This is a genomic window from Blautia wexlerae DSM 19850 (assembly GCF_025148125.1).
Taxonomy (GTDB): Bacteria; Bacillota; Clostridia; order Lachnospirales; family Lachnospiraceae; genus Blautia_A; species Blautia_A wexlerae.
Genome location: NZ_CP102267.1, coordinates 4,308,903 through 4,365,781, shown reverse-complemented (window position 1 = coordinate 4,365,781; position 56,879 = coordinate 4,308,903). Strand labels below are relative to the sequence as shown.

Sequence of the window (56,879 nt, the reverse complement as noted above, 5' to 3'; positions counted from 1 at the left end):
AGCTGCTCCACCGAGGAAAATATTTGGAAGATGCCTCCCTCATAATTCTGCGGTAAATGACAGGAGTAGTCCCCATTGATGTAATGCATCAATACTTTGTCCGCCTGCTGGTACAATCGCTTCCGTTTCCAGAAAAAAATGAATACGCCTATGGCAAGCACAAGGAGTAAAAATGCCGCCGCACATAGCATGGAGCAAAAAGTAGAGAGTTGAAATTGATTGAGAAAAGGCCGCATACCGATTTCTGTCTGTTTTCCCAAACCCGCAGCCGCTAATAATGACCTACCATCTTCACTGATGTCTGTGTTCGTAAAGGCAACTGCAATCACTTCTTTCGGAACACCCTGTTTCAAAAGTGAGGATGAAACTGCTTCATCGTGTTTGAGCCACAGGACTTCCGCATCGTTCACCTGATAAATAGTCAAAACGGTTGCTGTACCTACAAACAGCAGAGCAAACAAAGTCAAAAACAGCAGGAACCCTTTAATCTGTCTATCTTGGTACAAGCTCATATAGACACCTCTTTCCATTGGTAGCCAAACCCCCGGATGGTTATAAGGTGTTCTGGATGGGACGGATCGGTTTCCACTTTTTCACGAAGCCGCCGTACATAGACAGACAGGGTGTTATCATCAACAAAATTTCCTGTATCATCCCACAGCTCATTTAGAATGATGTCCCTTGTCACAACACGATTTGCGTTTCTTACCAGCAGACAAAGCAAACGATATTCGGCGCTTGTCAAATCCAATGCTTTTCCCTTTAAGGTTGCACGACTACCCAACAGATCAATGGTAATGTCGCCACATTCCATAGAAGTGTTTTTTTCACTTTTGGAAACTCCGGCCCGACGCAGCAGCGCCCGGATACGGGAACACAATTCCCCCAGCTTGAAAGGCTTGGTGATATAATCGTCCCCACCGCTATCTAATCCACGAATTATGCTGACTTCTTCATCCGATGCAGTCAGAAATATTATCGGTATCTGCTGATTTTCTTTTCTTACTCTTTCGCATACGTCAAATCCTGTTCCATCTGGCAGAGTAACATCCAAAATCAATAAATCGTATCGGTCGAGTTCGGATAAGTATTGTTTTGCTTCACATACTGTACGGGCAACTTCAACATCAAATTCATTCTTTTTCAAAGAGTAGACTAAACCATCTACCAGACTTACATCATCCTCTAATAGCAATATTCTATTCATGTTTTAATTCCTTTCCTTGCTTTGTTCTCATATCCATAGGCTTTTTTGCGTCTTTCGGGATCAGCCAGATTGTAGCCATCTTCACAGCGCCGGGAATACGGCCACCGGCGCAATAATAGTTTATCTGTCGAATTGAAACTCCCCATTTTTCACTTGCTTCTTTTAGGGTCATATAGTCCATCTCCGCACCTCCTGCAATCTATTCTATTATATTTCCATTGCTCGAAGAATACAAGCCTGTAACTATGTTGTTAAAAAGAAAATCAGTATAATACTACCTATTTACCAGCAATATAAGGTTATTCCTTTAATGAAGCCAGAACGATACAATATTATTGAGGTGAACGATAATGCCGATTGATGATTTAACCATATTGGGGAATGTGCTTCGAGCTGCACGAAAAGAAAAAAATTTCACGCAGCAGCAACTGGCAGATGAATCGCATATTTCCATCAAAGAGATTGCCGATATTGAGAAAGGCAGAAGAAATCCCTCCTACCTGATTATGAAAACATTAGCGAAGGTTTTGCACTTTTCTCTCGACTCGCTTATCAGGCCGGAGCTGACACCAGATGAAGCTGGGCAAAATGAGATGAAGCTACTATATCTAAACTGTCCGCCAGAGATGCGGGAAACCTTATTGAGCCATACTCGTGGATTTGCGGAGGAACTAAAGGAAATTTCCAAGAAACTTGAAAAAGAATAGGCCAGCGAGTGAAATTCGTAGTTTCCTCGCTGGCTGTTTTTGTATCAGCAAGAAAGTAGCAAGCAATGCCGGTGTTAATACACTCGGCCCGCAGAGGGAAAAATCCTGCCGTGATTTTCCCCTCCGCTTTGCTTGTTGAGGGCAGCGCCCCCAAACCCCTTTGAACGCAGAATTTCATTCTGCGGCTGCGCGTTCTGCGAACGCTTTGGACCATGACCGGCTCACCGCTGGCCGTGGTCTTTTTCCTGTTCTTTTTTCTGTTCCTCGTCCATTTTCAGCAGCCGGTCCACATTGGCCTTGGCGGTCAGAAGTTCCCGCATTTCCTCACGGGAACGTCGGTACTCGGCATAGGTTTTCTTCTTTTCTTCCAGCAGCTTGGCATACTCGGCTTGCAGGTCTTTGACCTTGGGCAGCTTCTTCACGCCCATCTCGTCAAAGGCATTTTTTGCCGCCTGATGGAGCAGGATTTCCTGCTCATGTCCCTCGCGGAATTTTCTGGAGTAACCGGCCTTCCGGTAGACCACATAGGTCTCGCGGGTCTTGGCATAGTTGATGATATGGGTACGCAGTACGGCAATCTCCGCCATGCGCTTCTCCGCCGCCTTGATCTGCGCCGACAGTTCGTTGTGGTGGGCGGTGGCTGCCGCCGCTTTTTCTGCCAGCTCCGCATAGTCCAGCAGCTGATGTTCGGTGAGAAAATTTACAGTCTGTGCCATCTGTTTCAGGTTAAAAACCTTGGCCCAGCGCGCATACCCAGCACCTTTCCCAGCCTGTAATTTTGCCTGAATGTCCACCAGCAGATTGACCTTGGGCGGCTCCGGCTGCACGACGGATTTTTTACGGGGCGTGTGCTGTTTTTCTCCGGCCAGCACCGCACGGATTTCCGCTTCACTGTACCCGGTCCCCAGCTTGTCATCCATGCGGGCTACATTCTTCCAGCCGGGTGCTTTGAGCCGGATCGCTTTCCCGCGCCGGGAGACTTCACAGCCCATTTCCGAAAGCAGCTTCAGCAGCGCATCAAAGTCTGCCGGTTTCTGCTCCAGCGCCCGGTCAATCATCACACGCAGCTGTTCCCGATGGGAGGGCTTGGCCTGATCGCCCAGCCATTTGTTGTAGCTTTTTCCGTGGGGCTTGGGATTCTCCACAATGGACAATCCGTTCTCGATACAAATAGTGTCACTTAAACGTCGAACAGCTCTGGTGCTGCCCCAAAAGTTACGGAACTTCCGGTCACAATCCGCATTGACCGCCGACCAGATGATGTGATTATGAATGTGCGATTTGTCTATGTGAGTACAGACCACAAAGGCGTGATTGCCCTTGGTAAACCGCTTGGCAAACTCCACGCCCAGGCGGTTGGCTTCCTCTGGTGTAATCTCACCGGGTTTGAACGATTGGCGCACATGGTAAGCGATCACATCGTCCGCCCCGCGCACCCGCCCGGTGGCGGCGATGTACTGCCGCTTCGCCAACAGAAACTCTGCATCAGCAGTCCGGCTGTCACAGCCATAGCCGGTAATTAGTTTTCCGTTGTCAGTCTTTTGCGGATTTGCCACATAATCAATAATGTCGCTGATTGCTCGGCTCTCCGTGCGCCCCTTGCCGATATGCAGAGGCATGATGCGTGTGGTTGCCATAGGGGAAGCCTCCTTTCCAAAAGAAAAGGACAGCTGTGTGAGCTGTCCTTTGGTTAATCTAAATTTTCAACAGGCTGCTGTGCTTTTAAGAGTGCAATCCGTTTGGTATCCACAAAATGAGTTGCATACCATTTCTCAATTTCCAGATTTCCGCTTTTGCTGAACCGTAGCGGAATCACCGGCTTGTGTCCCTGCCCATTTTTCTTTTTTACACCCCACTGCTTGTAGTAACAGAAGGAGGGTTTTAAGCCAGTTTTCTGTGCGTACACCCGCATCTGGTGCATGATGAATGAGAGTTTGCGCAGATTGACAGTACATACCCGTTCCAGATAATCAATCCGCCCAAACCGCCAGTCCTCATATTTCTGTTTTGGCAGGACACCGACCTCCATCAGTACATCTACCGGAGTCGCATAACCACGGCGCTGGCATTGATGATAGACCGCTGAATGTACTTTTCCAATCAGTTCTTTTTCAGTCATGGCAGTTATCTTTCTTTTCGTGCCAGTTTTTCAAGACAGCCTCTACCTGAGCAATCAGCTGTTCTTTGTCCGGCATATAGAGAACATACCGGGATGCGAAGATATTGTTGGACAGACCGCCCAAGGCATATTCCGCCGCGATGCTGTCTTTTTCCGTACAGAGGATAATACCGATAGGCGGGTTATCGTCAGGGTCGTTGACTTCTGCCGCATAGTAGTTTAAGTACATATTGAGCTGACCGGCAGCCTCTGGTGTCAGTTTTTTCGTTTTCAGTTCAATCAGTACATAAGCACGGAGAATTTTGTTGTAAAATACCATGTCCACATAGTAGTGGGTATTGTTCAGGGTCACGCGCTGCTGGGTTCCAACAAACATGAAGCCTCGCCCAAGTTCCAAAAGAAACTTTTCAATCTGTACGACAAGAGCTTTTTCCAAATCGCTTTCCAATATGGGTTTGTTCTCCGGCACACCCAAAAACTCGAACACATAGGGATCACGGATGATGTCAGCTGGCTGATTGATTTCAATTCCTTTCTGCGCCAGAGAGAGGACCTTTTCTTTATTCACATCTCCGCTGGAAAGTAGCAGCCGTTCATACAGCGAGCTGTCAATCTGCCGTTTCAGCTCCCGAACTGACCAGCCCGAATTGATAGATTCTTTCTCGTAAAAGCTGCGTTTGTTCTCATCCGTAATACTCAAAAGTTCACAGTAATGAGACCAGGACAATTTGCCAGACACTGTCTGGCATTTTTCATAAGCAAGATAAAATGCCCGCATATTTTGCAAATTAGAACGAGAAAAACCTTTTCCAAATTCCCGTGTCAGCTCTTTGGAAAGTTCCCTTAAGGTTTGTTTTCCATAATCTGCGCGAATCTGATTTTGCTGTTCATACTCCACGATAATCCGGCCAATGTTCCAGTAGGTTGTCAAAAGCTGCGTATTAACCTGTTGTGCAACATTTTTTCTGGCATTCTCCAGCAGCTCTCGGATTTCCAAAATCATGGAGTTGTTTGGCGTTAATTGATTTTCCATACACGCCCTCCTTTATCTAAAACTATCTGCACTCGGCGGCAGAATATATTCCTATATAGTATATCCTATTTTTTAGGGAAAGTAAAATAACATCAGTGGCATATTTTATCCATAAACCAAATCCTGAATGAGAAATTTCAAGTCCTGCACCTTGCCCAGCAGCCAGATAGCTGCCAGCGGCAGACCAAACGGACTAATAAGAAATGCCATCACCAGCAGGATGATGCCGTTTTGCAGGGAACAGGTCAGCAGAACCGCCACGCCCAGCAGGGCGATCACCATGCTGATAAGCCCCAGCACCAGACCGGAGATATAGACGATCCCCACACAAATCCATACAAACAGGGTCAGCACCAGAATTACCGGAGCTACCACGATCTTCAACAGCAGTTTCAGAATAAAACCGATTGCCCTCATGTTTCTTCCTCCTCCCATTGTTTCCGAAAGCTCTGGCAGAGAATTTCCGCCTGTCTTTCATCTTCTTCCGTTGCTTCCCGGCGGCCTTTGGTCCGCTTCATCACCTCGTAGCTGCTGTAATCGGAAAGCAGCACTTCAAACAGCTCATCCGGTGTCCGGCTGAGAAGTCCGTCCACACAATAGCGGGAATCCCCATTCCACGTTACGCGGAGATACCCATTCCTGCAAGGAAGAACTTCTTCCTCCAGATCACAGGACAGATAATCTTGAAATATCTCCAGCACTTTTTCAAAGGTTTTCATCTATCTTCAACTCCTTTGCAGCAATCTGTTTTCTACTCATATTATCCTGCCGGTACAGCCAAAAGGCAAGGATACGGGCAAAAAGAAAAAGCGGAGGAAGGCGCGGCGAAAAGAACGCCGTTCCTCCCTCCGCAGATGGGGTAACTGTTCCTGTTACGAAAGTTTGGAGAGCCGGGTCAGTATCTCCTTAACGCCGTCCCATAACTGTTCTTGCCGCTGGGATATATCCTCCAGATCGGCATCGTAGATACGCCCGGTCTCATGCACCTTGCGGGTCAGCTGGTTCAAGTTGTTGCTGCTCCGGCGCAGCAGGGATACCAGTTCCTTCAGTTCCGGCAAATCCAGCTGCACCACATAGCCGTCCACAGCCATTTTCCGCAGATAGGCGCTCAGGTTTTTTGTCCCAAACTGCGCCATTTTCTGTTGAATCAACTCCATTTCATCAGCGGATACCCAAAACAGAACCGGCACATCCCGCTTGCGCTTTTGGCTGCTCATCGCTCCGGCTCCCGTTTCTTCGGGGCGGCAGGCTTGCGGACAGGCGGTTCCTGTCTGAGTTTTTGCAGGACAGAGCTTTTCTGCTGTTCCTGCATAGTTTTTCTGGCCTGCCTGATAAACAGATCGGTCAGACCGGGATTGACCCCATCCACAACCAGATAGACACAGTGGCGGGAAGCGCCGCTGTCCTCCGGCATGGGAATGGTTTTTGCCCAGGCTTTATTGTCCTGAGAGATACGCCCGTCATGGTTCTTGTGCTGGATGGTGTTGGCAAGAATAAACTGTACCCGTTCCGTCCCGAACTTTTCCAGCACATCTTTGACCGCCGCCTCCGTATCCAGCCGGTTCTCTGCATAGTGAGCGCTGATGGCCTGTTCAATGGCTTCTTTGCAGGCGCTGTTTGCCTGATAAGAACGGTTATATTGTGCCATCTCTCCATGCTCGGACGCATAGGCGGCAGAATGGGGGTAGAGAGGGGCAGTCCGTAATTCTTCCTGCGCCCTGCACACATCATCCGCCCGGTTTTCAATGCTGTCCCGGATCACATCCATGTAGCCGGTCTCCAGCTTTTCAAAGTAACGGTACACATCCGCCAGCGGCGAGGGAGAATCCAAAAGCGCCTGGGCCTGTGCGTCGGTCAGCTCCAGCTGCTCCATCGCCATCACAATGTCCTCCCGGACCGTGTACTCATAGGTGTGGTGCAGGATTTCCTCCGGGGGCTGGCTTTTCAGCCAGTCCCGGTAGTTGTCCTGTTCAGCGGCCATCTTTTCATAGAGAGCCGTATTCAGATCGTTGGTATTCATGTTATCGTACCTCCTCGTGTTGTTTCGGTTTCTTTTCAGGGCTGCGGGGCGGCACCGGGCGCTTCAAGCTGTCCAGCACCGAAGGCCGCGTGCTTTTGGCAACTACGGTTTCCGGCGTAGATTGTCCTTTGCCGTCAATGTTCAGCAGCGTGTCCAGTTCCACCAGACGGGCGGACTTGACCCGCAGATTGTCCTCAAAGGGGAAAGGCTTTCCTACTTCCTCCTTGGCTGCGGCCTGCTGCTGGTAAAGGTTCTCCAGCTGGTTTTTGACCGCTTCCAGACGCTGGGGCATTTGCGCCAGTGCATTGTCGATACGGGTTAGGTTGCCGCGTGGGTCTGTACCCAGGGTTGCCCGATGGGTCATTTGCCCTTTCAGCAGGAGCGTATATTCCTGTTTCCACGCTTGAAATTCCACCGACATAGTGAATCCCCGGTAACTGCCGATCTGCACCGGATCGGAGGTTTTGACCTCCTTATAGGCATCCAGCAGGGCTGCACCGGCATTTTCTTTGTCGGTCAGCACATCGCCCCGGATTTCCATACCGGCAAAGCTGTCCTCTGGGTGTGGGTGGGCAGCCAGTGTTTCCAAATCGGCTTCAAAGCCCTGGATATACCCCTTGTTGGTTTCAATTTCCTGCGGGAAGTATTTGAGCAGCTGGTCCTCCAGACGGTACTGCTTGCTCTGGTGGTCGGCTTTCATCAGCTTCAGCTTGGCAACCTCCACATCCAAATCCATGCGCTCCTTGATACGGGGGTCTCCGGCACACAGGGCCTTAATCTCGGCAAAGGAAAGCGCCGTTTCGTCCACATCATCGCAGGAACGAACCGGGCTTTTGCTGGTCATAATCTGGCTGATGAATTTCTGTTTGTTCTCCACCGTCTGCCAGAGATAAGCGTCAAAAGTTCCCTCCGTGACATAGCGGTACACATGGACCAAGGGGTTTTTGTTGCCCTGTCGCTCAATGCGTCCTTTTCGCTGGGCAAGGTCTCCGGGCCGCCACGGGCAGTCCAAATCATGGAGCGCCACAAGGCGGTCCTGCACATTGGTTCCAGCGCCCATTTTGGCAGTGCTTCCTAATAGGACACGCACCTGCCCGGTGCGGACCTTGGAGAACAGTTCCTTTTTCCGTACCTCTGTATTGGCTTCGTGGATAAAGGCGATCTGCTCGGCAGGCATCCCCTGGGCGATGAGCTTCTGGCGGATGTCCTCATAGATGGTAAAAGCAGGCTCCGGCTCATCCAGTGGGATTGCTTCTTCCAACCCGTGAAGCAGCGGATTGTCCAGCTGTTTGGCTGCCTTTTTGGATGGGGCTGCCTGGGGCGTGGAAATGTCGCAGAACACCAGCTGGGTCAATTTATCCGCGTCCCCATCCTGCCAGATCTGCATGATGTTGTCCACGCACTGATTGACCTTGGTTCCCGGTTCATCGGGGAGCAGTTGGTTGATGATACGCTGGTCCAGTCCCAGCTTGCGACCATCCGAGGTGATTTTGAGCATATTATCTACCGACGGGTCCACACTGCCTCTGTGTACTTCGGAAGCGCGCTCGGAGAGTGCTTTCACCATCTCTTTCTGGTGTTCGGTAGGCTGGGCCACAATGTTGTGATATTCTACCTCCGGGGTGGGCAGGTTCAGCTGGTCGGCGGTTTTGATGTCCGCCACCTCTTTGAACAGGTTCATCAGCTCCGGCAGATTGAAAAACTTGGAGAATCGGGTGCGCGCCCGATAGCCGGTTCCCTCCGGAGCCAGTTCTAGCGCCGTGACGGTTTCTCCGAAACGGCTGGCCCAGCAATCGAAATGGGTCATGTTCAGTTCTTGCAGGCGGTCATACTGGAGATACCGCTGCATGGTGTAAAGCTCAGTCATGGAGTTGCTGACCGGAGTGCCGGTGGCAAAGATAACCCCTCGGTTGCCGGTGATCTCGTCCATATAGCGACACTTCGCAAACATATCGCTGGACTTTTGGGCATCGCTGGTGGAGAGACCTGCCACATTCCGCATTTTGGTGTATAAAAACAAGTTTTTGTAGTTGTGTGCCTCGTCCACGAACAGCCGATCCACGCCCAGCTGCTCGAATGTCACCACATCGTCCTTGCGGCTCTCGGCCTGCAATTTCTCCAGCCGGGCTTCCAGGGACTTCTTGGTGCGTTCCAACTGCTTGACCGTGAAACGCTCACCGCCGCTGTACTTCACCTCGGCAATGCCCTCGGTGATCTCGTCGATCTGCTCCTGAAGGAGCCGTTCCTGACGCTCTCGGCTGATGGGGATTTTCTCGAACTGGGAATGGCCCATGATGATAGCGTCATAGTCACCGGTGGCAATCCGGGCGCAGAACTTCTTGCGGTTGTGGGTCTCAAAGTCCTTTTTGGTCGTGACCAGGATTTTGGCGGAGGGATAGAGCCGCAGAAACTCCGACGCCCATTGTTCGGTCAGATGGTTCGGCACCACAAAGAGGGACTTCTGACACAAGCCCAGGCGCTTACTCTCCATGGCGGCAGCCACCATTTCAAAGGTTTTGCCAGCGCCTACCTCGTGCGCCAGCAGCGTATTGCCGCCGTACAGCACATGAGCGATAGCGTTTTTCTGGTGTTCCCGCAAGGTGATGGCCGGGTTCATGCCGCCGAAAGTAATGTGTCCGCCATCGTATTCACGGGGACGGGTGGAGTTCATTTCCTCGTTGTACTGGCGGACCAGAGCTTGGCGGCGGTACGGGTCTTTCCAAATCCAGTCTTTGAAAGCGTCCCGGATGGCCTGCTGCTTTTGTGCTGCCAGCGTGGTTTCTTTGGCGTTCAGCACCCGGCGCTCTTTGCCGTCTGCGTCCTCCACGGTGTCGTAGATACGAACATCCCGCAGGTTTAAGGAATCCTCCAAAATTTTGTAGGCATTGGCACGGCTGGTTCCGTAGGTAGTATAGGCTGCCACATTGTTCTGGCTTACAGAGCTTTTGCCGGTGATTTGCCACTCAGCGGTGAAAGAAGAATAGTTGACTTCGATATTGCGCTGGAGATAAAACGGCGTGTCGAAGGTCTCATACATAAACTGCTGGATGTACTCTTTGTCAATCCAGGTTGCGCCCAGACGCACCTCAATCTCCGACGCATCCAGATCTTTGGGCTGGGCAGCGGTAAGGGCCTCCACATTGACTGCAAAGGAAAGGTCCTGCTGTGCGGCCCGCTGTGCCTGACGTAGTTTGCGCCGCACATTGCCGGACAGGTATTCGTCGGCGGTCACATAATGGGGTGTGCCGTCTTTCTCCACCTGTCCCGGTACACGGAAGATCACGCCTTGCAGCTCGGCGGCCAGTTCGTCGCTGGCCTTGCCAGTCAGCTCCGACATATACGCCATATCCACACAGGCTCGCTCCGCGATGGAGACAGCAAGGGCTTCACTGGCGGTATCAACGGTTTCCACCGCCTTGTGGGGCTTGATGGTACGCTTGGTGAACATATCCGCCTTGCGCTCCAGCTTGCCGTCCTCGTCAATGACTTCCAGTGCGCAGAGCAGATAGTAGCTGGAATCATCAGCAAAGGCCAGCCGGTTCGCCCGGTCATTGATAAGACCGTATTTTGCGGAAAAGCTGTCATAGAGCCGGTTCAGTTCAGCCTGTTTGTCCCGGATGGCGCTGTCCGGTGTGGCAGCGTCCATTTGCAGGTCAATGAGCTGCTGGACACATTCCCGCAGGCCCACCAGCCCTTTCACACGGGTCTCGGCGGTGGCGTTCAGGTCTGGGCGTACCATGCGGCTATTTTCACGGAAATATACAGCGCCGTCCACGACGGTATAGGAGTAGTTTTTCACATTGGGATCGGCGGGGATGGAGGTGTCGATGGCTTCGCCCTCGCCCAGCTCCGGCAGATCGGCTTCCTGATAAGTGCCGCGAATATACTTCACCGCATCGTGCAGCTGGTCGGAAAGTTCCAGGCCCTCAATGGGGTTTACAGTGTAGTCCATGCCGTGAGCGGTGCTTTCCGGCTCCTGTCGGCCCAACACCATTTCCGGGTGGTCCAGGAAATAGCGGTTAATGGCAAATCCATCCTCAGTCTGTCCGGTCTGCGTCCATTCCGGTACGATGTCCAGTGGGCGGTCCCGCTTTTGCAGGAAAATGATGTCTGAAACCACCTCGGCACCAGCGTTTTTCTTGAAAGCGTCATTGGGCAGACGGATGGCTCCCAGCAGCTCGGCGCGCTGGGCAAGATACCGGCGCACGGTGGAATCCTTGGCATCCATCGTATAGCGGCTGGTGACAAAGGCCACCACGCCGCCGGGGCGCACCTGGTCGAGTGCTTTGGCAAAAAAGTAGTTGTGAATGCTGAAATTCAGCTTGTCATAGACTTTATCCCGAACCTGATACTGGCCGAAAGGCACATTACCAATGGCAAGGTCATAGAAATCCCGCCTGTCGGTGGTTTCAAACCCAGCCACGGTGATGTCGGCCTTGGGATAGAGCTGTTTTGCAATCCGTCCGCTGATGGAATCCAGCTCCACGCCATACAGACGGCTGTTTCGCATTTCCTCCGGCAGCATACCGAAGAAGTTGCCCACACCGCAGGACGGCTCCAGGACGTTGCCGGTCTCAAATCCCATGCGGCCCACAGCCTCGTAAATCGCCTTGATGACCGTAGGGCTGGTGTAGTGCGCGTTGAGGGTGGAACCTCTGGCGGCAGCGTATTCCTCCGGGGTCAGCAGCCCCTTCAGCTGAGCATATTCCACAGCCCATGCGGGTTTGTCGGGGTCAAAGGCATCGGCAAGACCGCCCCAGCCCACATACCGGGATAGGATTTCCTGCTGCTCCGGCGTTGCCTGCCCGGTGGTTTCTTCCAGATATTTCAGCAGCTTGATTGCTGCGATATTGGCCTGGAACTTGGCCTTGGGGCCGCCTTCGCCCAGGTGATCGTCGGTAATACGGAAATTCTCGGCGGTGCGGCGCAGATTGGCCTTGTATTCCTCATAAGAGGCTTCCTCGGCGGCTCTGGCATTGGGAAAAGTCTGCCACTCACCGTTGACTTGGATAGAAATGGGATGTTCGTCCAGCACTTCATCCAGAGTTTTTTCTGGCTCTGTGGCAGACGTGGGCGGCTCTGATTCCTGCTCCAAATGCTGACGGATCACTGAAATCGGCTCCACCCGGAAGATGGGGAATCCCACCGCATTGGCAAAGGTCACATCTTGAAGTTCCACCCGGCCAATATCCGGCTCCAGCTTGCTGACCCGGAAAGTGCGCCCATCCAATGCAAAGGTGGTCTCGCCGGGAATGAGGTTGCGACGGGCATATTCGGCATCAGAAAGTGACAACTCCGGCACAGTATGGGTAAAGCCATCCTGTTCCAGTGCATATAGGGTACGCAGTACGGCAGTGGCTTCTTCCCAGCTCATTCCCAAAGTTGTCTGGAACCTGTCATGGATATTGACTTCCAACCCACCGGTAGAACCGAAATAGTCCGCTGTTTCTCCGGTCTGAAGTTCCATACTTTCTGCTGTTCCGGTAAATGTCCCAGCCAGATAGCTGGCAATTTGGGCGTTGTCCTCACCGTCCCGGAAGCGTTGAGAGAGAGTTCCTTTTTCCTGATCGTCCAGCAGCCCGCCGTTTCCGGTCAACACCTCGCGCAAATCTGCATGAATATGTTTGTATGGAGTGGCTTCAAATTGTTTTGCTTCGGTTTCCGCAGCGGCAATCTGCTCCACATCCGCCATCACACGCTGGATGAACGGGTCATTGTCCAGCTTTTCTTCGTCCACCAGCTCGCCATTCACAATGCCGCGCTCGGCCAGCGCCTCCCGGATGGCGATGGGGTCGATGTTGTCAAAGCGGTCCTGTTCCGCTTCGGTGTAGAACCGACCCTCCTTGATGAGCTGGGCAATCCGGCGCTGTACCTTGGGCCAGGGCAGCTCAATTTCCTCTGGACTTCCGGCGCGGATCACAAACAGGCTCTTGCTGTCACTGCCGCTGTATTCCTGAGCCAGCCATGCGGCGGTATCTTTTTCCCGCCCATGCTGCTCCATGTAGCGGACAACAGCGTGTTTGCTCTGAATGTCACCGTTCCATGCACAGATGGCATCATCAATGTCATCCTGAGAGAGAGGACGCAGCAGCTCATGGAGCTTGGGATAGGTTTCGTCCGCCACTTCCCGGTGCAGCCGCTGGCGAAACTCCGGCACATCAGAAAACAGACGGATCAGCTCCATATCTTGGGAATCAAGAATAGCGCGGCGCACAGCAGCATTACACTCGATCATGGCGTTTTCATAATCACTATGACCGCAGGCGTTGCGGTATCTGGTATCCTGGGTAACAGCTTCCATCACGATGGGCTTGTATTTCTCATGCAGTTCCCGAATCGTAGGGGCTGCCTGTTCCGGCTCCGTATCCCGGAACACTCTGATTACATCTGCGCCAAACTCTGCTTCCTGAGCATTGATGTGCTGTTCCGCCTCATGGTCGATGGAGGGCATAGAATATTCCTGGCGCTCCTTGCCGCCCTCCGGGACAGCGGAAATGGTCACATCATGCTGATCCCGCAGCTGTTCCACAACCTGTTCCAGCCGGTTTGCCGGAAAGCCGCACATTTCCACACGGCCACCGCCGGGAATAGTGCGGGTTGTGAGATGGAAGTTCAGCTCCGCAGCGGCGGTTTTGGCATCCTCGCCGTACAGCTCAAAGAAATCGCCCATCTGATACAGGACCATATCATCCGGGTGACGCTCCTTGACCCCGTTGTATTCCCATATCTCCGGGGTCGGCTGCTGGGCTTGCAGGGCATCTTCCTCGGCCAGCGCTTTTTCTGCCTGGATTTTGTCATACTGTGCCTGTTCCTGTTCGGTGAGATAGCGACCCTTTTGAATCAGATCGGTAATCCGCTTGGCAGCTTTCTCCCATGTGAAATGCACATCCGGGCAGCCATCCTTTTTGTAGTGCAGACCTTTTCCATCGTGATCTTCCCAGCTGCCCCCAGCGCCGGACAGGGCGTGAGAGTGGCCGCCAGTGCCGTACTCATTTTTGAGAAAATCCACCTTTTCCTTATCCGTATGGGGATTTTGGAAAAAGGTAAAAATCCGTCCCTTGCCGCCCTCAAATCCGCTGCCTCTGGTCATGGCGGCGTCGATCTCATCCTCGGAGATAAACTGCTTTGCCGCAGGTACTTCCGTCAGCTGAGAGGTAAAGGTGGTGCGGGGCAGGGACAGGTCTTTCAGGTTTTCCCAAATCTCTCTCGGTTTGTGGTAGTGGAAGCGCAGCAACTCCCGATCCTGCTGGTATGCCGTCCAGAACGCGGCGTATTCTTCCGCAAGGGTCTGGCGGAACTCCGGGTGGTTCAGCTGCTCGGCAAGCCATGCGGTTTCTTCCGGGAACCCGGTCCTCTGAATACCGGACAGACAGGACAGATACCCGGCTTCTCTGGCTTTATCGCTGAAATCGTGGTACAGATGCCAAAGTTTTTCCGCAAGGAGGGAGCGTTCATAGCCTGCCGCCTCAGCCAGCTCCACATTGGTGGCAAAATCTCCGTCCTGCAAAAGCTGGCCGATACGCTCGGCGGCGCTATCCCAGGAAATGACCTGGGCGGACTTGTCGTAACGGGCTGTTTTGCCGTGGGAAAGATGGATGCCGTCCTCGGCATACCATGCGGTGACGCTGCCGATCCCGTTGCCGCCGTGATAGAGCGTTTTCAGTATCTCGGCAATTTCGGCGGTGGATTTCTGCTTCTCAAAGGCTGCAACCACACGCTCCCTTTGGCGGTCCGTGTTGCCGCCCAGCCGCAGCACATGGTCGATGTCAGCCTGTGCAAAAGAAAAAGCAGAGGATGTTTTCACATTCTCTGCTTCATCTATGATTCGGATTTGTTCGTTTTCGGAGAGGAAGAAACTCAGCTGTGAATAAGCTCCGCCATCAGAATCTCCTCGGCCTGGGCCTTGCAGGTGTTCATCAGGCCCACCCAGCGCATCGGGTCGCTGGCTTTCAGCTGCTCCGTCACGCCCGCCGCTGCCGTCAGCTGGGGCATCAGCTGTTCCAGACGGCTGTTCGCCGTTTCGTCGATTTCCAGCAGGTGCGGATACAGCTTCTCGCTCATCAGCAGCTGGTTGTAGAGGATGGGACGGTGTTCCTTGAGGTATGCTTTCCGCATCCTGCCGTACTTGCCCAGGGGCTTCTCCGGCTGTTCGCTCAGCTTCAGGTCGGGAATCAGATAATCTCCGTTCTGGATGTAGTTCATGGGATTCTTCATGGTGATTGCTCCTTTCCGCGAGTTGTTCGCGCTCATAATTTCGGATGGTAACGCCAATCTGCCGCAGCACCTGTTGATTGATCTGGCTGACCGCCGTTCCCAGCGCACCGATGGTGGCCGGGGTGTTGAAGTCGAAAATCGCCATAAAGTCCTCATGGGTAAAATAGCGTTCCGGCTCCAATCCGCAGCGGGACATCAGGGCGTAGGAAATGCTGACGGTGGCGGCTGCCTTAAACTGTACTTCGATGTTAAATTCATCATATTCCTCTAAAAAGGAATCGTCAACGATATAGAGAAAGTCCTGACGATGCTCGTTCCAGTATTCGCCCGCCAGCTTTCCGGCCACCGCCTCCAGCTGCTGGGCAAGGTCATCGCCGCCAACCTCGTAAGTGCGCTCCAGCATGGCCGACACAGAATCTCTGTGCTGTTCCTCCAGCTTCCACAGCCAGGGAGTGCGGGAATGTTCGCGGGTCCCGGTGTCCGTGATGTCGAACACATAGCGCAAACGGGGTTTATCCCCGGAATCGTCCACCAGGGCGATACCCTTGGAGCCACGGCGCACATAGCGGCCCATTTTATCATTCCATAAATCATACTCCGCACAGGCGGTAGCGTCGGGGCGCTGGGCATAGATCAGCAGTTGCTCATGGAACGGATACTTGTAAAGACGGGCAGCGGAGGTTAGAAATCCCGCCCATTCCTGCCAGCTGCCGGTGAGCTGGGTCGCCACATGGTCGGCCATCTGACGGTAAAATTCTGTTTTGGATGGCATGGTTGTTGTCCTCCCTTCGTGTTAAATGGAAATGGGGCGGCATTTTGCGCCGCCCCGTTGGGTGTTTATGAAATGCTTATTCATCAAAATCCGGGTACAGTTCCAGCTGGGCAAACTCGGCATCGCTCATAGCCTGGAGCTTCATCAGGGCGCTGTCCGTCAATTCTCGCAGTTCCGTTTCCTCCGGCGAAAGTTCGCCGCGCATCTCGGTCAGAGCCTCCATCAGCCCGGTGCGGCTGCCGGTGTTGTAAATGCACATCAGGTTCATTTCTTCAAAAGTAAAGTTTCCCATATCAAAGCTCCCTTTCCGCGCTCTTTTTAGGCGCTGTCTTTTTGTGTTCCGTCCGGGGCTGGCTTTTCAGCTGCTCCATGACGGACTTTTTCTTGTCCCGTTCCTCTCGATGGGCGGCAGCCAAATCCATAAGAGAAATAGGCTGACCGCTGCGGGCCTGCTGTTCCAGCTGCGCCACGGTCGGCTCTTTTGGGCCGTTGTTGATGATGCCGTCGATCATACCGTAGTCATCCTCCAGCATCATTTCCGCATTTTTCAGCGGATTGTCCGGCAGAAATCCGGGAATCTCGGTGAAACCAACGCTGTCGCAGTAATGACAGGATACCTTACCGTCCTGCTTGATGGCAACGATGTCGCTGACGCTCAGGGAAGGGCTGTGAAAATCTACCGGCTTTTGCAGGTTGAACTGTTTATACAGCGTTTCCAGCTGCTCCATAGTGCTGCCGGAACCGTTCAGCGGGGCGGTGTAGATTAAGTCATAATTGTTTCGATCCACGGCCAGATTGTGCGATTGCAGCCAGTCCAGATTCATAAACCGCACATTCTGCGGATCGTCCCGGTTCACCTGATAAATGGCAAAGCAGCTGCCCTCATGGGAGAAAAACGCCTGCTCCCGTTCCAGCTGCCGGTCCTGCCGTTCCAGCACCTTTTCATGGAATTGTGGACTTTGCTCCCATTCCTCGTGTTCCACGCCGAAAAGCCCGCCATGCTCCATGATTTCCTCGGTGTCAAACACCATGCTTTCCGTGTTATCTTCATGGAGAACATAGACGGTCAGACCGGCAGCGTCCAGTTCCAGCGCCCGTTCTCTGGTGACGGGCAGCATCCCATCAGAAAGATAGCCGTATTCCTGCATATCCGAAACAGATACCTCGCTGTCGGGCATGGGGTACTCGTCCAATGCCTGCTCCTGAGCATCCGGCAGCTGGGTGGCGGTTGCTTCTGCGGTCTGCTGGCTGACCTGTTCCTGCATCTGCTGACAGGCTGCATCCTGCAAGGTCGCAATCATAGACAGCGGGGCATCCTGAATCGACGGATTTTCCAGTTCCAGCCCCTCGCAAATCTGCCGGACAGCGGCGGAACGGGACAGTTCCGGGGCATCCAGCTGGCCGCCGTCCAGTTCTTTCATGGTTTCCTTGTCATAGAGGGTATAGTCCCAGCCGGTATCGCACGGCTGAATGTGCAGATAGGTGGCATCGTTCAGAAGAAACAGGGCTTCCTGCGGTATATCCGCCTGTTCCGGCTCCTGTTTGGCGGTCAGGTCAATGCCGCGATCCTTACAGATTTCCTTATAGTGGCGCTCAATGTCGTTAATCAGCTCACAGGAAGTCTTGTTGATGGTCTCCAGACTGGCCCGTAATTCTTTCAGCTCCTTGCCCTTGGACCAGGAAGCGATGTAACCGAAGCTGTTTTCCCCGGTCTGGATGCCAAAATACTGGCAGACCGCATAGGAAATGCTTTCCGCTTCCACTTCCTCTGTGCGGCGGTCTTTTTTCTGCTCCTGCAAAAATTGGGCAAGGGTAGAAAAGCCGCCGTTAAAATTCAAGCCGTTTTCTTCTGTCAGCGGCAGGTATCCGCTTTCGGGCAGCTCCAATGGGGTGACTAAAATGACAGAACCTACATGGTTTACAACAACTCGATTCTCCACGGAAACCGGATCTCCGGGGTCTTCATCCGAACCGCGCAGGTCATAGCAATAAACGCCTTCGGGCAGATCATCACGGGAAATACGCCCGTTGGAAAACAGGGCGGGCTTCTCAAATAACTCAACTTCCTGATATTCCTCATCATAGGGAAGCTGTACCTCTTTTTGATTATGGAGCTTGCTGTGTGCAATTTCATGGACAGTGGCGGAAACGGTCTGCACCTCGCTCATGCCTTCCCGGATGGCGATGCGCTGCTGGTCGGGGGAAAAATAGCCGTCCATGTTGGCGGCCATCGCCTCAAACTCGATGGGGACCGGAGCAGAGCGCCGCAGGGCTTCCAGAAACGCTTCATAGTGCGGTACAGTCCCCGAAAGGCTGGAGGCCAGCTCCGGCAGGGGCTTGCCATCGGTCTGGCTTACATCAAACACCTTGACCGGGCGAAACATGGGAATCTCGATTTCCTTTTCCTCCATGACCGCCTTGCCGTCTGCATCCAGAATGGGGGCATGGGTGTCCGGGTCCCGCTTCATTTCCTCGATTTTCTTTTTGTAGGGCGTGGGGGCGATGATGGTGATGCCATGCTCACCCTTTTTCACATGGCGTGCAAACTGGTTTTTCCACTTGTTGAACCCGGCCACCAGGGTAGCTTCTGGCTTCTGCATATAGATGAGCATGGTGTTGTTGACCGAATAACGGTGGAACTTGGACATGACGGACAGGTAGCGCATATACTTTTCGCTCTCAAACAGTTCCTTGATACCCTGTTCAATGCCCGCCGTGATCTCCTGCAACCGTTCCCGGTTGGTGGGCTTATCAGCCATGATGTTCACTCTCCTTTCCAAATTGGCGATTGTTGATTGATGTTCAGCGATCCACAGCTTTTGTTCCTCCGGGCTGTCCTCCAGAAAAGAATCCAGCAGATAGCCGATATAATCCTTTTGCTGCACCGCCTCCAAAAAACGGGGGTGCATGGGTTCCTCCGGTGTTTTGGGTGTGTAGCCCATTTCCCACTTGCGGAGAAGATGGAAGTAGTCCGCCAAAACCCGAAAGGCATGGTCCCGGCTCTCCTGAAACTTCTGCGCCTCGGTTTTCTGCCGGACATAGTTCCTCCGGGGAGGGGCCTGACTGTCATAAATAAGGCCAAAATCCTGCGCCAGCTTCTCGGCGGCTTCCTTTGGGGACAGGTTGTAGAGCCGGGCGGTCAGGTCGATCACATCGCCAGTTGCCCCGCAGCCGAAGCAGTAGAAATATTCCTCATTCAGCTTCATGCTGGGATTTTTGTCATCGTGAAAGGGGCAGCAGGCCATGCTGTTCCGTCCGACCTCAATCCCATATCGTTCTGCGGCTTCTTTGACCGGAACGGACTGCTTGACCGTCTCAAATACATTTGCGCCCATCGTCAATCAGATTTCGATTTAGGGATGGGCGGCCTGTACCCGGCAGCCTTGGCCCGTTCACTGGCAGCCTTGCGGCGCTGGTTGCTGTATGGCTCCCGGACGGACACACAGCGTTTGGGAACCGTAAAATTGTGCTTATCTTTTTTACAAACCTGTTCCGGGTGCTTTTGGGAAAGGCGGGTCAGCTTCTCCATCAGTTTTCGGTCATGGGTATAAACTTCGGCGGTGTCCTCGGCCTGATTGTAGAGCAGAATGGTTTCCTGTTCGATTGGGGTCAGCTTCATTTGGCACCGCCTTTCTGCCGGTCAAACGCCAGCTTGAAGTTGGCGTACCGCCCATCGTCCTCCAGCACCACGGTGGCGTCGTAGGTCTTGCCTGTTTTCTCGGAGTACAGGCCGGTCACATGGGCGCGGCCATCTTTGAGCAGCGCCGTCACAATGGCCTTGGTGGGCTGTTTGCGCTTCAATTCCCACCACTTGTTGTTTTTCCAGATGGCAAATTTGCAGGATTCTGTCTGGCAGAAGAACCCTTTTTGCAGTTCCGCCACATCACCGCCGCAGCGGGGGCATTTGCCCACCACTTCGCGGGGCGGCGTGAACAGGTACTCAGTCCCCTTGATGACCTGATAGGTTCCCACCAGTTCTTTCAGCATGGCGGCGATCCCGCCCATGAAGTCCTCCGGGGCCAGTTCGCCGCGTTCGATCTCGCTTAAACGGTGTTCCCATTCAGTGGTCAGCAGGGGCGATTGCAGCTGTTCCGGCAGAACGGTAATCAGGGACACCGCATCATGGGAGGGCATGAGCTGCACGGTTTTCTTGCTCTTTTTGCGCTCCAAAAAGCCGGTGGACACCAGCTTTTCCAGAATCCCGGCGCGGGTGGCCGGGGTTCCTAAACCCTGACGCTCCGCATCTTCCGGCATATCGTCTTTCCCGGCGGTTTCCATCGCGGAAAGCAGCGTATCCTCGGTGAAGTGCTTGGGCGGGCTGGTTTTGCCCTCCTTGACGGTAGCGCCGGAAAGGGATAAGCTCTGCCCTTCGGTTAGTTCAGGCAGGGATTTGTCCTCGGTTTCTTTATCCGGTTCCGCATTTTTCAGCGCAGAATGGTAGGCCGCGTCCAGCGCCCGCCAGCCGAGGCGCTTCACCGTTTTGCCCTTGGCGGTAAACTCCGCACCGGCACACTCCACGGTAACAGCAGTTTCTGAGTAAGTATGCGGTTCCGCCACAGCGCACAGCAGGCGTTGTGACACCAGCTCCAGTACCGCCTTTTCGCCCACCGGCAGGCCGGACAGGTCTGCGCCCTGAAGGTTGCGGGTAGGAATCACCGCATGGTGATCGGTCACTTTCTTATCGTTGATGACCTGAGCCGCATCACAGGAAATGGCGATCCCTTTGCGAAATGGTATGGCGTTGGCAACCAGATTGACCAGCACCGGCAGTCCCTCCGCCATATCCGAAGTCAGATAGCGGCTGTCTGTTCTGGGATAGGTGCAGAGCTTCTTTTCATACAGATTTTGCAGATAATCAAGCGTTTGCTGGGCCGTATATCCCAACAATCGGTTAGCATCCCGTTGGAGGGTAGTCAGGTCATAGAGGACGGGCGGCTTCTCGGATTTGTCCCTGCGCTCCACTTTTTTCACTGTGGCAGCTGCACCCTGGCAGGCGGCTTTCTGCTGCTCGGCAGCATCCTTGTCCGCCATGCGCTCCCCGGAAACAGAGAAGTCGGTCAACTCCAGGACTACCGTGTAAAACGGAACCGGCTTGAAGGTGTCGATCTCGGCTTCCCGCTGGACGATGAGCGCCAGCGTTGGAGACATGACACGTCCAATATTCAAAGTACGGTGGTACAACACCGAAAACAGTCTTGTGGCGTTGATACCAACCAGCCAGTCCGCCTTGGCACGGCAGAGAGCAGCTTGGTGCAGACCGTCATACTCCGAGCCGGGACGCAGGTTTGCAAAGCCTTCCCGGATGGCGGAATCTTCCATCGAGGAGATCCACAGCCGTTTCATGGGTTTGCTGCATCCCGCCAGCTCATAGACACTGCGGAAAATAAGCTCGCCCTCGCGTCCGGCATCGCAGGCATTTACCACTTCGGTCACATCCGGAGCGTTCATCAGCTGTTTCAGCACAGCAAACTGTTTCTTTTTGTCTTTGCCCACCACCATCTGCCAGTGTTCCGGCAGGATGGGCAGATCGTCATAGCGCCATTTGGCATAGTCCGGGTTATATACATCGGCATCGGCCAGCCCAGCCAGATGGCCCACGCACCAGCTGACCCGCCAGCCGTTTCCCTCCAGATAGCCGTCCTTGCGGACGGTCGCGCCGATCACGGCGGCCAGACTTTGGGCAACGGACGGCTTTTCAGCGATTACCAGTTTATATCCCATCATCTTCATCCTCCCATTCTTCCCGCACAGGCGTGTGCAGTTTTTTCTCAATGCTGTTTTCCTCATCCAGCAGCAGGTCGTCATAGCCGAACCGGTAGTCATAGCGGTACAGTTTCCCCAGCAAATCGTTGATAAGGATACGGCAGGCCAGAATGACACGGGTTTTATCCACCTGCATCAGCCGGTAGCGTTGATAATTGCTGTAATAGTCCTCATGGCGGCGGGTACGGCGGACGGTTTCCTCAAACAAAATATCCACCGGGTCCTGACATCCATACTCTTTTTCACCCTCCATGCAGTTCAGAAGTTCCATCACCATAGGGAAGCTCCGTTCATCCATTGGGGCTTCTTCTGCCAGAAAGCCTACCAGTGCGGATAAGAGCAGGCGGGCGGCTGTCTGTTCCCGAACTGTCAAAACTGCCATTGTCTGCGCAGCATCCGGCAGGAGCCTTTCTTCCACAAAATCCGCCGCGTCTCCTGAATAAAGCTGACGGATGGAATCTATGGACAGGGGAACCGCTGCGGCATCCAGGGAGAAATCAAAAGGTTCCTCCCGTGTGGGCTTTTTCCGAAATTTGCTCCACACAGTTGAGAGAATGTCGCTGCCAAAATACACGGCGATCACCAGCAGGTCAAAAACCGCAAGCAGCTTGATAAATGTAATCAGAATACTCATTTTTTTCGTTTCCTTTCTTTGAGCCATCGTTCCATCTCACGGTGGCAGACTCCCACACAGGGCTGACCATAATTCCCGCAGCCATAGCAGGGGTGGCTTTTGGGTAAAGAGAGAGGACGGGAAGTGTCCTTCCCGCCCTCCGGCCTGCGTGTCATCATGCGTTCATAGGGGCTGTCGGTGAACCGGGTCATGGGGTGTCATCCTCACTTTCCTCACCGCCGCCCCTGTCAGCGTCCAGCTCGTCCGATTCCTCGTCCTCCAGTTCGATTTCTTCCTCGTCCGGCAGTTCCTCGCCGTCCTCATAGTCATAATCGTCTGGATTGCTGCTATTTTTGTGGTTGGCCTTACCCTTAATGAATTTGAAGTAGGCAAAGGCAGCGCTGCCCATCACAGCCAGCACCAGCAGCAGGACAGCCGGATTTAACCCTGCGGATTCTTTTTTCTCAGGCTCCGCAGGTTCCTCCGGTATTTCCGGCTCTGGTTCCTTGCCGGCACAGCCGGTCATATCCGTACTGCACACCTCGCATTTGGTGTTGACCGCACCGGCTTCGCATTTTTCCGTGCAGTTGCAGACAGCGGGCGGTTTCTCGGTGGATTGCCCATCCTCCATCAGCGCCATCAGGTCAGCTTCATCCACCTGATTTAAGAAATGGACGGCGGTTTTTTTGTCCTCGTTGGCTCGGTCAATGAGGATATAGAAATAGTTTCCGGCTTTGGTCGTAACTGTGATAAGCTGCTTGTTCCCTCCAAAGTCGTCCACAAGGGTTGCGTTCCCGTCCGGGGTAAGGGGCTTTGCTTCCTCGCTTTCCTCCACCACAACGCCGCTGTCGTCGGTCGCGTCCGGGGCGGGCTGCTCTGCGGCCGCGCCCTGTGCAAAGGCGGGAACAGAAAAGCCGCCCATGAGGATAAGGGCGGCGGCAAAAGCGGTCAGTGTTCTTGTGATTTTATTCTTCATGTTCTGTGTCCTCCTGTTCGTCACGGACAGCCATACCGGGGAGCGTGCCGCCGGACAGCATGGCGCTTAACTGCTCAGGGGTCATACGCAGGGCGCGCACCATCTGGACAATCTCCAGATTTTCCACTTCGGTTTTCTGCGCTTCCAGCGTTTTCAGCTTTTCCTGATACTCTGCGATTTTCTCACGGGTTTTCTGGATTTCCCGATCAATGCGTTCAATTTTCGTAGCCATAATCAATCACTCCTTATCAAAAGATTTGTCACCAGTTCATCAGGCCGTAGCCCTTGATGCACTCGTAGTTCACATCGTAACTTCTGATTTTGCAGGCATCGCCGCTGTTTCCCTCCACGGTATAAACGCGGCTGCCGTCTGTGCCGATGACGATGCCCACATGGTCGGCGCTGCCGTCCAGGTCCCAATCGAAAAAGATGGCGTCGCCGGGGGCCAGATTGTCATAGCCCCGCGCGCCCCATTGTCCATGGGATTGGAACCAGGGAACCCCTTGGGACTGGCAGCCTGCAAAGCGTGGTTCAGACAGCCCCATCTGCCCATAGCACCAGGACACAAAGCAGGCGCACCATTCCACGCGGGAATTGAAGCCGTACCAGCTCCAGTAGGGCTGCCCGCCCACATTGCCCACCTGCCGTTTGGCCAGTTCCACCAGTTCCGAGTTGCCGGGGCGTGTGCCGTTTATAAACTCCACACCCTCCAAACTCTCGGAATCGCTGGTGTTTGTGGAACCGCCGCCGAAAATCAGCGGCTTGTTGCCCAGCGTCTGCCGGTACACCTGATACATTTCCAGCTGATCCGGGGTCAAAAGCTCTGTGGCAACGGAGGAAATGGGTTTGCTTGTGAGCGTTACATTCAAAATGTAGTAGTTATAGGGAACCTCAACGGTATAGCTGTTGCCCTCGCTGTCCGTTCGGGTTTCCGTCCGGTAGCGCACCTCGACTTCCTCGGTGAGCGTCAGTTCATACTGTGCGTTGAACACACGCTCCAGCTCCGCCTGTACGCTCTGCCGGGTATAGCCCTGCAACACGGCAGACAGGTAGGCCGCAAGCTCATGGGGGTCATGTCCGATCATGTCCAGGTCATACCTGTACTCGTTATATCCCGGATGGCTGCTTTCGATGTTGTCGATCTCGGCTTGCAGCGCCGCTTCCCTGGCGGCGTAATCGGCCTCCACCGTTACAAGTTCCGGGTCATCTGACGGATAGGTAGAGCCGGAAATGGCAGAACCAATGCTCTGCGCCATCATGGAGCAGGAGGACATGGTGTTGAGCAGCAGGCAGATGAGCAGAAAAATCGTGCCCACAAGCAAGAAGCCTTTTTTATGGCGCATAATAAATGCTCCGGCCTGCTGTGCCTTTTCCTTAACGGTTTTTGCAGTTTTGACAGTTCCTCCGGCGGTCTGACCGGCGCGTTTGGCGGCGGCGTATTCCTTTTTAATGGCCTGTTTCTGCTGCCAGCGTGAAAACGGATTGCTGGAAAGCTGGGGATTTTCCCGCAAAGACTTCTGATACAGGGCGTTTACATTGGCCTTTTCCAGCTTTTGTTCCGCCTGTGCCGCCTTGCGGTATGGTTTCAGCTTGTGACTGCGGTAGCCTTCCCGGAACAGCCGCACACCGGTTTCAACAGCTTCCTCGGACTTGTGGGCGCTCTCCACGCCCACATTGTCCTGTTCCATTTCACGGATTTCCTTGTGGAGTTTCCCCAGCGCCGCGTCTCCCGGAGCATCCCGCACCGCATGGGACAGCTTGGAGGGCGGCTTTTTCTTGTCCTCCAGCACCAGTTTGGTGGTCACTTTGCCGGTCTTAGGGTCAACCGCTTTTTGCCGCACCTGCTTTTTGGGGATTTTCGCCTGCGCCTTGTCTGCTTTGGCGGCGGCCCGGTCGGCCTTGCGGATGGGCTTTTCCAGCGCCGGGTCAGCGCGTTCCTCGTCCGTAAAACGCAGGCGCGGTTCCTTACGCATACCAGCCACCCGCCATCAGGTCATCCAGCAGCACACAGGTTTCCGCATATACCGGAATCTGAATGGTTTCTGCCGGAAAGACCGTTGTGGACAGGAAAAGCGCCATCAGGGTTCCTCTTGCCATGTCCCGATCCTGAACCGAGCTGCCCATAAACAGCTTGGGAACATCCGGTATGCCCTCTGTCCAGATATGGTGAATCCGGGTAAATCCGGCATAGCCCTTGGGCGTGAGATTTTTTGCTGTCTTTTCCTGCTCATAGCAGTAATGGACGGCGGCCCGAAGCAGTTCTACCATCTGCTCACAGCCGCTGACAGCGGCCAGAAGCCGGCCTGCGCCTTTTTCAATTTCTTTCTTTGTCATGCTGCTCATCCTCCTTTTGCAAATCCAACGGTTTGGTGGTCATGATACGATACAGTTCCGTATTCTTGGGGAAGTGGTCCACAAACGGCAGGATAGTGGAACCGTAGAACAAAAGCCCTTCGCCCTCGCCGGAGTGGGTCACATAGGACAGCTGGTGCGGGGAAATACCCAGCTGCTTGGCAAGAATCTGCCGGTCTCCGCCCGCCTGGTTGAGCATATACACGAAGTCGGAGTTTTCAAAGATGTTCTCCACCTCGCGGCTGCTCAAAAGGTCTTTGACATTCTGCGTGATACCGGTCGGGATACCGCCCCATTTACGGAATCGCTTCCAGATTTCTACCGTATAAGCGGCGGTCTGTTCCTCTTTCAGCAGCAGGTGCATCTCGTCAATGTAGTAACGGGTGGACTTATGGGCGGCACGGTTGATGGTAACGCGGTTCCATACCTGATCCTGCACCACCAGCATCCCGATTTTCTTCAGCTGCTTGCCCAGCTCCTTGATGTCATAGCAGACGATACGATTGTTGATGTCCACATTGGTTCGGTGATTGAACACATTGAGGGAGCCGGTCACATAGATTTCCAGCGCCGTGGCGATGTACTGTGCCTCTTTTTCCTCCTGCGCTCGCAAGAGGTTATACAAATCCTCCAGAATGGGCATATTCTCCGGGCGCGGGTCGTTGAGATAGTCCTGATAGACCAGCCGCACACAACGGTCGATGATGGTTTTCTGCACCGGCTGCAATCCCTCCTTGCCGCCCACGATCAGCTCACACAGCGACAAGATAAAGTCCGATTTGAGGGACAGCGGGCTTTCATCATCCGAGTAGTCCAGGTTCAGGTCCATCGGATTGATATAGTTGGTGGAAGTGGGCGAAATCTTAATGACCTGCCCATGCAGACGCTCCACCAGCGGGGCATATTCCGCTTCCGGGTCCAGGATTTCCACCTCGTCGGAAGTCAGCAGGAAACAGTTGGCGATCTCGCGCTTGGCGCTGAAAGATTTACCGGAACCCGGCGTGCCGAGAATCAGGCCATTGGGGTTCTTCAGCAGCTTGCGGTCCACCATGATAAGGTTGTTGGACAGAGCGTTAATGCCGTAGTACAGAGCTTCTTTGCCGTTCTGGAATAATTCCTGTGTGGTGAACGGCACAAAGATCGCCGTGGAACTGGTGGTCAGTCCCCGCTGAATCTCAATCTGATTGAGACCCAAAGGCAGGCAGCTCATCAGCCCTTCTTCCTGCTGGAAGTCCAGCCGTGTCAGCTGGCAGTTGTACTTCTGTGCGATGGAGCTGGCCTGGAACACATTGTTGTCCAGCTGGCGGGGATTATCTGCGGTGTTCAGTACCAGGAAGGTCACAAGGAACATTCGCTCGTTGCGGCTCTGCAAATCCTGCAAGAGCTTTTTGGCCTCGACACCATAAGTGGCAAGGTCGGAAGGGATGATGTCCATGTCATATCCGGCACGGACAGCCTTTTTCTGTTCCTCGATTTTGCTGCGGTCCAAATCGGTGATTTTTCGCTTCACCGTCTTGATGGCCTTGATCTGATCCACCGACTGGATGTGCAGGCTGACAATCAGGTTGGATTCCATATCCAGAAAATCGGCCAGCATCCGGTCATTCAGCTCTGGAGCCAAAATTTGTACGAAGCTGACGGCTCCGTACTTCTTACCCATGCGGAACTGCTTGCCGGTGCGGAACTCAAAGGAGCTGGGGACGATAAAGTCCTTGGTGGACAGGCCGCTGGTGGGGAGCCAGTCCCACTCAAACCGGAACGGCAGCTGCTCGTCCATGTGGAAGATACCATGCAGCTGGGCAAGCCGCGCTTTGCCGTCCAGCGTTTCCGCCGCCACGCCCAGCCGCTTGAAGTTGTTGAGAATATCGGTCTCAATGCGCTCCAAACGGGGCTTGGCCGCCTTGATGCTGTCTGCGTCAATACCAAAGGTGAGATACTTGGTTTTAATCAGGCCGTTGTTGCCCTTTGCCAGCTGGTTTTGCAGCATGGTCATGTACTCGATACGGATGCTGTCAAAATCGTCCCCCTGGAGAGGGATGTTGATGGCGCGGGCAAAGGTTTCCTCCGATGCTGCAAGGTTCAAAAAAGACAGCTCAAACTGAATCGAGCTGTCGAAGTAGTTGAGGAAATCGCACCAGCCCTCGAAAATCGCGGTTTTATCCTCGTTCTGTGAAAGCTGATAGTTGATGTCCTGAAATTGAATGGTTTTTGTGTAGTGACCGTCTGATACCCGGCAGATACCGTCCGGCCACATTCGTTCATAAGGGATACTGTCCTGCGCCGATTTTTCCTTTTTGTCCGTGCGGTTGGCACGGGCAATCGCAGCTTCAATCTGCTTTCTGTCGGCGCGGGACAGCTTTTTCTTTGTTTTGACCGGCTGCACAGCTTTTTCCTCGTTTTTTCCGAACAGCCGGTGCAGCCAGTTTTTGATTGCCGTAAACAATGTGTGACACCTCCTCGTCGAGATTTGCCTGCCGCTGCAACACGGCATAGAAGTTATTGGTGCGGTAGGGGCGCTGCCTGGGGCGGATCACCGTGACGCGGATGATATTGCCCACAATCTTTTCCAACGGCTGACCATGCTTTTCATACATCGCCAGCAGGAAGAAGGGCAGCATCACGAACATCATGCACAGGGCTGCCGTACTGTTTCCGGCAGAGCCACGGAGCAGAAAGAACAGCGGTACGCCCAAAAGCGCCCCTCCGCCGAAGCAGACTAACTGCCGCTTGGTTAAGTTGAAAGCAACCTTGGTTTTGACTTTCGTCAGGTCTTTGGGTACAGGTACATAGGCCATAGAAACTCCCTCCTTCTTAATGAGCCTGGAATACAGCTTTTGCAAGGCTTCCGGTCTTAAAGAGGGTAAAACACAGTAAAACCGTATAGCCCACACAGCTCCAAATCGCCATAATCACATCTTCCTCGGTAGCGATGTCCTGTACCAGTACAGCATAAATCGCCACACAGACAATGATGAGAAATGCCTGGAATCCCAGCGCCAACAGGGAGCGCAGATAGTTCTGGCCCATGCCGCCCCATTCCTTGCCCATCATGGCAGCCATAGGGATGGGCGCAACGGATGTCACAAGGTAAATTTCAATCATACGGCCATAAATCACGATGAAGATGCAGATATACAGCGCCCACATGGTAACGCCGATAAACATACTCTGGAACCAAAGCCCGAACAACGGACCCAAATCCATTTCCATCAGCCGAGGTTCCATGTCCGTAAGGACAGAGGAAATATCAATGGTTGCATCCGAAGAAATAATCCCGGATGCCTGTGCCACCACACTCTGCGCCATATCGAACACGCCCATGACGATATTCCATGTATTCGTGACAAGGAGTATGGCTGCGGCTGACTTGAACACCCATTTGAAAATCATCCAGGTGTCCACATCATGTAGGTTGTTTTTGTCGGTAATCATCTGGATCAGTTCCAGCGTCATTACAATCGCCAGAATCACACCGGCGATGGGAACCATGATGGAGTTGGAGAGGCTCTGGATCATGCTGAAAATGCCGCCGTTCCAGCCCTGCGGCGTTTGCCCAACCTGCACGGATATATCTCCGACCTGCTGGTTTACAGAATCGAACATCCCGGACAGGTTGCCCATAATGCCGCCTACCAGCATTTCCTTGAGCCACTCAGTAAGCGCGTCCAGCAGAAAATCCATACAGTGTGACCTCCTTTCAGCCCCTCCCGATTATTACGGGAGGGGCAAGGATTTTTCAGGGACAGTTTAGACGGCAAACAGGCCGGAAAGCAGAGGTACGAGGATCAGGCCGACCACAGCCACACCAGCGCCCGCCATGAGCTGCTTCATACCCTGGCTCTTTGCACCAGGGTTGTCGTTTCCGTAACCTTCCAGCAGGTTGATAACGCCCCATACGCCAAGACCAGCACCAAGGGCAATCACGAGGGTCTGCAACACATTGATCGCTTCATTGAAAAATTCCATAAATAATTGTTAGCCGGAATCGTTTTGATAAAGTTTCAGTCATTCATAGGCATACAAAAGCCGGACAATCCGCCGCCCGGTTTCCGGGGGCTGATTCCGGCTGTCCTCCTTTTTTCATTATTTTTTGGTGACTGTCCGCCTTGTACGCCAATGGCCCCAAAAGGGCAGTTGCGGCGAATAGATAAGACCACTCCTTTCATAGCGGAACAGATTTAAGCGCCCTGAGTATCTACTTCGTACACGTCGCAGACCTCATTGGGCTTGAGTTTCAGCCGGGTGGACAGGAACGCTTCAATGTCAAAAGTGTTCTTGTCGCTTGCGTCGGCTGTGTATTTGAAATTGGGGTGCTTGGTGATGTCGTACTTATCCGAAAGGAAAGGCCGCACACCGCGCAGCTGGAGGATGCACTTGCCGCCGTCCATAACGGCAAGTTCGTCCTGGCTCATCAGCTCTTTCCCCAATTTTTGATAGTTGAGCGAGTGGGAAGTTTCCCGCCCACGGCTCTCTCCGGTGTTGTAGGTGTCAATGGTTTCCTTGCCCAGCACGGCAGCCAGTTCCTTGAGAGTGGTTGGCTCCTTGCCGCCCAGGAAAATGGAGGTATCCATATTGCCGATGATGGTATCGGCGTTGTCCTTATAGATGGCTTTCAGCTGGCTTTGCGCCTGCAAGACCAGACAGGCGGAGATCTCACGGCTTCGGATGGTGGCGACCAGCTTTTCCAGTTTGGGAATCTGGCCGATGTTGGCGCACTCGTCGATAAGGCAGCGCACATGGACCGGCAGCCGCCCGCCGTACACATCGTCGGCTTTTTCGCAGAGCAGATTGAACAGCTGGGTGTAGCACATGGAGATCAGGAAGTTAAAGGAGTCGTCCGTATCGCTCATAATGAGGAACAGGGCAGTTTTCCGATCTCCCAGAGTGTCCAGCTCCAGCTCGTCGTAGGAAGTGACCTCCCGCAGCTCGGCAATATCGAACACAGCCAAGCGCGCACCGCAGCTAATCAGTATGCTTTTAGCTGTTTTGCCAGCGGCCAGCTTGTATTTTTTATATTGGCGGACGGCAAAATGATTAGGCTTTTCTGCTTCCAGTGCGTCAAACATCAGGTCCACCGGGTTCTTGAACTCCTCGTCATCCTCCCGGACTTCCATCGCGTTGATGAACTCAATGAGGGTGGAAAAGTTTTGTTCTTCCACCGGGGCTTCATAGTGGATATACCCGATGAGGGCGCAGTACAAAAGCGTTTCTGCCTTGACCCAGAAATCATCCCCGGCTTTGCCCTCGCCCTTGGTGTTCGCAATTAAAGTCGTAACCAGCTTCAAAATGTCCTTTTCAGAGTGAATGTACGCAAAGGGGTTATAGTGCATGGACTTTTTGAAGTTGATGGTATTGAGAACCTTAATGCGATAAGGCTCATAGACCACTTTGCCGTTTTTGTCCTTTACGGTCTCATAGACCGGATTGCCGTGCCGGTCCTTTATTGGCTGATGGTCCTTGCCCAGCTTGGGACGCATTTTCGGTGTACCGCGCTGGAGCATTTTACCGCACTCCACCAGGATAGTGCCTTTGGGGTCTGTCACCACATAGGAGCTGTGCATCTGCATCAGGTATGAGGTAGGCACCCTGCGCCTTGCTGACTTTCATCAGTAGGTTTCAGGGAACCGCCTCCCAAACCGGACGTACACCTCTCAGCGTATCCGGCTTTCCATGAATCACCTTGATTCTTTGGTTTCGTGTAAGAGTTCAAAGCAGTCAGGGCAGAGAGCCAGAGATTTTCTTCTCATTTTCAGCATTTTCTGCTCAAATATATCCCTGCCTTTCAGCGATTTCAGCGTTCTTACGTGGTGCATACATAAATAGTCTGCATGTTCCCCGCAAATCTCGCATACTCCGGCTTTTATGCGGTTTACTATCGTGTGCCTGCTGTCATATTTCCTATAACTCGGCATAACGTCTGCCACATTGTCATAGCCGTCGCTGTGCTTTCTGAATCCATCATGGTAAAATTCGCAGTATTTACGTCCCTTAGTTGTATCGTATGGGATTCTCAGTACTCCGTTTACCATGTGCCGCTTCTTAATAACACTGACATTCGTTCTGTGCTTTCCTGCCAGAGTTTTTAACATGCTGTACCGCACCATGTAGTAATACTTGTGCAATGCGCCTACGTTTTCTGCTATCCGATAGAAGTTATATAACCCTCGAATTTCGGAATTGAAAGTAGACACAATCTCTGCGTCGCTGCGGTTCATCAGGTCTTTCCTTGGCATAGGCCGCCACATTTCTTTGCCTGTGTCATTGTTGCGTTTCACCTGTATCGCTCCCCGTTCCATCGCTTTTTTAATCCATTTTTCTTTCGGCATATACAGGAATACTTTTCCATACCACACCCGTTTCATGTCGCCGTTTTTACAACGCTTCATGTTCTTGGAATGGATTACTTTGAAATCGTACCCCAGATAGCGTACCGGCTTACTGGAATGGGTGACTTTCGTCTTTTCCTCGGACATTTCCAAATGCAGTTTCTCTTGGAGAAAGATTTTTATATCTTCCTTGATTTTTTCTGCGTCCTTTTTGGAACCGATAACGCCTATTACAAAATCATCGGCATAGCGGTTGTACTGGATTTTCTTGAAGCCTTCCTCGAACGGATTGTAGTAATGCTGATTCATCTTCTCCCTTCTGGAATCCTTAAATTCTCTTACCAGTTCAGGATTGGATTTCTCTGCACCCATTAACGCTTTACGTGCCTTTTTGTACCTCCGGGACGCCCGTTCGTATTCTTTGGTCGTCTTTCTGCGTGCTGGCTCACAGTCATACTTTTCTTTGTATTCCTGCATATAGTTGTCCAGTTCGCTGAGGTAGATGTTCGCACATATCGGACTGATACCGCTGCCCTGTGGAACGCCGGAGTAGGTGCAGTTATACTGCCATTGCTCCATATATCCGGCTTTCAGAAATTTCCAGATGAGACCTATAAAGGCCTCGTCTGAAATCCTTTTTCGCAGTAAGTCAACCAACACATGATGGTCGAAGTTATCAAAGCACGCCTTAATGTCTCCCTCTACAATCCACGTAACTCCTGTGAAGTTTTTCTTTACTTGCGTGAGTGCCGTGTGACAGCTTCTTTTCGGTCTAAAACCGTGAGAATTATTGCTGAATGTCGGCTCATAGATTGCTTCAAGAATCATTCTGACCACTTCCTGCACCAACTTATCATCAGTAGAAGTGATTCCCGCGGACGGAGTTTCCCGTTCTTTTTGGGAATGTACTTTCTTTTGCAGGCTTTGGCTGATACGTCCTGTTGCGTATGGCTTCAATAATCCGGTTGATTCTCGGCAGGCTCATGTTGTCCAGTGTCTGCCCGTCCACCCCCTGCGTCATGCTTCCCTGCGATTTCGCAATGTTCGCATAAGCAAGGAGATAGAACTCTGGATTGTATAGGTTGCGATACAATCTTTCATATTTGTAGTTACTTACACTTGCCTTTTCTTCAAGGCTTTTCAAGACATGAATCGGATTTCTCATAGTGTCTCACACACCGTCCTTTCTGTTTTGAAAATGATTCACTGTTCCCCTTTGCCATGTAGACGGCTTTCCCGTCCGCAGACTACTATGGGAACTCTGTTGCCGTGGTGAATATTCAGAATCCCGCATTTCAGCGTTTTCATAGCCTTTTGGCATTTCACTTTAGGCAATCCCCGTTTAGTACGGTATAAATAAGCTCTCCACGTTGTCGGTATGTGACGTTCGCCTTTTTCCACTTTCCCGTGGCTGAACCTGCTCCGAGTATCAGCAGCCGCATAGCCGAACAATGCGACTGTCAGGAGTACTGACGAGTACAACCTCTCTACGTCAGGGGTACGCTCTTGGTCCCGATTTCAGGCTGTCATTCAAGCAGTTTAGCTTCCATCCTCATACGTGGATTTTCATTCCGTCACGCCGGCGCTTCTGAGGTTTCGGCACCCCGTGTCCTCCGTCATGCTATGGTCGCCCTCCGGTTTCCCTTTTGGGGTAAGACGGGGAATGATAGGTTGCGGCATAGTGCCGCTTGATACTTTTACCTACTACTTGCTCAAGGTAGGATTTATACCGCCCTTACGGGCGCACTGGGTTTCAGCCAGAAGCGGGTCTTACCGGAACCGGAGCCGCCGATGACCAGCACATTTTTGTTTCTGGCGGTCTTGGGGTCTTTGGGGCGGCTGTTCATGGTCAGGCTCTCGGTTTTCGTCAGAATCACATTGTTCTGGAAAACCGGGTCCACATAAGGGGCGATGTCCTCGTGTGTTCCCCAGCGGGCGGAACCATACTCCATGCCGTGGCGGTATTTCTTCGCATTTTTGCTTTTCAGATATACCGCCAGCCGCAGACCACCACCGCAGCAGATTCCCACCAACAGGTCCAACGGGTGTAGGCTGGGCCACCAGCTTGCCAGCGCCACCGGCAAGACAGAAATTAGGGAGAGCGCCTTTTGAGAAGCGTCCGCGCCCTGTGCCATGCGCCATGCCTCCCCGAAGTTGGTGGCAAACAAGCCCATCAGGATATAGGGCAGGTTCAAAATCAGGAGCTTTTTGATGTCAAGCTGCTTTTTCATCGTTCCAGCTCCTTTCGCCTGGTGCGGTCCACCACGGCATTTTTGACCAGCTCTTTGAACTGGTTCAGCTTTGCCAGCACAGACGGACGCTCTGTTTTCTCTGCTTTTTTCACCTTTTTGCCGGTGTATTCGGTGAAAGCGGCGGTCAGGGCATCCGCATCCCGACCTTTGAAAAAGATCAGGTACTTGGGCGGGGAGGTGCTGCGGTCTTTTTTCACCGCATAATCCACACCATATTTCCGGGCGATCTTTTCAAACTCCTTGATGGAGGGATCGGTGATTTCGATATTGGAAACGCCCTGGTTCTGACCAATGAGCTGCTTGACCGTCTGCTTACCCTGGGGCTTCACAGGCGCGTCCCGACTTCTCTGCTTATTCAGCTTCTTTTCCTTGCGATGGGCAAGATACTTGGTGATGGCAGCCTTAAATAGCCGCCCGGTGAACTTTGTGCCGTTGACTACCAGCGTCAAAGTCCTGTTTTCCACTTCTTCCTGCATGGGGTAACGCCTCCTTTCCACGAATTTTGCAGGGATTGTTCAAAAACTAAGGCGGGACCACCAGCCGCCGTAGAAGATACTGGGTCATCATATCATCAGCAGGATGCTGTCCCGCAGCTGGGCAAAATACAGCTTGCCCTGGGGCGTTACCAGCGTATAGGAGCCGGTATGCCCGTGGTTGCAGTAGTCCTTGACGGTGAACAGGCCGTCGTTGGCAGGTTTTGCATAAGGCAGTACATTCCCGGACGGGGCGCGGTACACAAATCGCTGTTCCAGCAGGAAGCGGACAAACCGACGCTCCGGCACAACCAGTTCTTTGGCGGTGGTGCGGAGGTTGGTGCTGTGCTTGAGGTCGATAAACAGGTCATAAAAGGCTGCCTTGCCCTCCAGCATGGCGTTTTCCTCTCGCAGCGCCGCATTTTCCTCCCGTTCTGCCAGCAGGTCGGAACAGAGTTTCATCATGGCTTCCGGGGAAGTGGCAACCTCCCACAGCTTCTCCCTGGTGATGTAAGCCCCGTGCTTACGGATAGAGGGCAGCACTTCATCAAACACCCAGCGTTCAAATCGTTCCGCAGAGGGCAGCTTGCTGTGAACGATCAGGCGGTACACATCGCCTTCGGGAATAAAAGAAAGCTGCTGCGGTCCGCCTTCCGTAAGGGTGTCGCGTTTCACGACACCCTTACAATGCCTGCGTAACGCATCACGAGGATTGCTGTATCCCAATGCAACTGCAATATCCAAACCGCAAAACAGCACTTTGCCGTCCTGCTCAAAAGTACGGATACTGCCAAACTCCGGGTTTTTGAAAATTTCCATTTGGTTCATAGCGTAACCTCCTGTAAAAGTCGTTGTTGTGGGATGAAAAAAGACGGCCTTACCAGCCGCCTGCGTTCATATCGTGATTGACCTGTGAAGTGTAGTGGTTGCTGATGGTGGTGGGTGCGTTAAACAGCACTGTCAGCAGGTATTGCTTCATGTTGCGGACCTCGGTGGTGTTTTTCTGCAAGCTGTCCATGACAAACCGGATATGCTCGCTGTCCAGCTTCAAAAAACGGGAGCGCACCACCTCGTGGGGGAAGTCGCTGCCTGCAATCCGGGTGGTTTTGCGTCTGGCACAGACGGTTTCCACCATCAGCTCCACGATCTCGTCCAAATCCTCCCGATAGGTGGCAAACTCCCTGCACAGGTAGTCATACTCGATGTTCTCTAAAATCAATTCCCGATAATTTTCTATCTCGGAGACAGACATCGCATCCCTTCCTTTCCGTTCCGGCGGTCTTGCCGCCGCTGTTTCCCGGAAGGGAATGGAATCGGTACTTGATCCATCCGTAATTGATTTTTGAGTATTTGATTTCTCTATATTTAATTCTGCGGGCTTTTCCGTATCCGGGTTCTCCATATCCGGGTTTCCCGTATCTGGTGAAGCCGTATCCGGCTGGGGCGTATCCGGGTTCTTCGGCTGTGGCTGCTCGTAGATGACATACTCGGTATCACTGATCCGTCCCTGCCTGTCCCGCAGCTGATGGCGGACAATGTACCCGGCAGTTTCCAGCTCCCGCAGCGCGCCGCCGATAGCGTCCACGCCCTCTTTGCAGATGGCGGCAAGCCCTCTGGTGGTATAGTTCCAGTCCTCCGGTAAGGACAGCATCATGGAAAGCAGCCCCTTGGCTTTCAGGGACAGCTTCCCATTGCGTAAATGGTGATTGCTCATTACGGTATAATCTCTGGTTCGTTCAATGCGAAATACGGCCATTGACCTCACTCCTTCCAAATTTCTCAGGGTATGAAAAAAGCCACAATCCTGTAAAAAGAATTGTGGCAGTCAGCTGTTTTGTTCACTTTTTCTGCGCCGGTAGGGGCGTTTGGGAATGGGCGGTTTATCCAACAGGTCATTTCCCTGAGAGAATGGCAGAGTTTGCAGAACACGGTCAATCTCCATAGATTCCATATCATGCTGGGAATGGCAATCCTCCCGGATTGCTTCCCGGATTTCCTTTACAGTACACATTTCAATCCTTTCCTTTCGCAGTAATGATTTGTTTATGAGTGGCGGCGGCGCTTGTCCGGCTTAAAATCGAGGATATGTCCCTCGATGATACGGGCGTAACGCTTGATTTTGATTTCCCGGCGCTGCTGGCTCAGGAGGGCGGCCTGATAGCCGTCCTCCGTAAGAAACAGCCGCATTTCATCACCGGGACTGCCGTAGGCACAAGAACGCAGGACAGAAAACTCAATCATCCGGCGGGTGTTATCCTGAAAACGCTCCACGGCAAGAATGTTGTGTCCTTTCAGCTCGCGGGCTGAAATATCCCTCATAGGCAGCTCCTTTCATCGTTCCTGATCTCTCTGGCGTTTTTTCTGCCACTGTTCCAGCAGCTTGATAATGGTTTCCTGCATCCGCTGGGGCGTGTAGCTCTTGGGAAAATACTTCCGCAGGGTGTCCGAGGTGAATGTCACCTTGTCCAGATCGCTTTTCTTTTCCTCGCCCATGATGGCCCGCATCACATCAATGGATAAATGCCCCTCCTGACTGAATTTCTTGAGCCGCTGAGCCTGGGAGAGAGAAGGGGTAGCTTGTTCACTGTCCATCGCGTCCAAAAGCTGCACCTGTTCCTCTTTTTTCAGGAACGACAGCTCATAGGCCGGATTGAGAGCGATTTTTCGTTCATCCACCATATCCAGCAGTTCAGGTATCAGTTCGGTTAGGCGGATATAGCGGGAAATCTGGTTACGGCTTTGGCCGACCTGTTCTGCCAAAATTTCTCTGGATTCCTTTCCATCGAAATTCCGCCCAAGTTGGGCGGAATTTTTAGAAGGTCTCCCAGCCTGCCGTTTCATAGCCTCCAACTTCATCTTGTAGGCAAAGGCCCTTTCGCTGGGGAGCAAGCTTTCACGCTGCAAGTTGCTGTCCACCATGATGATGGTGGCAGCGTCATCGTCCAAATCCCGGACAATGACCGGCATGGTTTCTTTATCCGCCAGTTCACTGGCCCTGTGCCGCCTGTGTCCGGCTACTAATTCATAGCCGCCATCCGGGTCAGGTCTTGCAATCGCCGGAACCAGCACACCATACTGCCGGATACTGTCCGCAGTTTCCATCATGGATTCATCATCCTTGACTTTGAACGGATGGTTCTTAAAAGGGTGCAGCTCAGACAGCGGGATTTCCAACACCCGTTCCCGCTGTGCGTCGGCACGGCTTTCCTCGGTAGAAAACAGGTCATCTACCGATGCCAGCTCTACTTTTTTCGCGCTGCTTTTCAAGTTTCGTCACCTCCTGCGTCAGATTTTTGTAGCTCTCAGCCACCTTGCCGCCGGGGTCATGGGCAAAAATGCTCTTGCCCTCGGCGCTGATTTCCTTTGCCCTAACAGAATGGGGAATCTCGGTGGCGAACACCTTGATTTTGCTGCCGTAGGTCTCCCGCATCAGGGCGGCGATCTCCTTGGCAAAGTTGGTGCGGTTGTCCACCATCGTCAGCAGGATGCCGTCAATCTGGAGTTTTGGGTTGATCTGCCGCTTCACCTTATTTACTGTTTGGAGCAGTTGTTCCAAACCCTTGGCGGGCAGATACTCTGCCTGGACGGGAATTATGACCCTATTGGCGGCTGCCAGGGCATTGACCGTGAGCATCCCCAGAGAGGGCTGGCAATCAATGAGGATATGGGAATACTGTCCCTTTACGGTGTCCAGATACTGCCGCAAGATGGTCTCGCGGCTCATGGCGTTCACCAGAGAAACCTCCATACCAGACAACTGGATGTCCGCAGGCATCAGGTCAACACCCTCCGGGTGGTGCAGGATACCCTCGCTGGGTCGCAGCGGCTCATCCATCAGAATACGGCCCATCGCGTCGGACAGGGTAAAGGGCAGCTTGTCTGGTTGGGGATGGCCCAGGCTGATGGTCAGGCTGCCTTGCGGGTCTCCGTCGATCAGCAGCACCTTTCGTCCGGCCTGCGCCAGCCCGATCCCCAGGTTGGCACAGGTCGTTGTCTTGCCAACGCCGCCTTTCTGGTTGGCGATGGCGATAATTTGTGTGTTCACTTTGCAATCACCTCGTTTCTGGAATAAAAAAAGGGAGAATGTGACGTAAATCAACATTCTCCCTGAGAAACGATATGCGATTGTATTGCTGCTTGTCTTATTTGTGTTCAGCTTTTGGGGAGCCATCCCGCCACAAACCCGCATGAATACTGGATTTCTGCTTGTTTGTCTTTCCCTTTCCCGAATAACCTCTGTTCAATGAGTGGTTTGTCAGGGACACAAGTAAGAAAATTAAAGCTGTACTGAAATCCAGAGGTTCTTCCGGCAACGCTCATACAAGTAATATCCCACCATACGGCTATTTGAAAGACCCCGAAAACCCCGACCATTGGATTATTGATGAAGAAGCTGCTGAAGTAGTCCGCAGAATTTATCGCATGACTATTGAGGGAAAAGGACCTTATCAGATAGCAAGAGAACTTTCAGAAGAAAAAATAGAAAGACCGTCTTATTATCTTGGAAAAAAGGGACTTGGAAATCATGCAAGCAACTATGACAAAGAAAATCCGTATATGTGGCGAGGAAATCAGGTTACTACTCTGATTGCCCGACCAGAGTATATTGGAAAGACTGTCAACTTCAGGACATTCAAAAATTCCTATAAGGACAAAAAGACGAAAAGGGCAGACAAGGAAGATTGGGTGGTTTTTGATGATACACAAGAGCCTATTGTCGATGAAGAAACATGGCTGCTTGCTCAAAAGTTAAGACAGAATGTAAGAAAAGCCGATCCTATGGGCGAGCCTAATGTTCTGACCGGAAAGATTTACTGTGCTGATTGTGGTGCGCCGATGTATAATCACAGGCAGCGGAAAGGGCGAGAAAGAATATACTATACTGCCAAAGGCGAAAAAAGGACAAGTCATTCCAATCCGGCAGATTGTTATGAATGTTCCACATATAATCTGGGTTGTCAGAGATATGACCGGCATTGTACTTGCCACCATATTTCAACAAAAGCACTTAAAAGCATCATTCTGAAAACCATACAGGAGACTTGCCATTATGTTTCTTTGAATGAGCGGGAGTTTGTTTATTCTCTGCAAGAAGAATCGGCGATGAAAGATATTGCTGTTTCTGAAACTGTAAAAAACCGCATTGAAAGAAATCAGAAGCGAGTTCACGAACTGGATATGCTTATCAGGAAAATCTATGAAGATAATGTGATTGGAAGATTGCCGGACAGACTTTTTCAGAGTATGCTTACTGATTATGAAAATGAGCAGAACGAGCTGAACAAGATTATTGAGACTGACACCGCTGATATGCAACGGATTATAGGCGGTCAAAATAATGTGGAGCGTTTTCTAAAGCTGGTTAAAAAGTATGAGAATATTACAGAACTTACTCCTGCCATGATAAATGAATTTATCGACAAAATTCTGGTTCACGAGCCACAAGGAAAAGGTGCAGACCGCACCACAGAGGTGGAGATATATCTTAACTATGTCGGGCAATTTCAAGTACCTGTGGAGCAGCATGAACCAACAGAGGAAGAAAGGATTGCTGCTGAAAAAGAGGCGGAACGACTTCGCAGAAAACGAGAATCCAATCGTAAGTATATGAAAAAGATTCGTGAGAAATCAAAAGAATTTGCGGAGCATGAGCGTATAGCAGAAGAAAAAAGTTCTGATAGCAATGTGTGTGTTGAACAGAACGTCACAAGCAAATCAAATCGGCAAAAAGTGAAAGGAGAAAAAATAGCATGACAGAATTGAAATCACGAATCCATGACAAAAGCAACGGTCTGGACTATGTTCTTGTGGGCGATTACTATGTGCCGGACTTGAAGCTACCGGAGGAACACCGCCCTATCGGTATGTGGGGCAGACTGCACAGGACATATTTGGAGCAGTACCGCCCTACAAGGTTCTCTGCCCTCTGTTTATCCGGCGAACTGCATACTTACCTTGCTGACCTGGACGAACAGGCAACGGAAAGGTGCAGCCTTATCATTGAGCAGATGAAACAAGCCGAGGGCGTGACCGAAACCATGAAAGCAGACAATCAGATGTTGTGGGTACAGTCCATGAACTCTATCCGTAACCGAGCCGAAGAAATCATCAGACAGGAAATGATTTACTGCTGATTTTATCAAGTCCAAAACCAACAAATTTGTATCGTAAACGAAGCGACAGGTATTTCCTTATGAAGTGTCTGTCGCTTTTCATTTATCAAACTTTAAGGAGGAAAACACAATGAAGATGAACCGGAATGAAATGGAAGCCCTTTATGCCTTTGGCTGTCCGAACCTGAAAGCAACTGTCGAGCGTTTGCGTATGGTAGCTGCCCTTGCACCCGATCCAGTGGCGAAGAAGCTGTTTTATATGCTTTCCGTCAAGCTGAGTGCTGAGGGTGTTGAAAGGTGGTATCGCTGCTTTTACTGCAAGCTGCGTGTGTTGAAAAACCATAGGGAGGGCTGCTATGACGAGACTGACGAAGATTGAGAAAGAAACAATCGTTCTCTTTAATGAGGGCGAGGACAAGGCAAATATCTACACCCACAACGCCGGATTGAAAAAGAGGTTGGCTGCTTTTGCTAAGAAGTACCCTGACCTTTGCCGACTGGAAAAATCCAATGTTCAAGGCGGTGTTTCTTATGAGCTGGCAAAGTCCCGTCTGTCTATCCGTTTCCTGCCGCCTTACAGTGAGGAACGCAGACAGAAAGCCAGCGAATATGCGAAAAAGCATGGGCTGAACAGCCAGCAGGGATAATGTGATAATCAGGGCTGATATGCGGTTAAAATGTCAGGTGCAGACCTGATGTTTTGACCGTTGCCTATCGCCTGTGAGGAAAGTATCGGGGACTATGGATTTTGCGGAAATGTGCGTTACAAGGCTTGAACAGGAACTCTGTACACAAAATTTTTTCTTCCATTCTTTAAGTTGATGAAGTATAATGAGATATGAAAAATTGAGGTTTTTAATACTCGATTTCAAACAATCATTTTTATATAGCTGGAACTATGGAGGGCAAAAATGAATAATTTTTTACGAATGTGTTTGAATATAATTACACAAATAGGTCCCTATTTAGTTGTACTTCTTCTTTTGAAATATCTTGTAAATCTTCAACAAAAGAGAGCTAAAGAACGAGAGGAAGAACAGAAAAAGGGAATAATTAGGACGCATTATATAATAAAAACCGAAAAAGTACTTACTATGTTTTTTGTATTGGCGGTGTTTCTTTTTGGGGGAGCTACGGTAGCCAGTGCTATTCAACAAGATGATTTATTGCCACCAATTGGTTTTAGTATTTTCTTTATTGTTTCTTTAATCGGCTCATTGAACATGATTATGTGGAAACTGGAAGTGAACGGAGATGAAATCACATGGCGTTCAACTTCTGGAAGAAAGAGAACTTTTCACTTTGAAGATATTACCTATTGCGAGAGAAAGAAAGGTTCTATGCGTGTATATGTAAATGGAGAAAAATTATTTACCATTGATAGTAATATTGACAAAGAAGAATTTATGGAGGACATAAAAAGAAGAAGAATCCCTGTAAAATCTTACTGGGCAAATCAGCATAAGAAAAATCGTAAATGACATAGATTTTATAACAGTACGATGTTAGACAACTGAATATGACCGTCAAGGTCAGATGAAGAAACCGATGTATTGAGCGTAAAGCGATCATGCGTCGGTTTTTCTTATTTCATGAGCTGACAGAATTCCGACTGTATATCACCCGTGAGGAAAGTATCGGTGACTATGGATTTTGCATAAATGCGCGTTACAAGGCTTGAACAGGAACTCTGCACACAAATTTTTCTTCCATTCGTTAAGTTGATGAAGTATAATGAAAAATAAGATAAAGTTAATTCTTGGAGGTGTTATTCATGTTTGGTTTTAAGAAAAATGAAAAGCCAACGCTCATTATTGAAGCAAAAGATCTAATGGAAATTATCAAGTCTGATTATGATAATGATATGGCTTTTACTCTTATTGAGTTTTCCTATAATGAGAAAAAATATGTGATGGGTTCCTGTGTTTTACCTGCTAACGCAGAGGAATGTAAAGAAAATATATCTTTTATATTTCAAGACAGAGTTTTTGAAAGTTTTGAGGAATTTCAAACTGCTATTATTATAGATAATAAAAACATCTTACAATTAGAAAAACCCCTTGAAATTTTAAGAGCAGGAATTATTGATAATGAGCCTATGCTGAAAACGCCATGGGGAGATAAAAGATTAGCTGATAAAGCTGTTAATAAATAGCGTGTCGCTTTGAAAGGAGTACAAATTTATGGCATTATTGATGTTTAGAACTTTTGGAGTGATTATAGTATCATTTATAGTCTTAATTATGTATGTATTGCATAGAAAGAAAAATGGGAAGTTTATAAAACGAAAGGCTGTCAATGAAGAAGAAAAAATAAAATATCAAAAATGGGAAAAAATAATCAATGTGATGGCAGTTGTTGGGTTATTGATTCTCGGTATATTTATAACTGTTCCTTGTTGCTTGGATATACCTTATTTACTATCTAACAATTTAGTTGAAGTTACCGGAGAAGTTACACAAGGTGCAATGTCAGGAGAAAACTCTAATAGTGAAAGAAGAATACATATTAGAGATGAGAAAACTGGAGAAGAACATTCATTAAAATATTGGGGAACAGGTAGCGATTTAGGAGATAAGATAACTGTAAGGTATTTACCACACACAGAATATGGGTATGTAGTTGAATAGAATAAAAATAAATATCCTATTTTGTTTTGGGGAATTTGTAGATTACCTGTAATCTGCCACAACTGAATATGACCGTCAAGGTCAGATAAAGAAACCGATGTATTGAGCGTAAAGCGATCATGCGTCGGTTTTTCTTATTTCATGAGCTGACAGAATTCCGACTGTATATCGCCTGTGAGGAAAGTATCGGAGACTATGGATTTTGCGGAAATGTGCGTTATAGGTAAGTAAAAAACTACTTGATAGAGCGTGAATTGAATTGTTCATATCGGTATGATATAATTTACTGAAATGAAGCAAGAAGGTGGACTTTTGTATGAAAAAATTTTTGAAAATATTGCTAATCATTGTAGGAATAGTTTTTTTGATTTTTGCAGCGCTGATATGTATTGGACTGTTTGTTGATTATGATGACCATATTGAAAATGGTCGTTATACTTATGTTCCGGAAGATGACAATAAAGACAATGCATATGTCGAATTCAATTTGAGTGATTACGATAAAAAGGATTCTGAACTCATATATTATAGTTCTGTCGAAGAAGCTATTTTGAATTCTCCTTTGAATGCTGAAAATGAAGAATTTTCTGTTCCAGAAGATTTTCTTAATCATGTTGATGAAATATTGCATATATGGAATGGCAAACAGTATGATACTATTTTCTATCGGGCAGGAAGCGATAACGATCCCGTTCAAGGTTTTGTGATGGCACGCTGCAAAAAACAGGTGGAGGAAGCAAGTGTACAATATGCATTTATGAATGCTACACCGGTTACAACTAAAGCGGATAGCATTCTTATATCTGATATTACAGAACTAATTCGTTCATCTTTAAAATTAAGTGATTTTCAACAGGACTTGAATCCAAATTATCCAGATACCAGATTTGTTTTTGGCTATGCACATGATAAGGAAATTTACTCATTAGAAGTAGAAGGTCAAAAGCCAGATGGTGTTATTGAAATCAATGTATATGACAGAACGATGTATCTATGGTATTATGATGATTTAAAGAGCGACAAGAGAGGAAACAATCTAAGTTATTCAGTAGATGTGCCAGAGTAATTTTTCAAATTGGCTAATCTGCCACAACTGAATATGACCGTCAAGGTCAGATAAAGAAACCGATGTATTGAGCGTAAAGCGATCATGCGTCGGTTTTTCTTTTTTGCAAAATAGTCCGGTGGACTGTTTTGTAAAACCGAAGGGACTGACAGAGCTTGAGACGGGGCGAAGTCAGTTTGTTCGAGCGGGAGTACAGAGGGTGCAACCCTTTGTGCATGGGTACAGGGAATGCAATATCCCTGTGCAGGTCAAGGGCGGCAGCCTTGCCCAGTTAAGTGGCGTTTCGCCACTTAGTACTGGGTATTACTTGACGCAGAAAGCCGCAAGGAATCAGCTTCGCTGCCCTTCTCCCCTGTCGGGGAAATCAAAAAGAAAAGGAGGAACTCATGTGAAATTAACAAGGCACAATGGACGAGCTGGAAAGAATGGCGTTTATAATCCGAAGCACAATGACCGCAGTTTTGACATTGCCAACAGCGAACACATTGACGAAGAACGAGCCAAACAAAATCTCTATTGGGACTGTTACAATGGCTTCCGCAATTTCAAAAATCCCGATAAGGAAAATGAGCTGTCTGCCACTTTTGAAGATGTGGAACAGCTTTTTTATCGTCAGCGGTATCGTGATTTTGTAACCGGACAGAACGAAAGAAATGTGAAGAACCGACACCCTGAAAGGAATAAGGAAACCGGTGATTTGCTCAAAAGCAAAAAGACCTGTCCAGAGGAAACGGTCTATCAGATTGGAACACTTGATAATCATGTTCCACCGGAACTGCTCATTGAGATTGTCACAGAATTTATGGAAATCGTAAATGAGCGTTTCGGCTCTCATGTCCATATCCTGAATTGGGCGCTGCACTTGGATGAAAGCACCCCTCATATTCACGAGCGTCATGTGTTCGACTGTGAAAATCAATATGGGGAGATTGCCCCACAACAGGAAAAGGCTTTGGAAGCACTGGGATTTGAACTGCCGGAACCGGAGAAGCCTGTCGGAAGAAAAAATAACCGCAAGATGACTTTCGATTCAGCCTGCCGAGTGTTGCTGTTCGATGTGGCGAAAAAGCATGGCTTACAACTGGAAGAAGAACCCGAATATGGTGGTCGTGCTTATCTGGAAAAACAGGACTATATTCTTTTCAAGCAAAAGGAGCAACTGGCAGCACAGGAGCAAAAGTTGGAAGAACTCACGATGAAGATTGAAGATGTGGAAGCTCTGGTGGACGAGGTTGCCGATATTGCCTATGACAAGGCGGTTGAGGTCGTTGCTGATACTGTAAAACTGGAAACGCACAAGGAGGATATTAAGCTGGTGGAGCAGTCTAAAGCGTGGGTTCTCTCCCCTGAGCGTAAGGCTTCAAAGAAAGAAGTTGAGTATGCAGTGAAACGATTGGATGGCGTGATTGCCAGAATCACAAACGCTATGAAATCAACCATTCAGAAAATCCAAACCACGCTGATGAAACCGGAGGTCAAAAAAGCCGGAACGGAGCAAATCAAGAAGAAAGCTAAAAGTTCCATTATAGAGCAGTTGAGCCGCAAAAAGAAAGAAATAGCAGAGCGTGAAGTCAGCCGGACGGATCAGGCAAAAAGCAAAAAACAGGATATGGAACTCTAAAGCACTTGCTGTTTTCACTTTGAAAATGACAGGTGCTTTTGCTTTAGGGAGTAAGAAAATATCTTCCATTCTTTAGGTTGATGAAGTATAATGATAGTAAGAAATTTTTTGTAATGACCTTAATCCAATAAGTGATTTTGCAATTATTCAGTAAAGGATGTAATTATATGAAAAAAGTATTGTTGCTTTCCAGTGTGATTATTATACTCGGTTTAACAGGCTGCTCTAACAAATATTTCAATGACTGGTTTAGCTCTGAACAAAATGAAACGGATAAGATGTGTCAACAAATTATCGAGGCATGTAAGCAACAGGATTCAGAGAAACTAAAATCTCTATTTTCCGAAGAAAGCAAAAAGAACATTGAGAATTTAGACACTGAAATCTCTGCTTTTTTCGATTATATTGAGGGCAGTATCCAAAGGTTTGAGGGCGATTGTGCATCATCAAGTGAAAGCAACTATGGTAAAAGGAAAACGGAATTGGATGGTATGTATCTCATATTGACAGAGAAGGAAAGGTATTGTATGAATTTTTATATGTATAGTCAGGATGATGAAAATGCCCAAAATGTGGGGATATATAAAATTGAAATTGCATTGGAGAGCGAAGTGGCTGAGGATAATTTTATATGGGATAATCCCCCAAACGGTATTTTTGTTGGAGGACAAAATTGATTTTTGTTATGAGAGAACATTAAAGTATAAATTTCGGATGGTATAAGAAAAACTGACTACAATTAAATCTTCACAGCTTTACTAAGCAGGAAATCTGAAAAGTTCTCCTGCTTTTTTGCACTCAAAATAGAATGTGGAACTCTAAGACACTTGCTGTCTTCGTTTTGAAAATGACAGGTGCTTTTGCTTTGGGAGGCAAGAAAAAATCTTCCATTCTTTAGGTTGATGAAGTATAATGTAAGCAACAAACTTGAAGTTTAAGGGGATGATATTATGGATTTTGCTATATTTAGATTGTTTATAAGAGTTTCATTATTTGTTATAGCGTTAATTGCTTGCATTATCTATCTAATTAAAAAAAGAAAACTTATCTATTCGATATTTTTTGATAAAGAAGCGATAAAAAAAGAATATACTGGAAAAAATGATATAATATTTCTTCGATTGGCTAATACCATTCTTGTTATAGTAGCTATTCTTTTAATCTTATATTTGAAAGATTTTGTTTTAGATATGCCTTACATCATAAACAAACAGTATAGTTATGCAGAAGGATATGTAACTGAACAATCTCATGGTGGTGCAGATATATCTTCTGAAAGAAGAAGTGTTTTTCTATATGATAAAGTTAAAGATGATGAAATCGAAATCACAGTATTTTCAAGGTATATTGATAAAAATACTTATTTAAAGGTACAATATCTTCCGCATACGAAATATGGTGCTATTGTAGAAATTAAATAATTCATTCTAAAAAGAAAATTCCAGTTGATATTTCACATATTTTAGGAAATTTAATAACTGTTATATTTGATTATCAAATTCTTCGCAAACCCTTGAAAATACTAAGTTTGTAGCAAGTGAACTTTCCCTTACTCTTTCCCTTGTGTTACATTTTCCCATTGCTTTTCATGAACCTTAATATGGGAAAAATTAAGGGAAAGAAAATTTCATAACACAATATAACATATAACAATAACGACATGGTGAACTGATTGAAATGTTTTCGATATTTAACTCTGTAACTGATTATCAAAAGAAAATGGAGATAAGATACGATGAGAACAATTTATGCAGAATATAATATAAACCACGATAGTATTGATGTTTACACAAGTGCTGGATATATGCTTCGCATTGATTGCTGGGAAGCTGAAAAAAATTTAAAAACCACATATGGATCAGAATGTGCGCTTACTTCATTGGCTGTGGATGAGCCTTTGGAATATGCAAGATTATATCTTGATGGCAATTTACAGATGTGGGTGGATACAGAAGATTCATTAGAACTTTATTAAGCAAGAAGTGAGATAGTGTTGTAGGGAGTTTCCTGTAGTTAAAGATACCACACCCGATATGATGAACCCACGCTTCTACACTACCAGCTATGATAAAAGAAAGGACAGCAATTTGACACTGCTGTCCTTTCTTTTATAAAATTGCAGTACACAGAAAAAAGCTGTAAAATGAAAAATATATTTGTCCTTGTAACAATTCTCGGACATTTGCCTGTTATACTATCTGCAAAAAGAAAAGGAAGTGATAATATGAAGCATATTTTAATTGTCGAAGATGATAATCTTTTGAATAAAACGCTTACTTATAATTTGGAATTGGACGGTTACACAATAACTTCTGTTCTGAATGCAAGGACAGCCGCTGAATCATTAAAAACAAACATTTTTGATTTGGTATTGCTGGATATAAATTTACCAGACGGAAATGGTTATGACCTATGCCGTCTTATCAAGCCAGAGCATCCTGATACAGTAGTTATATTTCTAACTGCCAACGATCAGGAAAGCAATCAGATACGGGGATATGAAGCTGGTGCAGTGGATTATATCACGAAACCTTTTTCGATTAGTGCTTTGCAGCGAAAAATCAAAGCCATGTTCGCTATGTTGGAGCATCACAAACCAGCTAAGGATATTTACGAGGATGGTAGCTTGTTTCTGGATTTTTCGGAACAATTTGCAAGTTTGAACGGGAAACCATTAGCACTTTCTGCGATGGAATATAAAATGTTGAACCTATTTCTTAAAAATCCGAAGCAGGTACTTACTCGCCAACAATTTTTAGAAAAACTGTGGGATGTTGATGAAAAATATGTAGATGAACATACCCTTACTACTTCTATCAGCCGTATTCGCAGTAAGATTGAAGCGGATGGCGACACATATATCAAAACGGTTTATGGTATGGGGTATCAATGGACAGGAGGCGAAAAGAAATGAATCTGAATAACCTTTCTGCTAAGAAAATTTGTAGACTGGTTAGTGCTGGCATGGTTTTCTCTATGCTGGTAATTACCGGTATTTTCGGCGGTATAATGCAGGATATACGAATTTTTATAGTGGGTGGAACATTGACACTCTGTGCGTTTTTCTGGATTTGGCTATTGGTGCTGATTTTTGGAAAACGCCTTTCTCATTTTACTTCTAATTTGTGCCGGACGCTGGACAACATGATTGATGGAAACGAGGAATTACAAAAGTCAAATGATAGTGAAACTCTTTTTGCCCGTATCAACCACCGCTTAATTCGGTTGTATGAGATTATGCAGAAAAACCGGCACAAGGTAGACATGGAACGACAGGAGCTTCAAATGCTGATTTCTGATATTTCACATCAAGTTAAAACGCCTGTCAGCAATTTGCAAATGGTAACGGACACACTTTTAACAAAGCCTGTTTCAGAAGAAGAACGGATGGACTTTTTACAAGGCATACGTAGTCAGACTGATAAACTGGATTTTCTGTTCCAAGCACTGGTTAAAACGTCCCGGTTGGAAACCGGAGCAATACGATTAGAAAAGAAAGACAGCAGCTTATTCCATACGCTTGCACAAGCCATGAGCAGTATTGTATATGCCGCAGAGAAAAAAGAAATTGCTGTATCCGTGGATTGCCCGGAAAATTTGATAATCTCCCATGACAGCAAGTGGACAAGCGAAGCCCTTTTCAATCTGCTGGACAATGCAGTAAAATACACTCCGTCAGGTGGAAAGATTTCTGTATCAGTGGTTCAGTGGGAAATGTACGTAGAGGTCAAAGTGACCGACACCGGCAAGGGCATTTCAGAAAGCAATCAGGCTGCCATCTTCCGGCGCTTCTATCGTGAGGAAGAAGTACACGATCAACAGGGTGTGGGAATAGGTTTGTATTTGGCTCGTGAGATTGTAACAAGGCAAGGGGGCTATATCAAGGTTGTTTCAGAGCTGAGGCAAGGCTCAGAATTTTCTATTATGCTTCCTGTAAGGTAAGATATAACCACTTTTTTTGAAATGTCCGAGCGTTGTAACATTTCACTCTGATTTTCGATAAAAATTTTTTCTATCTCGGACATTTGTGTAACATTTGTGGTTTACAATGGCTTTATCAACAGATAGAAAGCCTTGAAAGGAGCATTTGAATATGAGCATTTTACAAACAATCGACTTAAAGAAGTATTACGGCACAGAACCAAATATTACTCGTGCCCTTAATGGTGTAAATTTTACTGTGGAACAGGGAGAATTTGTTGCCGTAGTTGGAACTTCCGGCAGCGGTAAGTCTACATTGCTTCACATGATGGGAGGACTTGATACCCCCACTTCCGGCAGCGTGATTGTACGGGGAGAAGAACTCGCAAAAAAGAATGATGATGAATTGACAATTTTCCGCCGTCGTAACATCGGATTTATCTTCCAAAATTATAATCTGGTTCCGATTTTGAATGTATATGAAAATATCGTCCTGCCTGTGGAACTGGATGGCGATACAGTAGACCAGAAATTTATGGACGAAGTTGTGTATATGTTGGCTTTAGAAGATAAACTGGAAAATATGCCGAACAATCTTTCAGGCGGTCAACAGCAACGTGTAGCGATTGCACGAGCTTTAATTACGAAGCCTGCGATTATCCTTGCTGATGAACCGACCGGAAATCTTGATAGCAAGACCAGTGCAGATGTGTTAGGGCTTTTGAAGCATACCAGCGGAGAATTTAATCAGACCATTGTAATGATTACTCACAACAACGAGATCGCTCAACTCGCAGACCGCATTGTACGGATTGAAGATGGTAAAATTGTTGGCTAAAGGAGGTGGGAATTATGAATTATCCTTTTGAAAATGATACCAGTGCAGTAATTAAAAAATTAGCACGAAAAAGTGTGCGTTTTGATAAGAAGAAAAACTTATTTTGCCTTTCGGCAATTATTGTAGCCGTTGCTATGATAATGATGTCGTTGCTCACAGTGCAAAATATCATTTATCAAAATCAGAAAGAAATCGAAGGATTACATCAAGGGATTTTCTTTGACATTACGCAGGACAGTAAAGAAAAGTTGTTAGCAAACGAAGAAGTAAAAAGTGTAGGACTTTCCTGTAATATCAAAACAGTGAAAGAAAATTCTAAAGAACTGTCTCTGATTTATTATGATGATGACATGCTTAGTTTGATTCCTGCCTTTGACGGAAAATATCCAGAGAAAGCAAGTGAAATTGCTGTTACAGATGCCTTTTTTGCCAGTGAAAATAAGTCTCCGGAAATCAACGCCATAGTTCAGTTGAATCTGGATGGTACTTTGAAGAATTATACTATTGTTGGTATTTATCATGATAAAACTTCTACCGCTTATCCTGTTTTTGTTTCACTTGAAAAATGCCGGGAATTACGTGGAAATAACCTGCTTAATGGATATGTTTGGCTTGAAAATGCAGATACCCTTACAAAAGACGAAGCAACAGAAATATTATCTCAAATTTCAGAGGAGACTGGACTGAATAATTGGACAGTCAGCAGTTACTATGATTATGTAAATACAACTTTGTCCTTCAGTAATTATGCGGTATATGGTGTAGTTGCTGCCATTTTGTTTTTAGCTGCCGCACTTGTAATTTACAGCATTTTCTATATTTCGGTTGGACAAAAAGTTGCTGAGTTCGGACAGCTTCGGACAATAGGGGCAAGTAAAAAGCAAATTTATAAAATAGTTCTTAAACAGGGTTATATGCTTGCAGTTCCGGGGATTTTAATTGGTAGTATCATGGGAACGATCATCAGCTATTGTCTGCAATCAAAAGGCTGGTCAGTATTTGCATTTATTGTTTCTCTATGTGGCGCATGCCTTTTTGGAATACTGCTTGTTTATATTAGTGTTCGTAAACCAGCAAAAATTGCAGCGAATACTTCTCCAATTTCCGCCCTGAAAAATCCAGTGGGAATTGTAAATTACCGCACTCACAAAAGACATCGTATTACGCCTGTATATTTAGCGAAAATCAGCTTTTCCAGAAACAGAAAAAAATCTCTATTGACCATTTTATCATTGGGACTGTGCGGAGTTATATTTTTCCTTGCAGCAAGTTATCAGAGTTCTTTTAATGCCGAGAGTATGGCTCGTTATTGGGATATGAAGTACGGAGATTTCAAAATCAGCATTGATTTAGAAAACGAAAGTGAAAATTTGGATGCTCTCTTGCAGAAAGAATATTTTTCTGATTATGTAAAGCGTGTTGGAGATATAGAGGGAGTTAGCAATATATTTACTTATGCTACCGTACCAGTTGATTTCTCAACAGACAATGATATTTCAGATAGCACCTTGATGCTCGGCTATAATGAAAAGGATTTGGCGTCGCTAAATGCAGCGGTTTTGTCTGGAAATATTACTGATGATACAGAATTAGTTGTAAGTGATCCCGAACGTATTTATGATGTTTACCATTGGAAACCTCAAATTGGGGATACTGTGACCTTTAATTTCAAAAATCATAGTGGTAAAACAATAACAAAAGCATTCAAAATTGGTGCAATCACTTCCAGCAATGATGGAATGGGTGGCTATATTTTCAGAATGCCGGAAAATATGCTCAAAGAACTTGCAGGTTATGACTGTACATACGCAATCGAAATACAAGCAGAAGCTGAATATCAGGAGATAATCGAGCAAGAACTCAAATTACTCGTTTCTGACAATAGGGATGTTCGCTTACAAACCCTTCAAGATTTTATTGTAGAACACCAATCAGACAATCGTGCAGGTTTTACATTAGCTTATGCGATTGCAGCCATCTTGTGGATATTTGCGGTCATCAATCAAATCAATCTTACTGTGACAAATCTTTTATCACAGAAACAGGAAATGGGCACACTAAAATCTATTGGTATGACAAATAAGCAGTTGAAGCAAGCATTTATGATGGAAGGTCTTTTTACTACTTTGATTGCATTGCTTATAACTGCTGTTGTTGGAATCCCCGGCGGATATGCAATCGGTATATTTTTGAAAAATGCAGGCATGTCTACGGGATTTGTATTTCCGGTTGTTGCTTTTACTCTTTTTGCTGTTGCTATGTTTATGCTTGAAAGTTTGATGACAATATTGCTTATTCATTCATGGAAGAAGCAATCTGTTATTGCAATAATGCGAAATTGATGATAGAAAGCTTTTCATATCTCGGTCAGCTCCACAATTACATTACTCTGCTGATACAGCCAGTCCGTAAATTCTTTCGGGCTGGCTGTTCCTGTTTTTACAGCCTTTTTTCTCTGTAATACTTCTTTTCATACAGTAAATTTTCACTAGGCTGGTATGGAGTAATTTTACTGTCTATACAGTAAGTTGAAAATACTAATATGGTCTTTTTTCTAACCAAACTTTAAGATAACATCTAATTCCAACATATGCGCCCTGCGAAAGTACGAAAAGCAATAGAAGATTTACTGACAGTACTTTTTTGATTGATTCTCCAAAATAAATGACAATAGCAACACTTGTCAGTATCATTAGTAGAGTAATAACATCCCAACAGTTTTTCTTATATAATTCTATAACCTTTATTTCTATCAGTATCGCCAGCATCCCTGTTCCTGCCATACATATTCCTACAATCAATATTAGCAATAACCAATATACCATTCCGGCTATAAAAGCATTTGGAATTTTTGTACTAATCTGTGCCGCAGAATGCCCGGCATCAATCGTCCATCCGACAAAGGTTTGTATGAATGATGCTAAATCATTGAAGAATGATTTACAATCGACAAGGAACATATCTGACTGTACTGCCTGAAAAAGAGTGGTTGTCAACGAATACCATGCAAGAAGGAACAAGGTTGTTTGGAACATTACCGTTTTTGCTTTATACTGTCCTGCAAGTCGCTCTTTTTGTGTTTCGTATTTTGCTTTTGCATTCTGATAGGCTGTCCGGTTACAGGCTTCACATTTTTCATAGAGTACCGGCTTTTCTACCGGTATTTCTACGATTTTCTGATGTGTCCGGGCATAATCCCGTTCCTGTGTTAAATAGCATATTTTATCTTGACATTCCTCTATCATGACGTTTGCGCTTCGCAACTTCTCTTTCTCGATCCGCAATGCTCTGTCTGCCAGCTTCAAGTCGTTCTTTAATGCTTGAATATTCCCGGCTCTGTTCTCTTTGTTTAATTTCTCGTTCAAGGTCAGAGATTCGCTGAGCTGCGTCTTCAGTTCCACGATAAGCTGTTCTTTCTGTTCTAGTTCTTCTTGTATCTCCTCGGTCAAGAGCAGAAGTTCTTCCAACTGTTCGGCGTTCTTTGATTCTCTGGATTCGTTCATCTATATCACGTCCTTTCTCTATCTGCTGTTCCAGTTCAGCAATTCGGTGTTCTGTTTCAGTAATAAACTGTTTTCGCTGTTCAGCTTCTGTGCCAATTTCTGCCATTGCTGATTTTCGTTTTCCAAAAGCTCTATCTTCGTTTTCTGTTCTTCCATCTTGGAAAGCAGTTCCTCGGTATTTGGCAAAATGTTGAGCAGCTCGGATAACTCGTTGTTTAATTTTTGTAATTTCTGATTCTGTTTTTGCATAAGAGAGAGTTGAGTGTCCCGGTTCTGCATTTCCAGAATCATTTCTGCCATTAGGTTCTGCTGTTCTTCGATTTGACCAATCATGGATTCCATTAAGGGTATAATTTCCCGGCTTTCTTCTAATGTCATTTAATCGCTCCTTCCATAATGATAATGCACCCGATACTTTCCCAAAGGTGTTTAGTATCTTTTGCAATAACGTGTTTTGTTGTTTTATGATTTGATTTTCCGCTACTTTCCACGAGCCTTTTATTTCCTGCCCGGCAAAAAACTTTTGTTCAATCTTTCTTGCGTCAGCTCCTTCATGGATGGTAGGAATCTGGAGTTTTCCCTGCTTTTCATAAGAACGATGATCAACTTGATTATGCAAAGGCAGATGTTCATTACATACCTTTGCCCATTCACTCCGCCACAGTTCACAATTTTTTGGATTGTTCCATCCAGTAGCATCGGTCAGCACCCGTTTCCATTGCAGGCGGTTTCTTGCTCCAATCTTCTGAATTCCGTTTTCGTCTAATACAGGGATACGGATTCCATGACGGTCAGGGTTTTTCTTATCCTGCCACCAGTTCGGATGGGATTCATCAATCACGATATTTCCGTTTTTATCTCTGACAAAATCCCAATCCTTGACTTCTTTCTTTCCCCAAGAATGATCCGGGTTAAAAGGACGCATAGTTAGAAGCAGATGGACATGGGGGTTGCCATCCCCTTTGTCGTGGATACTCCAATCAGCGCACATTCCTCTATCTACAAAAGTTTTTTGGATATAGTCGGTTGTATATTGAATTTGTTCCTGTCTGCTCCATTCTTTGGGGAGGGCAAATTCAAATGACCTGCCAAGTTGGGCATCTGCATTTTTTTCAATCTTCAATACCTCATTCCATAACCTCTGTTTCTGAAATGTGATTTTGAATTTTTTTAAAGCAGCTTCTTTATCTTCTGACCTTTTGTATCGGACAGATTTTTGAAAGCGTTTTATATTTTCTTCTGGTACTATCTGCCATTCAGGAGGTGCGTTTTCGCACATCATCAGCCGGGTGTAGACCACTTCTTTTTTAGAAGTGTAATAACTGATTCTCCCTGTTTCCTCGTTTTTCATCACATCCCCATTGAGATATGCGGAAGCGGAGATAACAGATTTCCCTTTACTTCGTCCGACTATTTTGATTGTGTAATGAAAAATCGCCATGTCTGGATTCCTCCTTTCTGACGTATCCGGCATAGATTTCCGGCAACATTGCTTTCAGTTTTAGAAAAAGCAGCATTGCCGGAACTCCCTCTGCGTAAGAGTGCCCTGCGCATAGCAGCCTGCATGGAATGCGCCTCTCTGGCGAAGAGTGCCTCCTGCGGCATGAGCAGGTCTGGCTGAAAGCCCCGCCGACGGAACGAGCCCGGCAAGCGTGAGCGCAGACCGGTTGACACTTGTGGCAAACTTATTGGGACGACCTCTGGTTGTCCATAAGTGCGCCCTTCATGAAAAAGCAATGAAGGGAATGAAAAACTCATCCCCTCTGCCATTACACTTCCTCCATATCGGTATTGGTTTCTTTCTGCATTGCTTTTGAGAAAAATCTCCCATTGGCTTCCTGCCTTTTCAGAAAAACAATCAGCTTTGGGATGTCTTTTTCCTCAATAGGAGCACCAAGAACGGATTCCACCGCACCGCCAATCTGACAGAGCCTATGGGTTCGTTTTTTACTTTCCTCGGTTTTCTTTCGTTTCAGAAGTTCTTTCTTCTGTGCTGCATATCGTTTTGCTTTTTCAAGGCTTTCCTGTTCCCTTTTTTCCATTTCAAGCATTCGTTCTTCATAACTTTTTGTTGATTTTGCCATTATTACATTCTCCTTTCTTTTGCAAACATAAGTTCTCGGTTGCGTATCAGAAGAAGCACATGGTATAATCTTCTTGCGTGTAGGTATATCATGGCTTTGGTCTGATAGAACCTTTGGCGGTTTCTTTGGAAGCCGCCTTTTTAATTTGCCACAGTTCTTGTTACAGCTTTTACATTTCCTCTATCCCTCAAATCACGACCTTCATTAGCTTCCATAAACATTTCCAGAATATCGGTTTTAATCAGGACTTTGCGACCAACCTTTAATACTGGAAGT

At 48.4% G+C, this 56,879-nt stretch carries 56 protein-coding genes and 3 pseudogenes (2 of these 59 cut by a window edge); 18 read left to right on the top strand and 41 right to left on the bottom strand.

The window, feature by feature from the left end:
* The 3 genes in view from NQ550_RS20315 to NQ550_RS20305 are tightly spaced (each overlapping or abutting the next) and all read right to left on the bottom strand, a layout consistent with a single transcriptional unit that may run on beyond the window.
* Positions 1-512, bottom strand: the 5' end (the start) of a protein-coding gene (locus NQ550_RS20315) for a sensor histidine kinase (RefSeq protein WP_025579431.1). It extends 718 nt beyond the left edge of the window; 512 of the gene's 1,230 nt are visible here — the first part of the coding sequence; it begins with the start codon at positions 510-512; its stop codon lies beyond the left edge, outside the window.
* Positions 509-1,207, bottom strand: coding sequence for a response regulator transcription factor (locus tag NQ550_RS20310; protein WP_025579429.1), 699 nt, complete (start codon positions 1,205-1,207; stop codon positions 509-511). The genes NQ550_RS20315 and NQ550_RS20310 overlap by 4 nt, the downstream gene beginning before the upstream one ends.
* On the bottom strand, positions 1,200-1,388 hold the full coding sequence (locus NQ550_RS20305; RefSeq protein ID WP_025579428.1) for a MerR family transcriptional regulator: 189 nt from the start codon (positions 1,386-1,388) through the stop codon (positions 1,200-1,202). The genes NQ550_RS20310 and NQ550_RS20305 overlap by 8 nt, the downstream gene beginning before the upstream one ends.
* A 169-nt stretch (positions 1,389-1,557) precedes the next feature.
* Here NQ550_RS20305 and NQ550_RS20300 point away from each other — a divergent pair, with 169 nt between their 5' ends.
* Entirely contained in the window at positions 1,558-1,914 is a 357-nt protein-coding gene (locus tag NQ550_RS20300; RefSeq protein WP_025579427.1) for a helix-turn-helix transcriptional regulator, read from the top strand.
* 221 nt (positions 1,915-2,135) lie between these two features.
* On the opposite strand, the gene NQ550_RS20295 is transcribed toward NQ550_RS20300, so the two are convergent.
* The 9 genes from NQ550_RS20295 to NQ550_RS20255 form a co-directional block, all read right to left on the bottom strand.
* Entirely contained in the window at positions 2,136-3,551 is a 1,416-nt protein-coding gene (locus NQ550_RS20295; RefSeq protein ID WP_025579425.1) for a relaxase/mobilization nuclease domain-containing protein, read from the bottom strand.
* Between the two features lie 53 nt (positions 3,552-3,604).
* The gene (locus tag NQ550_RS20290; RefSeq protein ID WP_002578889.1) at positions 3,605-4,033 is read right to left on the bottom strand and encodes a hypothetical protein; all 429 of its coding nucleotides are present in this window, start codon (positions 4,031-4,033) and stop codon (positions 3,605-3,607) included.
* Positions 4,026-5,066: a PDDEXK nuclease domain-containing protein gene (locus tag NQ550_RS20285; protein ID WP_016147266.1), complete on the bottom strand. Its 1,041-nt coding sequence runs from the start codon at positions 5,064-5,066 to the stop codon at positions 4,026-4,028. The genes NQ550_RS20290 and NQ550_RS20285 overlap by 8 nt, the downstream gene beginning before the upstream one ends.
* A 105-nt stretch (positions 5,067-5,171) precedes the next feature.
* Positions 5,172-5,483 (bottom strand): CD1845 family protein, encoded by a 312-nt coding sequence (locus tag NQ550_RS20280; RefSeq protein ID WP_025579422.1) that lies wholly within the window; start codon positions 5,481-5,483, stop codon positions 5,172-5,174.
* Positions 5,480-5,785, bottom strand: a complete 306-nt coding sequence (locus NQ550_RS20275; RefSeq protein ID WP_025579420.1) for a hypothetical protein — start codon at positions 5,783-5,785, stop codon at positions 5,480-5,482. Before NQ550_RS20275 ends, NQ550_RS20280 begins: the two co-directional genes overlap by 4 nt.
* 153 nt (positions 5,786-5,938) lie before the next feature.
* The gene (locus tag NQ550_RS20270) at positions 5,939-6,283 is read right to left on the bottom strand and encodes a plasmid mobilization protein (RefSeq protein ID WP_002578885.1); all 345 of its coding nucleotides are present in this window, start codon (positions 6,281-6,283) and stop codon (positions 5,939-5,941) included.
* Positions 6,280-7,086 carry a DUF3848 domain-containing protein gene (locus tag NQ550_RS20265; protein WP_025579418.1) on the bottom strand — a complete coding sequence of 269 codons (807 nt, stop codon included), beginning with the start codon at positions 7,084-7,086 and terminating at the stop codon, positions 6,280-6,282. The genes NQ550_RS20270 and NQ550_RS20265 overlap by 4 nt, the downstream gene beginning before the upstream one ends.
* Before the next feature lies 1 nt (position 7,087).
* The gene (locus NQ550_RS20260) at positions 7,088-13,771 is read right to left on the bottom strand and encodes a MutS N-terminal domain-containing protein (protein ID WP_465221266.1); all 6,684 of its coding nucleotides are present in this window, start codon (positions 13,769-13,771) and stop codon (positions 7,088-7,090) included.
* Positions 13,772-14,943: 1,172 nt separating this feature from the next.
* Entirely contained in the window at positions 14,944-15,288 is a 345-nt protein-coding gene (locus NQ550_RS20255) for a TnpV protein (protein ID WP_257343559.1), read from the bottom strand.
* Between NQ550_RS20255 and NQ550_RS23110 the strand changes: the two genes are divergently transcribed.
* The gene (locus tag NQ550_RS23110) at positions 15,287-15,571 is read left to right on the top strand and encodes a hypothetical protein (protein ID WP_242833610.1); all 285 of its coding nucleotides are present in this window, start codon (positions 15,287-15,289) and stop codon (positions 15,569-15,571) included. The two genes, NQ550_RS20255 and NQ550_RS23110, sit on opposite strands and share 2 nt — an antisense overlap.
* Positions 15,572-16,148: 577 nt before the next feature.
* On the opposite strand, the gene NQ550_RS20245 is transcribed toward NQ550_RS23110, so the two are convergent.
* The 24 genes and pseudogenes from NQ550_RS20245 to NQ550_RS20125 form a co-directional block, all read right to left on the bottom strand.
* A complete protein-coding gene (locus NQ550_RS20245) occupies positions 16,149-16,364 on the bottom strand; it encodes a transposon-transfer assisting family protein (RefSeq protein WP_025579415.1) in 216 nt (71 codons plus the stop codon).
* A gap of 1 nt (position 16,365) precedes the next feature.
* Entirely contained in the window at positions 16,366-19,407 is a 3,042-nt protein-coding gene (locus tag NQ550_RS20240) for an LPD28 domain-containing protein (protein ID WP_025579413.1), read from the bottom strand.
* 2 nt (positions 19,408-19,409) lie between these two features.
* Positions 19,410-19,691 carry a hypothetical protein gene (locus NQ550_RS20235; protein WP_025579411.1) on the bottom strand — a complete coding sequence of 94 codons (282 nt, stop codon included), beginning with the start codon at positions 19,689-19,691 and terminating at the stop codon, positions 19,410-19,412.
* Entirely contained in the window at positions 19,688-21,796 is a 2,109-nt protein-coding gene (locus NQ550_RS20230) for a type IA DNA topoisomerase (RefSeq protein WP_044996546.1), read from the bottom strand. The genes NQ550_RS20235 and NQ550_RS20230 overlap by 4 nt, the downstream gene beginning before the upstream one ends.
* A complete protein-coding gene (locus NQ550_RS20225) occupies positions 21,783-22,469 on the bottom strand; it encodes a hypothetical protein (protein ID WP_025579408.1) in 687 nt (228 codons plus the stop codon). Before NQ550_RS20225 ends, NQ550_RS20230 begins: the two co-directional genes overlap by 14 nt.
* A complete protein-coding gene (locus NQ550_RS20220; RefSeq protein WP_025579406.1) occupies positions 22,466-22,660 on the bottom strand; it encodes a hypothetical protein in 195 nt (64 codons plus the stop codon). Before NQ550_RS20220 ends, NQ550_RS20225 begins: the two co-directional genes overlap by 4 nt.
* Positions 22,657-23,424: a DUF4366 domain-containing protein gene (locus NQ550_RS20215; RefSeq protein ID WP_025579405.1), complete on the bottom strand. Its 768-nt coding sequence runs from the start codon at positions 23,422-23,424 to the stop codon at positions 22,657-22,659. Before NQ550_RS20215 ends, NQ550_RS20220 begins: the two co-directional genes overlap by 4 nt.
* Positions 23,414-23,656 (bottom strand): DUF4315 family protein, encoded by a 243-nt coding sequence (locus NQ550_RS20210; RefSeq protein ID WP_025579403.1) that lies wholly within the window; start codon positions 23,654-23,656, stop codon positions 23,414-23,416. Before NQ550_RS20210 ends, NQ550_RS20215 begins: the two co-directional genes overlap by 11 nt.
* Before the next feature lie 28 nt (positions 23,657-23,684).
* Complete coding sequence (locus NQ550_RS20205; protein WP_025579401.1) at positions 23,685-25,397, bottom strand: C40 family peptidase; 1,713 nt, start codon at positions 25,395-25,397, stop codon at positions 23,685-23,687.
* Positions 25,390-25,758, bottom strand: a complete 369-nt coding sequence (locus NQ550_RS20200) for a hypothetical protein (RefSeq protein WP_025579400.1) — start codon at positions 25,756-25,758, stop codon at positions 25,390-25,392. The genes NQ550_RS20205 and NQ550_RS20200 overlap by 8 nt, the downstream gene beginning before the upstream one ends.
* On the bottom strand, positions 25,739-28,159 hold the full coding sequence (locus NQ550_RS20195; protein ID WP_025579398.1) for a VirB4-like conjugal transfer ATPase, CD1110 family: 2,421 nt from the start codon (positions 28,157-28,159) through the stop codon (positions 25,739-25,741). The genes NQ550_RS20200 and NQ550_RS20195 overlap by 20 nt, the downstream gene beginning before the upstream one ends.
* A complete protein-coding gene (locus tag NQ550_RS20190; RefSeq protein ID WP_016147255.1) occupies positions 28,104-28,571 on the bottom strand; it encodes a PrgI family protein in 468 nt (155 codons plus the stop codon). The genes NQ550_RS20195 and NQ550_RS20190 overlap by 56 nt, the downstream gene beginning before the upstream one ends.
* Positions 28,572-28,587: 16 nt before the next feature.
* Positions 28,588-29,457 (bottom strand): VirB6/TrbL-like conjugal transfer protein, CD1112 family, encoded by an 870-nt coding sequence (locus NQ550_RS20185; protein ID WP_025579395.1) that lies wholly within the window; start codon positions 29,455-29,457, stop codon positions 28,588-28,590.
* A 66-nt stretch (positions 29,458-29,523) separates the two neighbouring features.
* Positions 29,524-29,742, bottom strand: coding sequence for a Maff2 family mobile element protein (locus NQ550_RS20180; RefSeq protein ID WP_002578868.1), 219 nt, complete (start codon positions 29,740-29,742; stop codon positions 29,524-29,526).
* Positions 29,743-29,954: 212 nt separating this feature from the next.
* A pseudogene (locus tag NQ550_RS20175) lies at positions 29,955-31,346 on the bottom strand (VirD4-like conjugal transfer protein, CD1115 family); the annotation flags it as partial.
* A gap of 105 nt (positions 31,347-31,451) precedes the next feature.
* A pseudogene (locus NQ550_RS20170) lies at positions 31,452-33,267 on the bottom strand (reverse transcriptase/maturase family protein).
* A gap of 580 nt (positions 33,268-33,847) precedes the next feature.
* Positions 33,848-34,333, bottom strand: a pseudogene (locus NQ550_RS20160) (VirD4-like conjugal transfer protein, CD1115 family); the annotation flags it as partial.
* Positions 34,330-34,830, bottom strand: a complete 501-nt coding sequence (locus NQ550_RS20155; RefSeq protein WP_025579914.1) for a PcfB family protein — start codon at positions 34,828-34,830, stop codon at positions 34,330-34,332. The pseudogene NQ550_RS20160 and the gene NQ550_RS20155, both read right to left, overlap by 4 nt.
* 87 nt (positions 34,831-34,917) lie before the next feature.
* A complete protein-coding gene (locus NQ550_RS20150; protein WP_025579916.1) occupies positions 34,918-35,655 on the bottom strand; it encodes a BRO family protein in 738 nt (245 codons plus the stop codon).
* A gap of 49 nt (positions 35,656-35,704) precedes the next feature.
* Positions 35,705-36,583: a DUF6017 domain-containing protein gene (locus NQ550_RS20145; protein ID WP_025579917.1), complete on the bottom strand. Its 879-nt coding sequence runs from the start codon at positions 36,581-36,583 to the stop codon at positions 35,705-35,707.
* Positions 36,584-36,652: 69 nt separating this feature from the next.
* Positions 36,653-36,844 (bottom strand): hypothetical protein, encoded by a 192-nt coding sequence (locus NQ550_RS20140; RefSeq protein ID WP_438266588.1) that lies wholly within the window; start codon positions 36,842-36,844, stop codon positions 36,653-36,655.
* Between the two features lie 26 nt (positions 36,845-36,870).
* Positions 36,871-37,146 carry a DUF5720 family protein gene (locus NQ550_RS20135; protein WP_021905612.1) on the bottom strand — a complete coding sequence of 92 codons (276 nt, stop codon included), beginning with the start codon at positions 37,144-37,146 and terminating at the stop codon, positions 36,871-36,873.
* Between the two features lie 12 nt (positions 37,147-37,158).
* Positions 37,159-38,094, bottom strand: coding sequence for a ParB/RepB/Spo0J family partition protein (locus NQ550_RS20130; protein ID WP_029677082.1), 936 nt, complete (start codon positions 38,092-38,094; stop codon positions 37,159-37,161).
* Positions 38,051-38,872, bottom strand: coding sequence for a ParA family protein (locus tag NQ550_RS20125; RefSeq protein ID WP_025579922.1), 822 nt, complete (start codon positions 38,870-38,872; stop codon positions 38,051-38,053). Before NQ550_RS20125 ends, NQ550_RS20130 begins: the two co-directional genes overlap by 44 nt.
* A gap of 302 nt (positions 38,873-39,174) precedes the next feature.
* Between NQ550_RS20125 and NQ550_RS20120 the strand changes: the two genes are divergently transcribed.
* The 16 genes from NQ550_RS20120 (at position 39,175) to NQ550_RS20045 (ending at position 53,358) form a co-directional block, all read left to right on the top strand.
* Positions 39,175-40,581: a DUF4368 domain-containing protein gene (locus NQ550_RS20120; protein WP_025579925.1), complete on the top strand. Its 1,407-nt coding sequence runs from the start codon at positions 39,175-39,177 to the stop codon at positions 40,579-40,581.
* A complete protein-coding gene (locus tag NQ550_RS20115) occupies positions 40,578-40,961 on the top strand; it encodes a TnpV protein (protein ID WP_005930786.1) in 384 nt (127 codons plus the stop codon). Before NQ550_RS20120 ends, NQ550_RS20115 begins: the two co-directional genes overlap by 4 nt.
* Positions 40,962-41,070: 109 nt before the next feature.
* Positions 41,071-41,319: a hypothetical protein gene (locus NQ550_RS20110; RefSeq protein ID WP_005930789.1), complete on the top strand. Its 249-nt coding sequence runs from the start codon at positions 41,071-41,073 to the stop codon at positions 41,317-41,319.
* Complete coding sequence (locus NQ550_RS20105; RefSeq protein WP_005930793.1) at positions 41,297-41,587, top strand: hypothetical protein; 291 nt, start codon at positions 41,297-41,299, stop codon at positions 41,585-41,587. The genes NQ550_RS20110 and NQ550_RS20105 overlap by 23 nt, the downstream gene beginning before the upstream one ends.
* A 264-nt stretch (positions 41,588-41,851) precedes the next feature.
* Positions 41,852-42,421, top strand: coding sequence for a DUF6560 family protein (locus NQ550_RS20100; protein WP_044996656.1), 570 nt, complete (start codon positions 41,852-41,854; stop codon positions 42,419-42,421).
* A 293-nt stretch (positions 42,422-42,714) separates the two neighbouring features.
* The gene (locus NQ550_RS20095; protein ID WP_003023131.1) at positions 42,715-43,095 is read left to right on the top strand and encodes a hypothetical protein; all 381 of its coding nucleotides are present in this window, start codon (positions 42,715-42,717) and stop codon (positions 43,093-43,095) included.
* Positions 43,096-43,123: 28 nt separating this feature from the next.
* On the top strand, positions 43,124-43,570 hold the full coding sequence (locus NQ550_RS20090; RefSeq protein WP_003023134.1) for a hypothetical protein: 447 nt from the start codon (positions 43,124-43,126) through the stop codon (positions 43,568-43,570).
* 316 nt (positions 43,571-43,886) lie between these two features.
* Positions 43,887-44,636: a hypothetical protein gene (locus NQ550_RS20085; protein ID WP_003023129.1), complete on the top strand. Its 750-nt coding sequence runs from the start codon at positions 43,887-43,889 to the stop codon at positions 44,634-44,636.
* A 241-nt stretch (positions 44,637-44,877) separates the two neighbouring features.
* Positions 44,878-46,257, top strand: a complete 1,380-nt coding sequence (locus NQ550_RS20080; protein ID WP_081703272.1) for a plasmid recombination protein — start codon at positions 44,878-44,880, stop codon at positions 46,255-46,257.
* A gap of 167 nt (positions 46,258-46,424) precedes the next feature.
* Entirely contained in the window at positions 46,425-46,934 is a 510-nt protein-coding gene (locus tag NQ550_RS20075) for a DUF5104 domain-containing protein (protein ID WP_008394495.1), read from the top strand.
* Positions 46,935-47,207: 273 nt separating this feature from the next.
* Positions 47,208-47,678: a hypothetical protein gene (locus tag NQ550_RS20070; protein ID WP_008394496.1), complete on the top strand. Its 471-nt coding sequence runs from the start codon at positions 47,208-47,210 to the stop codon at positions 47,676-47,678.
* Between the two features lie 314 nt (positions 47,679-47,992).
* Positions 47,993-48,232 carry a DUF6061 family protein gene (locus tag NQ550_RS20065; RefSeq protein WP_006859036.1) on the top strand — a complete coding sequence of 80 codons (240 nt, stop codon included), beginning with the start codon at positions 47,993-47,995 and terminating at the stop codon, positions 48,230-48,232.
* A 249-nt stretch (positions 48,233-48,481) separates the two neighbouring features.
* Positions 48,482-49,171, top strand: coding sequence for a response regulator transcription factor (locus NQ550_RS20060; RefSeq protein ID WP_009265522.1), 690 nt, complete (start codon positions 48,482-48,484; stop codon positions 49,169-49,171).
* Entirely contained in the window at positions 49,168-50,199 is a 1,032-nt protein-coding gene (locus NQ550_RS20055; RefSeq protein WP_006859034.1) for a sensor histidine kinase, read from the top strand. Before NQ550_RS20060 ends, NQ550_RS20055 begins: the two co-directional genes overlap by 4 nt.
* 151 nt (positions 50,200-50,350) lie before the next feature.
* Positions 50,351-51,016 (top strand): ABC transporter ATP-binding protein, encoded by a 666-nt coding sequence (locus tag NQ550_RS20050; protein ID WP_006859033.1) that lies wholly within the window; start codon positions 50,351-50,353, stop codon positions 51,014-51,016.
* Positions 51,017-51,030: 14 nt separating this feature from the next.
* Positions 51,031-53,358 (top strand): ABC transporter permease, encoded by a 2,328-nt coding sequence (locus NQ550_RS20045; protein ID WP_006859032.1) that lies wholly within the window; start codon positions 51,031-51,033, stop codon positions 53,356-53,358.
* Positions 53,359-53,553: 195 nt separating this feature from the next.
* Here the strand turns inward: NQ550_RS20045 and NQ550_RS20040 are convergent, their stop codons facing one another.
* From NQ550_RS20040 to NQ550_RS20020, 5 genes are all read right to left on the bottom strand, one after another.
* Positions 53,554-54,261 (bottom strand): DUF6040 family protein, encoded by a 708-nt coding sequence (locus NQ550_RS20040; RefSeq protein ID WP_008394183.1) that lies wholly within the window; start codon positions 54,259-54,261, stop codon positions 53,554-53,556.
* Positions 54,239-55,960: a MobA/MobL family protein gene (locus NQ550_RS20035; protein WP_020993872.1), complete on the bottom strand. Its 1,722-nt coding sequence runs from the start codon at positions 55,958-55,960 to the stop codon at positions 54,239-54,241. Before NQ550_RS20035 ends, NQ550_RS20040 begins: the two co-directional genes overlap by 23 nt.
* Positions 55,930-56,289: a hypothetical protein gene (locus tag NQ550_RS20030; RefSeq protein WP_015515801.1), complete on the bottom strand. Its 360-nt coding sequence runs from the start codon at positions 56,287-56,289 to the stop codon at positions 55,930-55,932. Before NQ550_RS20030 ends, NQ550_RS20035 begins: the two co-directional genes overlap by 31 nt.
* A complete protein-coding gene (locus NQ550_RS20025; protein WP_008704242.1) occupies positions 56,289-56,603 on the bottom strand; it encodes a hypothetical protein in 315 nt (104 codons plus the stop codon). Before NQ550_RS20025 ends, NQ550_RS20030 begins: the two co-directional genes overlap by 1 nt.
* Before the next feature lie 140 nt (positions 56,604-56,743).
* Positions 56,744-56,879 carry the 3' portion of a helix-turn-helix domain-containing protein gene (locus NQ550_RS20020; protein ID WP_008704241.1) on the bottom strand. Its footprint extends 95 nt past the window's final position, so 136 of the gene's 231 nt are visible here — the last part of the coding sequence; the start codon falls outside the window, past its right edge; the stop codon is at positions 56,744-56,746.

What these genes read in the sequence shown, in the direction of transcription:
- NQ550_RS20310 (WP_025579429.1), bottom strand. Translation starts at nt 1,207, where the DNA reads ATGAATAGAATATTGCTATTAGAGGATGATGTAAGTCTGGTAGATGGT.
- NQ550_RS20305 (WP_025579428.1), bottom strand. Translation starts at nt 1,388, where the DNA reads ATGGACTATATGACCCTAAAAGAAGCAAGTGAAAAATGGGGAGTTTCA.
- NQ550_RS20300 (WP_025579427.1), top strand. Translation starts at nt 1,558, where the DNA reads ATGCCGATTGATGATTTAACCATATTGGGGAATGTGCTTCGAGCTGCA.
- NQ550_RS20295 (WP_025579425.1), bottom strand. Translation starts at nt 3,551, where the DNA reads ATGGCAACCACACGCATCATGCCTCTGCATATCGGCAAGGGGCGCACG.
- NQ550_RS20290 (WP_002578889.1), bottom strand. Translation starts at nt 4,033, where the DNA reads ATGACTGAAAAAGAACTGATTGGAAAAGTACATTCAGCGGTCTATCAT.
- NQ550_RS20285 (WP_016147266.1), bottom strand. Translation starts at nt 5,066, where the DNA reads ATGGAAAATCAATTAACGCCAAACAACTCCATGATTTTGGAAATCCGA.
- NQ550_RS20280 (WP_025579422.1), bottom strand. Translation starts at nt 5,483, where the DNA reads ATGAGGGCAATCGGTTTTATTCTGAAACTGCTGTTGAAGATCGTGGTA.
- NQ550_RS20275 (WP_025579420.1), bottom strand. Translation starts at nt 5,785, where the DNA reads ATGAAAACCTTTGAAAAAGTGCTGGAGATATTTCAAGATTATCTGTCC.
- NQ550_RS20270 (WP_002578885.1), bottom strand. Translation starts at nt 6,283, where the DNA reads ATGAGCAGCCAAAAGCGCAAGCGGGATGTGCCGGTTCTGTTTTGGGTA.
- NQ550_RS20265 (WP_025579418.1), bottom strand. Translation starts at nt 7,086, where the DNA reads ATGAATACCAACGATCTGAATACGGCTCTCTATGAAAAGATGGCCGCT.
- NQ550_RS20260 (WP_465221266.1), bottom strand. Translation starts at nt 13,771, where the DNA reads ATGGTCCTGTATCAGATGGGCGATTTCTTTGAGCTGTACGGCGAGGAT.
- NQ550_RS23110 (WP_242833610.1), top strand. Translation starts at nt 15,287, where the DNA reads ATGGGATTCTTCATGGTGATTGCTCCTTTCCGCGAGTTGTTCGCGCTC.
- NQ550_RS20255 (WP_257343559.1), bottom strand. Translation starts at nt 15,288, where the DNA reads ATGAACTACATCCAGAACGGAGATTATCTGATTCCCGACCTGAAGCTG.
- NQ550_RS20245 (WP_025579415.1), bottom strand. Translation starts at nt 16,364, where the DNA reads ATGGGAAACTTTACTTTTGAAGAAATGAACCTGATGTGCATTTACAAC.
- NQ550_RS20240 (WP_025579413.1), bottom strand. Translation starts at nt 19,407, where the DNA reads ATGGGCGCAAATGTATTTGAGACGGTCAAGCAGTCCGTTCCGGTCAAA.
- NQ550_RS20235 (WP_025579411.1), bottom strand. Translation starts at nt 19,691, where the DNA reads ATGAAGCTGACCCCAATCGAACAGGAAACCATTCTGCTCTACAATCAG.
- NQ550_RS20230 (WP_044996546.1), bottom strand. Translation starts at nt 21,796, where the DNA reads ATGATGGGATATAAACTGGTAATCGCTGAAAAGCCGTCCGTTGCCCAA.
- NQ550_RS20225 (WP_025579408.1), bottom strand. Translation starts at nt 22,469, where the DNA reads ATGAGTATTCTGATTACATTTATCAAGCTGCTTGCGGTTTTTGACCTG.
- NQ550_RS20220 (WP_025579406.1), bottom strand. Translation starts at nt 22,660, where the DNA reads ATGACCCGGTTCACCGACAGCCCCTATGAACGCATGATGACACGCAGG.
- NQ550_RS20215 (WP_025579405.1), bottom strand. Translation starts at nt 23,424, where the DNA reads ATGAAGAATAAAATCACAAGAACACTGACCGCTTTTGCCGCCGCCCTT.
- NQ550_RS20210 (WP_025579403.1), bottom strand. Translation starts at nt 23,656, where the DNA reads ATGGCTACGAAAATTGAACGCATTGATCGGGAAATCCAGAAAACCCGT.
- NQ550_RS20205 (WP_025579401.1), bottom strand. Translation starts at nt 25,397, where the DNA reads ATGCGTAAGGAACCGCGCCTGCGTTTTACGGACGAGGAACGCGCTGAC.
- NQ550_RS20200 (WP_025579400.1), bottom strand. Translation starts at nt 25,758, where the DNA reads ATGACAAAGAAAGAAATTGAAAAAGGCGCAGGCCGGCTTCTGGCCGCT.
- NQ550_RS20190 (WP_016147255.1), bottom strand. Translation starts at nt 28,571, where the DNA reads ATGGCCTATGTACCTGTACCCAAAGACCTGACGAAAGTCAAAACCAAG.
- NQ550_RS20185 (WP_025579395.1), bottom strand. Translation starts at nt 29,457, where the DNA reads ATGGATTTTCTGCTGGACGCGCTTACTGAGTGGCTCAAGGAAATGCTG.
- NQ550_RS20180 (WP_002578868.1), bottom strand. Translation starts at nt 29,742, where the DNA reads ATGGAATTTTTCAATGAAGCGATCAATGTGTTGCAGACCCTCGTGATT.
- NQ550_RS20155 (WP_025579914.1), bottom strand. Translation starts at nt 34,830, where the DNA reads ATGCAGGAAGAAGTGGAAAACAGGACTTTGACGCTGGTAGTCAACGGC.
- NQ550_RS20150 (WP_025579916.1), bottom strand. Translation starts at nt 35,655, where the DNA reads ATGAACCAAATGGAAATTTTCAAAAACCCGGAGTTTGGCAGTATCCGT.
- NQ550_RS20145 (WP_025579917.1), bottom strand. Translation starts at nt 36,583, where the DNA reads ATGGCCGTATTTCGCATTGAACGAACCAGAGATTATACCGTAATGAGC.
- NQ550_RS20135 (WP_021905612.1), bottom strand. Translation starts at nt 37,146, where the DNA reads ATGAGGGATATTTCAGCCCGCGAGCTGAAAGGACACAACATTCTTGCC.
- NQ550_RS20115 (WP_005930786.1), top strand. Translation starts at nt 40,578, where the DNA reads ATGACAGAATTGAAATCACGAATCCATGACAAAAGCAACGGTCTGGAC.
- NQ550_RS20110 (WP_005930789.1), top strand. Translation starts at nt 41,071, where the DNA reads ATGAAGATGAACCGGAATGAAATGGAAGCCCTTTATGCCTTTGGCTGT.
- NQ550_RS20105 (WP_005930793.1), top strand. Translation starts at nt 41,297, where the DNA reads ATGACGAGACTGACGAAGATTGAGAAAGAAACAATCGTTCTCTTTAAT.
- NQ550_RS20100 (WP_044996656.1), top strand. Translation starts at nt 41,852, where the DNA reads ATGAATAATTTTTTACGAATGTGTTTGAATATAATTACACAAATAGGT.
- NQ550_RS20095 (WP_003023131.1), top strand. Translation starts at nt 42,715, where the DNA reads ATGTTTGGTTTTAAGAAAAATGAAAAGCCAACGCTCATTATTGAAGCA.
- NQ550_RS20090 (WP_003023134.1), top strand. Translation starts at nt 43,124, where the DNA reads ATGGCATTATTGATGTTTAGAACTTTTGGAGTGATTATAGTATCATTT.
- NQ550_RS20085 (WP_003023129.1), top strand. Translation starts at nt 43,887, where the DNA reads ATGAAAAAATTTTTGAAAATATTGCTAATCATTGTAGGAATAGTTTTT.
- NQ550_RS20075 (WP_008394495.1), top strand. Translation starts at nt 46,425, where the DNA reads ATGAAAAAAGTATTGTTGCTTTCCAGTGTGATTATTATACTCGGTTTA.
- NQ550_RS20070 (WP_008394496.1), top strand. Translation starts at nt 47,208, where the DNA reads ATGGATTTTGCTATATTTAGATTGTTTATAAGAGTTTCATTATTTGTT.
- NQ550_RS20065 (WP_006859036.1), top strand. Translation starts at nt 47,993, where the DNA reads ATGAGAACAATTTATGCAGAATATAATATAAACCACGATAGTATTGAT.
- NQ550_RS20060 (WP_009265522.1), top strand. Translation starts at nt 48,482, where the DNA reads ATGAAGCATATTTTAATTGTCGAAGATGATAATCTTTTGAATAAAACG.
- NQ550_RS20055 (WP_006859034.1), top strand. Translation starts at nt 49,168, where the DNA reads ATGAATCTGAATAACCTTTCTGCTAAGAAAATTTGTAGACTGGTTAGT.
- NQ550_RS20050 (WP_006859033.1), top strand. Translation starts at nt 50,351, where the DNA reads ATGAGCATTTTACAAACAATCGACTTAAAGAAGTATTACGGCACAGAA.
- NQ550_RS20045 (WP_006859032.1), top strand. Translation starts at nt 51,031, where the DNA reads ATGAATTATCCTTTTGAAAATGATACCAGTGCAGTAATTAAAAAATTA.
- NQ550_RS20040 (WP_008394183.1), bottom strand. Translation starts at nt 54,261, where the DNA reads ATGATAGAGGAATGTCAAGATAAAATATGCTATTTAACACAGGAACGG.
- NQ550_RS20035 (WP_020993872.1), bottom strand. Translation starts at nt 55,960, where the DNA reads ATGGCGATTTTTCATTACACAATCAAAATAGTCGGACGAAGTAAAGGG.
- NQ550_RS20030 (WP_015515801.1), bottom strand. Translation starts at nt 56,289, where the DNA reads ATGGCAGAGGGGATGAGTTTTTCATTCCCTTCATTGCTTTTTCATGAA.
- NQ550_RS20025 (WP_008704242.1), bottom strand. Translation starts at nt 56,603, where the DNA reads ATGGCAAAATCAACAAAAAGTTATGAAGAACGAATGCTTGAAATGGAA.